Raw genomic sequence first — 56,280 nt, forward strand, 5'->3', positions numbered from 1 at the left:
TCTCGCCATCGGTCAGAGCGAGCTGGTGGCGGCCCTTGCCGCCCATACCAACCAGGACCAGGAGGCGTCCGTGGACGCCATGGTGCGGGCCAACGAGGTGGCGCGCATGGCGTTCGGGCGTATCAATGGGCTGATCGGCGCGATCATGGGCGCGGCCACCCCCGTGCCTGGCGGTGGGCGCTGAAGCCGCCATCCCTTGACGACGTCCCCCTTTCGACGCCGGCGATCCGGAGCACGCCATGTCCAAAGACGACCTGCCGGGGGGTGAGGCCCGCCGCACAGTGCCGCGCGTGTTCGGCGGCGGGGCGCTCATCGGCACGCTGGGCGGGCTGATCGGGCTCGGCGGCGCGGAGTTCCGCCTGCCCCTGCTCATGGGGGCGTTCGGCTTTGCGGGGCTGGAGGCTGTGATCCTCAACAAGGCCGTGAGCCTGGTGGTGGTCGCGACCGCCCTCCCGTTCCGCGCCCGCACGGTGCCGCTGGTGGAGGTGGCGGCGCACTGGCCGATCATCCTCGACCTTTTGGCCGGAAGCCTTGCCGGCGCGTGGATCGGCGCCGGCTGGGCGACCCGGCTGAAATCGCAGACGCTGCACCGGGTGATCGCGGTGCTGCTCGTCGCCATCGCCGGAGTGCTACTGCTGTGGCATGACACCGCCGCCCACGAGCCGCTGCTCCACGGCTGGGCGCAGATGGTTGCGGGGGCCGGCAGCGGCTTCGCCATCGGCATCTTCGCGTCGCTGCTGGGGGTGGCGGGCGGGGAACTGCTCATCCCCACGCTGGTGGTGCTGTTCGGGCTCGACATCAAGCTCGCCGGCAGCCTGTCGCTGGCCATCAGCCTGCCCACCATGATCGCGGGATTTGCCCGCTACAGCCAGGATCGCAGCTTCGCCGTGCTGGGCCGCAACCGGCGCTTCGTCGTCGTCATGTCGGCAGGGTCGGTGGCCGGAACCCTGATCGGCGGGCAGTTGCTGGGACTGGTGCCGAATGCGGTGCTGTTGCCGCTGCTTGCCGCCATCCTGCTGGTGTCGGCCTACAAGATCTGGCGCCACGAGTAAGCCGCCCCCGCCTGAGGCCGCAAGGGTTTCAGGCAGGGGTCTTTGGTTTCAGGCGAAGCCTCGGGCCTCAGGCGTGGGCCGGCTGGGCGGTGGCGGCCGCGCCGGAGCGGGCCTTTTCCACCAGATGACCGGCGAGGCGGTGGGCCATGGCCATGATGGTGAGGGTGAGGTGCTTGTCGGGCAGCACCGGCACCACGCCGCCGTCGCAGACATAGACATTGTCGAGGTCGTGGCACTTCAGGTTCGCGTCCACCACGCCCTTCGCCGGGTCCGCCGAGATGGCGGTGGTGCCGGCATAATGGATGCCGGTGCCGCTATTGTCCCGCGACGGGTAGATGGAGGTGGCCCCGGCATGGCGCAGCACCGTGCGGCCCCAGGCTTCCATGGCGTCCATCATCTTGTCCGCCTTGTCGGAGGACGAGAAATCCACGGTCACATGGCGCACGCCGAACCGGTCGTAGCTGTTGGCGGGGCGCACCCGGTTGGCGGGGTTGGGATCGCCGGCGCAGAACAGGCCGAGCGTCACATAGGAGTGGAACATGAAGCGGGAGAGCCGCTCCTTCATGAAGGGCGGGAAGCGCTTCATGCCCACGAGATAGTGCGGCACGTCCGGCACGCCGTGGATGGCATGGCCGATGAAGGGGAATTCCTCCCCGTCCGGCAGGGTGCCCCGCGACAGCAGGATCAGCAGGTCGCCATAGCCGATGTCGAAATCCCGCCCGCTGCCCCACAGCTTCCACAGCGAGGTGGAAAGCACCGACTTGGGATTGTCCTGCAGCCGCAGGCCGAGCTGGCCGAAGGCGTTGCCCATGCCCTCCGGGGCCACGTCGTCAGCCGAGTTGAACAGGATGCGCGGGCTCTCGATGGCGCCGGTGGCCAGCACCACCCTGTCGGCGGTGAGCAGGCGGGATTCGCCGGTGGCCATGTCGCGATATTCCACGCCCAGGACCCGCCGCGAGCCGGGCTCGCGCAAAAGCCGCACCACCTTCGCCCCGGTGCGCAGCTCGTAGTTCGGCAGCTTGGCGATCTCGGGCAGCAGGCGGGCGGTGAACTTGTAGACCGCGCCGGTGGGGCAGCCGGAGGTGCAGATGCCGGTGGAGGCGCAGGCGTTGGGGCTGTCGGGGCGGGTGTCGATGGCCTTGCGATTGGGAATGGCGCGGGAGTAGGGCTCCTCGAGGCCGTTCACCGCATCGATGATCATCTGGTCGGCAGGGCGCAGGGGCTTGGGCGGCACATAGATGCCGTCGGGCAGCTCGGGGATGTCCTCCTTGGTCCCGCACACCACGATGCGGCGCTCCACCGCGTCGTAGTGCGGTGCCAGCTCGGCGTAGCGGAACGGCCAGTCGGCGAAATCCTTCTCGGAAAAGCGCACGCTCACGCCGTTCCAGAGGTTCTGCAGGCCGTTCACCTTTATGATCTGGTAGTGGCGGAAGCCGCCCTCCGGCCAGCCGGTGGAGCCGTCCTCGCCCTTCTCGAACAGGGGATGGACGAACAGGCTGTCGTGGGGCTCGGCGGGCCACACCGTGTTGGAGCGGATGCCGAAGTCGAGCGCCGTGCCCGGCGGGTCGACGCGCTTGAAGTGGTCGTCCGCGAGCTGGCCGCCCTGCTCCAGCGAGACCACGTTGAGCCCGGCCTTGGCCAGTTCGTAGGCGAGGATGCCGCCACCGGCGCCGGTGCCGACGACGATCACATCGCAATGGGCCGCTTCAGCCACGCACGCCTCCCAAAGGCCACTCGCCCACCGTGCTCAGGAACGCCGGCGAGGCGAAATAAACGTATTCGAAGAAGGTGTGCACGGCCTCTGCGTCGTCACCCAGGTGCTTGCGCTCCACTTCGCCGCCCTCGGTGAAGCCGGCGCGGTCGGCGATGCGCCGGAACGCGCCGTTGAGCTGGTCGTTGAGCTGAACGATGCGGACGAGGTCGGGCAAAAGCGGCTCAAGCTCGCGGTGGTAGTGGTCGAGCGGCAGCACCGCCGCCACCAGCCGCTCGAAATCGAGCGGAGCCGCGGGGGCGCTGACCGTTTCTGCGTCGGGAGGAGTGGCCATGGCTGGGCGCTCCTCAGGCGGCACGGGGCGTGAAGCGGCCGAGGTCCCGCAGGGGGCGGCCGCTGTCGAGATGACGCTCGATCTCCTCCAGGCTCACGCCTGAGGTTTCGGGCACCAGCCATTGGGTGAAGGCGAGGCCGACCACGCAGACCACCGCATAGAGGCCGAACACGCCGGCCAGGCCGAACTCCGCCACCAGCACCGGGAAGCTGAACACCACCAGGAAGTTGAAGCCCCAGTTGACCAGCGAGGCGATGCTCATGCCGAGCGCCCGCACGTCGAGCGGGAACACTTCCGACATCATCACCCAGGGCAGCGGGCCGATGGCGATGGCGAAGGAGGCGACGTAGAGCACCAGCCCGCCGAGGGCGAGCTTGCCCATCATCTCGCTGCCGGTGGCGGCGCCGATGGCGATGACGCCCAGCGCCACCGCCGTGCCGGCAAAGCCGATCAGCAGCAGCAGTCGCCGGCCCAGCCGGTCGATGAGGGCCATGCCGACCACGGTCATCAGCACGTTGACCACGCCGATGCCGGCGGTGGCCAGGATCTGGGTGGTGGTGGAGCTGAAGCCGGACAGCTCGAACACGGTGGGGGCGTAATAGATCACCGCGTTGATGCCCGAAAGCTGCTGCAACAGGAACAGCCCCATGGCGACGATGAGCGCCGGCCGCACCCGCGGGGTGAGCAGGTCGGACAGGCGCGCCTTGCGGTTCTCGTCCTGGGTGGCGCCGGTGAGGATCTCGGCGAACTCGGCCTTCACTGCCGGGTCGTTCTCGGACTTGTCGCGCATGCGGGCCAGCGCCGCCCGGGCCTCGGCTTCCCGGCCGCGCACGGCGAGCCAGCGCGGGGTGTCCGACAGGCCGAAGATGCCCACGAACAGGGCGATGGCGGGCACCGCGCCCACCGCGAACATCCAGCGCCAGGATTCGTTGAAGGCGTAGCCCACCACATAGGCGCCGAGGATGCCGAGCGTGATGGCGAGCTGGTAGATGGAGACCAGCATGCCGCGCTGCGCCGCCGGCGCGCATTCGGAGATATAGAGCGGCGCCATCATGGCGGCGACGCCGACGCCGACGCCGATGATGAGACGGGCGAAGGTGAGGGTCCACAGCCCGAAGGCGAAGGCGCTCAGGAGCGCGCCGACCACGAACAGGACGGCGGCGGCCAGCAGCAGCCGGCGCCGGCCCAGGGCCAGGGCCAGGCGGCCGCCGACAATGGCGCCGATGAAGGCGCCGAACGGCACGGCGGCCGTCATCATGCCCTCGGCGACGGGGTCGATGCCGAGGTCCCGGCGCAGCGGCGCGAGGGCGCCGGCAATGACGCCTTCGTCGAAGCCGAACAGCGCCCCGGCGATGCCGGCTATAGCGGCGATGAGATACATCATGGGGCGCCCCCTCCCGGAGTGCGGTTTCAGGTGTTTGTTATGCGGGACCCGGATCGCGCTCGAGATCCAGGACACAGAACGTGTGATCCGATCGGCCTGCGACGCCGGCCGATCGGCGAGTGCTCTACGCGAGCACCACTTTCGCCACCTTGCGCATGGCGGTGATGATGTCGTCCACGTCCTGCGGCGTGAGCGTCGAGGCGATGGTCAGCAGCGCGCCGCGGGCGTTCAGCTCGTCGCAATGGGGCAGGGCCCCGGCGGCATAGCTGTAGTCGGCACCGAACGCATTGGAGGGGTGGGTCCAGGGGAAGCCGTCGCGGCTGTCGGACCTCTTGTTCACCAGGCTCGGAATGTTGGAGTACCAGTGCATGCCCCATTCGCGCATGGTGAGGCAGGCCAGCGACCCGGGCGGGCCGGCGATGCCTTCCGCGCGCAGGGCGTCGACGAAGCGGCGGGCCGTGGCCTCGTCCTTCAGGGTCATGATGAGGAAGGGGCCGGTGTCGCCCGCCGGGTCCGGAATGGTGCGGAAGCCGAGGCCGGGGGTGCCGGCCAGCGCGTCGCGGATGCGCCACTTGGCGGTGCGCATGGCGCCCGTGATCAGCGGCAGCTTGCGCATCTGGGCGAGGCACATGGCGCCGGTCAGCTCCGACATGCGGGCGCCGACGCCCCACAGCTGGCAGGTCTCGTCCGAGGTGTCGAGCCGGCCCTGGGCGTTGCGCGGATAGCCGAGGTCGTGCAGCGCCACGATGCGGCGATACAGGTCGTCACGCTCGGTCACCACCATGCCGCCGTCGCCGGAGGTCATGTTCTTGTTGAGCTGGAAGGAGAAGATGCCGACATCGCCGAAGGTGCCCACGGCCTTGCCGTTCTGGCTCGAGCCGGCGGTCTGGGCGCAGTCCTCGATGAGGCCGATGCCACGCTCGCGGCAGATGCGGGCGACCTCCGCCACACGCCCCGGTGCCCCGCTCATGTGCACCATCAGCGCGGCGCGGGTGTTGGGGCCGATCTTGCGCTCCACGTCGGCGGGATCGAGGGTGAAGCAGTCGTCCACGTCCACAAGGCGCGGGATGGCGCCGGCGCGCACCACCGCGCTCACGCAGCTGACCCACAGATAGCCGGGCACCAGGACTTCGTCGCCGGGTCCGATCTCAAGCGCGGACATGGCGATGGACAGGGCCGCCGTGCCGGAGGAAACGCCCAGCGCGTGCTTGTGGCCGAAGGCGGCGCACCATTCCTTCTCGAGGGTGTCCACCATGTGCTGGAGGTCGGGCCCGTAGAAGCGGAAGGGGCTCTTGGCGCGCACCACGCGGGAGACCAGCTCCAGCTCCTCGTCGCCGATCCAGTGGGCGCCGGGTAATTCCCACGGCAGCGGCGCCTTGCGAACCGGCTCCCCTCCCTCGATGGCGAGACGATTGGCGTGCTCATGCGCAGTGGCCGAGGCAGTCACGTGACGCTCTCCCCTGAGTACCGGATTTATCGATTGAAACCTGTCAGGCCGGGATTTTTCCTGTACTTATGCTCCTGCCTCGCCGCAGCTTACAAGTCCTTTCCGTTTGACGGCTAAAGGATACCTCACCCCGGCTGCGGACCCTCCGGAGCGACCCCATGAAGACGCTGCTGCTCACCGCCAGTCTGGTGTTGCTGTTCGGCATTCTTTTCGGCTTCAGCACAGCATCCATCGCCGGTGTGGTCGAGGCCATCGCGCAGGCGTTCGCCCTGTCCACCCGCGCCACCGAGATGGTGGTGACCTCCCTGCTGGTGGGCTGCTTCATCGGGGCCGCCGCCGCCGCGCCGGTGTCGGCACAAATCGGCCGGCGTCCCGCCTGCCTGATCGCCGCTTTGCTGGCCATGGCCGGCTATAGTCTTATTCCGCTGGGACAAGGCGTTGCGCCGGGGGCGGGCATGCTGGTGGCCGCCCGCATCCTCATCGGGCTCGGGGTCGGCCTGTCCTCCATGGTGGTGCCCATGTATGCGGCCGAGGTGACGCCGGCGCGACATCGGGGAGCGGTGGTGTCCCTGTTCCAGCTCGCCATCACCCTCGGCATCCTCGCCGGCTATGCGGTGCCGCTGGCCCTGATCGGCCGCGCCTCCTGGCAGCAGATGCTGGGCGGCGGGGTGCTGGTCGCGGCGGCCTGCGCCGCCATCGTGCTGCTGCTTCCGGAAAGCCCGCGCTGGCTCAGGTCCAGGGGCATGAGCGCCCGCGCGGACGCGGCTGCCCGCGCGCTCGGCATCTCGGACGAGATGGGGGAGGAGCACGCACCGGACGGCGCCAACTGGCGGGCCGTGCTCGGCCGCGGCGCCACCGGGGCGGTGCTGGTGCTGTGCAGCGTGCTGTTCGTGCTGCAGAACTTCTCCGGCATCGACGGTATTCTTTATTACGCGCCGCACATCTTCACCGAGCTGGGCTTTCCGGCGGGAACGGCGGCACTGGCGGCCACCTTCGGCCTCGGCCTGTTCAACGTCATCGCCACCATCGCCGCCATGGCGCTGGTGGACCGGCTCGGCCGCCGGCCGTTGCTGATCGCGGGGTCGGCGGCCATGGCGGTGAGCCTTGGCGCCGTCATCGTCGCGGCGCTGGCCGACTGGCCGTGGGTGGCGCTGGCGGGGCTGTGTGCCTACATCGTCGCCTTCGCCCTCAGCCTCGGGCCCTTGCCCTATGTGCTGATGTCGGAGCTGTTCCCCTCCGCCATCCGCGAGCGGGGCATCGCGGTGGCCTCGGCCACCAGCTGGCTCTTCAACGGCATCGTCGCCGGCACCTTCCTGTCGGTGGTGCAGGGCATCGGCCTGGCCGGCACCATCGGCATCTTCTTCGTGGTCTGCGTGCTGTCGCTGGTTGTCTCGGTGATGTTCGTGCCGGAGACGCGCCGGATCGGGCTGGAGGAGATCGAGGCCGACGTGCTGGACGGACGGCCGCTTCGGCAGCTCGGTGCCGGCGGCTAAACCGGCCCGCCAAAAGGGCGATCACGCTCCGTCGAGCCGATCCCGCGCGCTCTGGCCGCGCCGGGCGACCTCCGCTATAGGGGTGCGCGGTTGCCGTTCCCCAATGAGGAGTTGTCCTGTGGCCGACGTGATTGATCGCGCGCCCAACGCCGTTGTTTCCACAGTCGTTCGGCTGGGAGCGTCGGCGGTGCTCCTCGGCGGCACCTTGCTGCTGGCGGGATGCGGCGAGGCACCGGAGGCGAAGGCGCCCGAGCCGCGCCCGGTGCGCACCGTTCTTGCCACCAGCCGCGCGGCCAGCGATGCGGTGACCCTCACCGGTCAGGTGGAGGCGCAGAACGAGGCCACCTACGGCTTCCGCATCGGCGGGCGCATCATCGAGCGGCTGGTGAATGTGGGCGACCAGGTGAGGCCTGGGCAGGTGCTGGCGCGGCTCGATCCCCAGGACGAGCAGAACGCCCTGCGCTCGGCCCAGGCGGCGCTTTCGGCGGCCAACGCCAATCTCAGCCAGACCCGCAACCAGTATGAACGCCAGCGCCAGCTGCTGGCCCGTGGCTTCACCCCCCGCGCCCAGTATGAGCAGGCCGAGCAGGCCTTCCTCAACGCCCGCTCCCAGGTGGAGGACACCGAGGCCCGCCTGCGGATGGCGCAGGACCGGCTCGGCTTCACCGAGCTGAAGGCGGATTCCGCCGGCGTCGTCACCCAGCGGCGGGCCGAGCCCGGCGAGGTGGTGCAGGCCGGCCAGCCGGTGGTGGAGGTGGCGCGCCGCGACGGCCGCGACGCCGTGTTCGAGGTGCCGGCCGCGCTCCTCACCTCCCTGCCCGGCGATCCCGAGGTGGAGGTGGCCCTTTCGGGCGACCCCGCCGTCAAGGCCGCCGGCCGGGTGCGCGAGGTGGCGCCGCAGGCGGATCCCGTCACCCGCACCTTCCGCGTGCGCGTCGGCCTCATCGATCCGCCGGAGGGGCTGCGGCTCGGCACCACGGTGACCGGCCGCGTGGTGGTGGATAGCGGCCCGGTGATCGAGATCCCGGCCAGCGCGCTCACCCGCTTCAATGACAAGCCGGCGGTGTGGGTGGTGGACCCCAAGGCGCAGACGGTCTCCCTGCGCAATGTGGAGGTGCTGCGCTTCAGCCCCGCCACCGTGAGTGTGGCCGAGGGGCTCAAGCCCTCCGAGATCGTGGTGACGGCGGGCGTTCAGGCGCTCCATCCGGGGCAGAAGGTGCGCCTTCTGGGGACCCTGCTGTGAGCGGCGGGTTCAATCTCTCCGCCTGGGCGCTGAAGCACCGCTCGGTCATCATCTATCTCATGGCCATCTCGGTGGTGGCCGGCATCATGGCCTTCCGGAACCTGGGCCGGGCGGAAGACCCGACCTTCGTCATCAAGACCATGGTGGTGCAGGCCAACTGGCCCGGCGCCACCCTGGAGGAGACGTTCCGGCAGGTGAGCGAGCGGCTGGAGCGCAAGCTCCAGGAGGTGCCCAAGCTCGACTATCTGGAGAGCTACACCAAGCCCGGCACCACCACCATCTTCGTGCACCTGAAGGGCTCGGCCACGGCGGCCGAGGTGCCGGACATCTGGTACCACGTGCGCAAGAGCGTGGGCGACATCCGCCACACCCTGCCGCAGGGCATCGTCGGGCCGTTCTTCAACGACGAGTTCGGCGACACCTTCGGCATCATCTACGGCTTCACCGCCGACGGCTTCTCCCATCGCGAGCTGCGCGACTATGTGGAGGAGGTGCGTTCCGAGCTGCTGCACGTGCCCGATGTCTCCAAGATCGAGATCCTCGGCGCCCAGGACGAGCGCATCTTCATCGAGTTCTCCATGCAGGAGCTCGCCAGCCTCGGCATCGACCGCGCGGCGGTGCTTTCGGCGCTGCAGAGCCAGAACATCGTGCGCCCCTCGGGCGAGGTCCAGACCGGGGCGGAGAACATCTCCATCCGCGTGTCCGGCGCCTTCACCTCTGAGGCCGATGTCGCCAACGTGAACTTCGTGGTGAACGGCCGGCTCATCCGCCTCGCCGACATCGCCACCATCCGGCGCGGCTATGCCGATCCGCCCCAGCCCATGTTCCGGGTCAACGGCCAGCCGGCCATCGGCCTTGCCATCGCCATGCGCGACGGCGGCGACATCCTCGCCATGGGCAAGTCCATCGACAGGACCATGAACGGCCTCATCGCCAACCTGCCCGTGGGCATCGAGGCGCATCTGGTGGCGGACCAGGCGGTGACGGTGAACAGCGCCATCGCCGAGTTCATGGAAAGCCTGTGGCAGGCGGTGGCCATCATCCTCGTGGTGTCGTTCATCGCCCTCGGGGTGCGGGCCGGCGCCATCGTGGCGCTCGCCATCCCGCTGACGCTCGCCATCGTGTTCGCGCTGATGCAGCTGGTGCACATCGACATGCAGCGCATCTCGCTGGGCGCGCTCATCATCGCGCTGGCGCTCATGGTGGACGACGCCATGACCACCACTGACGCCACGCTCACGCGCCTTGCCGCCGGCGACGATAAGGTGACGGCGGCGTCCTACGCCTTCAAGGCCTATGCGGCGGCGATGCTGGCGGGCACGCTGGTGACGGTCGCCGGTTTCGTGCCGGTGGGTTTTGCGGCCTCGTCTGCGGGCGAATACACCTTCACCCTGTTCGCAGTTGTGGCCATCGCGCTGCTGGTGTCGTGGATCGTGGCGGTGCTGTTCGCCCCGCTGATGCAGGTGCTGATCCTGAAGGCCCCGACCAAGGACAAGATCCCCGATCCGGACGCCCCGCCCACGGGGGTCATGGGGCTCTACCGCTCCTTCCTCATCTTCTGCCTGCGGCTGCGCTGGGCCACGATCGCCGTCACCCTCGGCCTGTTCGCGCTGTCGGTGCTGGCGCTGCCGCTCATCCCGTCCCAGTTCTTCCCCTCGTCGGACCGGCCCGAGCTGCTGGTGGACCTCGCCTCGCCGCAGAATGCCTCCATCTACCAGAGCGAGAAGGTGGCGCAGGCGTTCGACGCGGTGCTGGCCAAGGATCCGGACGTGGCCCGCTGGTCCACCTATGTGGGCCGCGGCGCCATCCGCTTCTATCTGCCCCTCGACGTGCAACTGCCCAACGACTTCTTTGCCCAGACCGTGATCGTGGCCAAGGACGTGGCGGGGCGTGACCGCCTCCGGGCCAAGCTTGAGAAGGTGCTGGCGGAGGACTTCCCCCAGCTCGTCGCCCGCGTCTCGCCGCTGGAGCTGGGCCCGCCGGTGGGCTGGCCGGTGCAGTATCGGGTGTCGGGACCGGACATCGAGAAGGTGCGCACCATCGCCTTCGACCTTGCCGCCGTGATGGCCTCCAACCCCAAGGTGGAGACCGTCAACTACAACTGGATCGAGCCGGCGCGGCAGGTGCGCATCAAGGTGGACCAGGACGAGGCGCGGCTGCTGGGCCTGTCCACGGCGCAGCTTGCCGGTGTGCTCAACACCGTGCTGTCGGGACAGGCGGTGACGCAGGTGCGCGACGACATCTATCTCGTCAACGTGGTGGCCCGCGCCACCGATGAGGAGCGCGTGTCGCTCGCCACCCTCGGCACCCTCCAGGTGCCGCTGCCCAGCGGGCGAACGGTGCCGCTGAGCCAGATCGCCACCTTCGATTATACCCAGGACTATCCCGCCATCTGGCGCCGCGACCGGGTGCCCACCCTGACGGTACAGGCGGACGTGCGGCGCGGCATCCTGCCGGAAGGGGTGGTGGCGCAGCTCGATCCCAAGATCGACGCCCTGCGCCGGACCCTGCCACCCGGCTACGCCATCACCGTGGGCGGCACCGTGGAGGAGAGCGCGGCCTCGCTCGCCTCGGTGGTCGCCGTGGTGCCGGTGATGCTGCTGCTCATGTTCTCGGTGCTCATGTTCGAGCTGAAGAGCTTCCAGCGCCTCGTCATCGTGCTGTCGGTGGCGCCGCTTGGCCTCATTGGCGTGGTGGTGGCGCTGCTGGTCTCGGGGCGGCCTTTGGGCTTCGTGGCCATCCTCGGCGTGCTGGCGCTGATCGGCATGATCACCAAGAATGCGGTCATCCTCATCGGCCAGATTGAGGCCGACCGCGCGGCGGGCAAGAGCGTGTGGGACGCGGTGGTGCACGCCTCCTCCACCCGCTTCCGGCCCATCATGCTCACCGCGGTGTCCACGGTTCTGGGCATGATCCCCATCGCGCCCACGGTGTTCTGGGGGCCCATGGCCTTCGCCATCATGGGCGGGCTTCTGGTGGGCACGCTGCTCACCCTCATCTTCCTGCCGGCGCTCTACGTGGCCTGGTTCGGCCCCGATACGGGTCCTGAGCCGGTGGCCGCGCCCAAGGTGGAGCGGGCGCAGGCAGCCTGAGACGACAACGGTCCCCGAGCGGGGCCGTACTCAACCGGGGCCGGGCCGCACGGCCGGCCCCCCAAGACAAGAAGGTGCTTTGCCGGCCTGGCGTCCTTACCGTCGGGCCGGCACCTGCTCCATGACCTCGGGGAGGGCACGACCGGGTGCCGCAACGGGCGGCGACGACGGGACGAAGCGCGTTCACAGAGGTGTCGAAGATGGAACGGGAACCGGTACTTGTTGATTTCGCGCTGCAGGGCGGTGGCTCCCACGGCGCCTTCACCTGGGGTGTGCTCGATCGCCTGCTGGAGGAAACCTGGCTGGAGATCGAGGGCGTGTCCGGCACCTCCGCCGGCGCCATGAATGCGGCGGTGCTCGCGGATGGCTATGCCGCCGGTGGCCGGCAGGGCGCCCAGCAGGCGCTGGAAAGCTACTGGCGCCACGTGTCCGAGGCGGCGCGCTTCAGCCCGTTCAAGCGCTCGCCCCTCGACAAGATGTTCGGCCGCTGGTCGCTCGACAGCGCGCCGGGCTTCCTGTTCATGGACATCATGACGCGCATGTTCTCGCCCTATCAGTACAATCCCTTGGGTGGGAACGCGCTGGCGCCGATCCTGGCCAAGCAGATCGATTTCGAGCGCCTGCGCGCTTCGCCCATCAAGGTGTTCATCACGGCCACCAATGTGCGCACCGGGCGCCCGCGGGTTTTCCGCAACGCCGAAATCACCCCCGAGGTGCTGATGGCCTCGGCCTGCCTGCCCACCCTGTTCCAGGCGGTGGAGATCGACGGCGAGCCCTATTGGGACGGCGGCTATTCGGGCAATCCCACCCTGGCGCCGTTGGTGAGCGAACTGACTTCGGACGACACGATCCTGGTCCCCATCAACCCGCTGGAGCGGCCCGGCACGCCCAAGACGCCATCGGAAATCCTCAACCGCCTCAATGAAGTATCCTTCAATTCGGTGGCTGTGAAGGAACTGTACATGATGGCGATGCTGCAGCGGCACGCCAGCGAGCTTTCCGGCGATACGGAAGCCTGCAACTGGGCGCGCATGCGGGTGCACATCGTACGCAACCCCATCATGGCGACGCTGGGATTTTCCTCCAAGCTCAACGCCGAGTGGGACTTCCTGACCATGCTCAAGGAGGAGGGGCGCAAGGCGGCCCAGGTCTTCCTCGACGACCATGGCCACGACATCGGCAAGGCGTCCACCGTCCGCTTCGAAGAATTGCTGCAGGAGCTGTGACGCATGGGTCTCATCGGCATCCTGGTCGGCCTTGCCGTCCTCATCTTCCTGGCCTTCCGGGGCTCCAGCATCCTCATCCTCGCGCCCATCGCCGGGCTGATCGCGGCCGCCTTCTCCGGTGAGCCGCTGCTGGCGAGCTGGACCCAGACCTTCATGCGCAATGCGGCGGACTTCGTCGCGCAGTTCTTCCCGCTGTTTCTGCTCGGGGCGCTGTTTGGCAAGCTGATGGAGGATTCCGGCTCGGTCACCTCCATCGCCAACTTCATGACGCAGAAGCTCGGTGCGCAGCGGGCCATCCTCGCGGTGGTATTGGCGGGCGCCATCGTCACCTATGGCGGCGTCAGCCTGTTCGTCGCCTTCTTCGTGCTCGCCCCCATGGGGGTAGCCCTGTTCCGCTCCTCCGGCGTGCCGCGGCGGCTGATGCCGGCGGCCATCGCGCTCGGCACCTCCACCTTCACCATGTCGGCCATGCCCGGCACGCCCTCCATCCAGAATGCCATTCCCATGCCGTTCTTCGGCACCACGCCGTTCGCGGCGCCCGGCCTCGGCATCATCGCCTCGCTGGTCATGCTGGGCTTCGGCATGTGGTGGCTGAAGCTGCGGGAGAACGCGGCACGGGCCAAAGGCGAGGGCTTCGGCGCGCTGATCGCGGCGCCGGACGAATCCGCCGAGCTTGCCGCCGACGACCCGCTGGTGCGCGAGCGGGCCACCACCGCCGGCAGTTTCGACCCCTCCGAGATCCATTCGAGCGACGAGGCCACCCGGCAGCCGCCGATCCTGCTCGCGGCCCTGCCGATCATCGTCGTGATCGTGGTCAACCTGCTGATGTCCTTCGCCATCCTGCCGCGCATGGATACTTCGTTCCTCGCCACCGACCAGTGGGGTAACAGCAGCCTCTCGGCGGTGGGCGGGGTGTGGTCGGTGATCGTGGCGCTCACCGCCGCCATCATCGCGGTGATCGCCATCAACTTCCGCAGCGTGCCGGAACTGCGCGCCACCATGACGGCGGGCGCCAACGCCTCGGTGCTGCCCATCCTGTCGGTGGCGAGCCTCGTGGGCTTCGGCGCCATCGTCGCCTCGCTGCCGGCCTTCATGGAAGTGCGCAACTGGGTGCTGTCCATCCAGGGCGGGCCGCTGGTGTCGCTGGCGGTGGCCACCAACATCCTCGCCGCGCTTACCGGCTCGGCCTCCGGCGGCCTCACCATCGCCCTCGACGCGCTCGGCCCCACCTACATGAAGATCGCTGCCGAGATCGGCATGGACCCGGCGCTGATGCACCGCGTCGCCGTCATCGGCTCCGGCACCCTCGACAGCCTGCCCCACAACGGCGCGGTGGTGACGCTGCTTTCCGTGTGCGGGGTGACCCACAAGGAAGGCTATCTCGACATCGTCATGGCGGCGGTGGTGGGCGCGCTCATCGCCCTCATGGTGGTGATCGGGCTCGGCACCCTGGTCGGCAGCTTCTGAGGCGGGTGGCCGAGGGCCGCGGCGCCGTTCCCGCCGACGCTTCAGCCGGGGCGGAAGGCTTTGTGCTTTCCGCCCCGCGCGTCTAGAGCATACCGGCGGCGGTTGGGCCGCCGTCCAATGAAACCATCACACCAGCCGGAACTGCGGGGGAAGACATGCCAGCCACCTTCGAGGTCTCGGGCTTCCTCACCTTCACCCTTGCCATCGTGGTGTATTTCATCGGCGCCGGCCTCAACGGCGTGATCGCCCCGCTGCGCCGCTGGAACATTCCGGAGGCGGTCACCGGCGGCCTCCTGGCGGCGGTGGCGACGCTGTTGTGCTATCGCGTGCTCGGCCTTGCCATCTCGTTCGACCTCGCCGCGCGCGACATGCTGCTTTTGTATTTCTTCACCGGCATCGGCCTCAATGCGCGCCTGTCGGACCTGGTGCTGGGTGGGCGGCCGCTGCTCATCCTGCTGCTTCTGACTGTGGTCTATCTCGGGCTGCAGAATGTGGTGGCCATCGGCGGGGCCAAGGCGCTGGGCCTGCCCGACGGCATCGCCCCGCTGCTGGGCTCGGTGTCGCTCATCGGCGGGCACGGCACCACCATCGCCTGGGCTCCGCTGATCTCCGAGCGCTTCGGCCTGCCCAATGCCCTGGAAGTGGGCATCGCCAGCGCCACCCTGGGCCTCGTCATCGCCAGCCTCGTGGGCGGGCCGGTGGCGGGCATCCTCATCAACCGCTTCAAGCTGCGCAGCGACGAGATCCTGGCCCCCATGGTGGGCCTGCCCGACGACGACGTGGGGCCGGACGCGGGCAAGGTGACCTATCGCAACATCCTGAGTGCGCTTCTGGTGCTCAACGTGGTGATCCTCACCGCCTATTCGCTGGAAGGGCTGGTGGAGCAGACCGGCATCAAGCTGCCCCTGTTCGTGGTGTGCCTGCTGGTGGCCATCGTCATCACCAACACGCTGCCTCATGCCCTGCCGCGCATGACGTGGCCGGCGCGCACGCCGGCGCTGGCGTTGATCTCCGACCTGTCGCTGAAGATCTTCCTCGCCATGTCGCTCATGAGCATGCAGCTGTGGACTCTGGGCGGGCTCGGGCCGGCGCTGGCCGTGGTGCTCGGCCTGCAGACGCTGGTGGCGGTGCTCTACATCCTGTTCGCGGTGTTTCCGGCAATGGGGCGCAACTACCAGGCGGCGGTGCTGGCGGCGGGCTTCACCGGCATCAGCCTTGGGGCGACGCCCACCGCCATTGCCAACATGACGGCGGTGACGCGTACCCACGGGCCGGCGCCCATCGCCTTCATCATCCTGCCGCTGGTGTCGGCCTTCTTCATCGACATCGCCAACGCCCTCGCCATCGGCTTCATGCTGCGCTGAGGGCGGGCGGGCCTGGAGCATCAGCGGCCGGGCGCCATCTGCATTCATGAAAGGCCAGGCGCGGGTGCGGTGGTCCTGCCGCGCATGCTTAGCCGTGGGCGGCAGGTTGCGCGGGGACGGTCGCCGCGCGACCGGCTGACCCTGAGCCTCATTCACATCAGAATAAATCGAAACTGAAGATCGATTTGTAATAATTCTCGATCGTGCGTTTGCAAGATGGTGTAGAAGTACGCTGATTCTTATTGTTATTCAATCCGTGAATATCCCATCTTGTTGAGCTAAATTCGTGTAGCTAGCATTTGCCTGCAAATTGGGATGCCGCCATTGGCTGGCATTCCGTTCTAGATTTGAATCACTTCATAAAGAGACGGGTCCATGATTGTCACGGTGATCTTCGGCTCCGATGGCGGAGCCACGAAAGGGGTCGCGTCCAAGATTTCAAAGAAATGCCAGGGCCGTTCGGTGGACATCAAGACCGCGACCAAGGCCGATTTCGAGAATAGCGATCTCCTCATCCTCGGCTCGCCCACCTATGGCGACGGAACATTGCAGACCGACTGGGAAGAGAACATCGACAAGCTGCGCAGCGCCAACCTGAAGGGCCGGAAGGTGGCGCTGTTCGGCACGGGGGACCAGGAGAGCTATCCCACCTCCTTTGTCGATGCCATCGGCATCCTCTATGACGAGGTGACGGATCTCGGCGCGGTGGTGGTCGGCTTCACCGACACCGCCGGCTACGACTATGTGGGCTCCACGGCCGAACGGGACGGCCAGTTCGTCGGCCTCGCCCTCGACCTCGACACGCAATCCGGTCTGACCGACAAACGGGTGACAGCATGGCTCAGCAAGCTGCTTTAGGCCCCTGCATGGACGTGCCGGAGGATGTGTCCCTCGCGGAGGAGGCCGGCTGGCCTCCGTCCCCGGCCGTCGCTGTCGCAGAGGGGTGCGCGGCGCCGGTGATGCGGCTGTTCCAGCACCATGTCTATGAATACGGGCGGGGCGTGCGCGCCCTGTTCCTCATGACGCTCTGCCGCGCCGAGCTGCCGCTGGTGCTGGCCCGGCTCGGGCGCCACGGCATCGACCATTTCGTGCAGGAGGTGAGCCCGGTGAAGGTGAACCTCTTCTTCGGCCGTCCGGCCTTCGTGGCGGTGGCGCGGGCGGTGGTCACCCGGCCGCTCAACACGTTGACGGCGGAAGAGGATTTTATGCTCGGCACCCTGCTCGGCTACGACAAGGAGCAGCAGTGCCGGCGCTATCTCGGCCGGTCCGGGCGCGGCCAGCCGGAACAGGTCGCCCTCGCCGCCGAATGAGGGCGGCGGCTGTCGGCTGGGCGCAGGCTAGCGGGCGCCTTCGCTCTCGGCGTAGCGGGTGGCCAGCGGCAGGGACGCGGTGGCGAGGAAGGAGCGGTAGCGGCGCCTTGCATCCATGGCGGTGCCGTTGTCGGCGATGGCGGCTTCCTGCAATTCCGCGAGCGCCCACGGGGTGGGCTCCACCGGAATGGCGACGATCTCGGGCGCCGCGCGCGAGGTGATCTCAATCACGTCGTGGGGGGTGAGGGCCTGGAGGGCGTGGGTGGCCAGCTGGCGCTGGTAGGCGCGCCGTTCGGGCGAAAGCTCGTCCCACGGCTCCAGCAGGGGATAGCGCTGCCGGGAGAAGGCGTGCATCGCGCGCGCCATGCGCTCCACCATGTCGTTTGCCACCATCCCCGCCTCTCAACGCCTGACAAACTGATGCCCGGGACCCCGGATGGAAGGCAGGATGCCAGACGCCCCTTTCCCGGAAGTTGCCCGGCGGGCCGACCTTCCGACATGGTTAATGGACGGTTGATGCCGACGGTCGTTGGGCGCCTGCCTGCGTCATCGCGCTGCCGCACGGGCGGGCGATTATCCGCCCGCCTTGCATTGCGGCGGCGTCGGCCGCTGCTCTAGGATGCGGGCCGAAACGGGATCAAGGGAGTAGATGCATGTCCGTGAAGCTCAGCGACCTGAAGGTGAAGCTGTTCACCGACGGGGCCGACAAGGCGCAGATTGTGGAAATGGCCAAGCAGCCCCACATCGCCGGCTTCACCACCAATCCGTCCCTGCTGCGCAAGGCCGGCGTGACCGATTATGAGGCCTATGCCCGCGATCTCGTCGCCGCCGTGCCGGACCGGCACATCTCGTTCGAGGTGTTCTCCGACGACATCCCGGAAATCCGCGCCCAGGCCCGCGTCATCGCCACCTGGGGCGAGCATGTGCACGTCAAGCTCCCGGTCTCCACCACCCGCGGCGAGACGCTGTACGACCTGGTGCGGGACCTGGTGAACGACGGCGTGAAGGTGAACCTCACCGCCATCTTCGACGTGCCCCAGGTGGAAGAGGGCGTCAAGGCGCTGGCTGGTGGCGCCCCCTCCATCATCTCGGTGTTCGCCGGGCGCCTCGCCGACCTCGGCATCGACTACAAGCCCGCCATCTCGCGGGCGGTGGCGCTGGCCAACGCGACCAACAACGTGGAGGTCATCTGGGCTTCCACCCGTGAGGTGTGGAACGTGATCGAGGCGGACGAGCTGGGCTGCCACATCATCACCGCCCCCGCCGACGTGCTGAAGAAGCTTCCGGCGCTGGGCTCGCGCACCGCCGCCGAGCTGTCCCTCGACGCGGTGAAAGCCTTCCGCGCCGATGCGCTGGCCGCCGGCCTGACCCTGGACCTCAAGGGCCGCGCCGCCGCCGAGTGACTTTTTCGGGGCACTGCCTGCGTTGAAGGCAGGCCCCGGCATTGCACACATCGCGCGCGCTGTTACACTGGCCGCAAGGCGCAGCCGGTCGCTGACCCAGCGGCAGGCCTGAGCGCATGTTTCCGCCTTGCGGCGAGGGGATGGACATGAGGGACGAGACGCACGGACCCGGTGCGGGTCCGGGGCAGTCTTGCCGCGAGCGTGCCGTAACGGAAGCCGTAACGGATGCACGCTGCGGGGCAAAAGGGCTCGCGGGTTCGGCCACGGTGACCGTGGACGGGGTCGCGCCTCTGGACCCGCCTTCGTGTTCCGACAAGATCGCGTCCCCCGGCAAGATCGTGTCCCCCGACCCGGCGCAACCCTGCGCCAGCCCGCCCCGCACCCCTCCGGACCATCCGGTTTCAGCGCCTCCCGCGTCGGCCAGTGGGCATTCCGCGCCGTCCTATCCGTCCGGCAATGCCAGCGCGGTCTATGCCGCCATTGACCTCGGCACCAACAATTGCCGCCTCTTGGTGGCGCGGCCCACGGCGCGCAGCTTCCGGGTGGTGGATGCGTTCTCGCGCATCGTCCGCCTCGGCGAGGGGCTGACCGCCTCCGGCCGCCTGTGCGACGAGGCCATGGCGCGGGCAGTGGCTGCCCTTGAGGTCTGCGCCGCCAAGATGGACCTGCGCGGCGTCACCCGCGCCCGTATCGTTGCCACCGAGGCCTGCCGCGCCGCCGACAACGGCGCCGAATTCTGCGCCCGGGTGGAAGAGCGCACCGGCCTCCAGCTGGAAGTGGTGGACCGCCGCACCGAGGCGGGGCTCGCCGCCACCGGCTGCGCGCCGCTGGTGGACCCCACCTGCGACGGCGCAGTGCTGTTCGACATCGGCGGCGGCTCCACCGAGGTGGTGTGGCTGGGCCGGCGCTCGGCGGGGGACGACGGGCCGCCGCGCGCCCGCATCCGCTCGTGGGTGTCGCTGCCGGTGGGCGTGGTCTCCCTGTCCGAGCGGCACGGCGGTGTCCGCGTCTCGCCCGATGTGTTCCATGCCATGGTGGATGAAGTCTGCGGCATGCTGGACGGCGTGCGCCAAAGCTGGGGCGTGCGCGCTCCCGGCCGGCTGCACCTGCTCGGCACCTCCGGCACCGTCACCACCGTGGCCGGCATCCATCTCGGCCTCGACCGCTACGACCGCACCCGGGTGGACGGCGCGTGGCTCGGCGCCAGCCACATCGAGGAGGTGGTGGAGCGCCTCATGTGCATGTCCTTCGAGGAGCGGGTGGCCAATCCCTGCATCGGCGCCCAGCGGGCGGACCTGGTGCTGGCCGGCTGCGCCATCATGGAGGCGGTGCGCCGGGTTTTCCCCACGGACCGCCTGCGGGTGGCGGACCGGGGCTTGCGCGAGGGCATGCTGGTGCAGTTGATGCGGGCTGATGGCGCCTGGCGTCGCAATCGCCCCGCCGGCACCCCTTCCGGAGACGCACACGCGTGACCACCCCACCCCGCGGGCCGGACGGCCGGCCCCTGAAAGTGCGCGTGAAAAAATCGCGCGGCCGCACCACGTCCTCCCAGAAATGGCTGCAGCGCCAGCTCAACGACCCTTACGTCGCCCGCGCCAAGCGCGAGGGCTGGCGCTCGCGCGCCGCGTTCAAGCTCATCGAGATGGACGAGAAGGCCCGGCTTTTGAAGCGCGGCATGCGCATCGTGGACCTGGGCGCTGCCCCCGGGGGGTGGAGCCAGGTGGCGGCGAAGAAGATCGGCCTTGAGGAAGGCCTCGGCAAGATCGTCGCCATCGACCTTCTGGAGATCGAGCCCATTCCCGGCGTCGTCTTCGCCCAGATGGATTTCCTGGCGCCGGACGCACCGGAGCGGCTGATCGCCATGCTGGGCGGGCAGGCCGACCTCGTCATGTCCGACATGGCGGCCAACGCCACCGGGCACAAGAAGACCGACCACCTGCGCATCGTCGGCCTGGTGGAGCTGGCGGTGGATTTCGCCCGACAGGTGCTGGCGCCGGGCGGGACCTTCCTCGCCAAGGTGATCCAGGGCGGCATGGAAGCGACCCTTTTGGCCGACCTCAAGCGCGACTTCACCCAGGTGCGCCATGTGAAGCCGGCCGCCAGCCGTGCCGATTCGGCCGAGCTGTATGTGCTGGCCACCGGCTTCCGTGGCGAGGCGGACCGGGCCGAGACGGACGATGCCGGGACCGCCGAGGTGCAGGCGCCCCGCGATCAGTGATCGGGACTGACCTCGCTGCGCGGGTCGGCGAGGTCCGGCTTGCGGCCGTTCAGCTCCGCACCGGCATTCCGGGGCAGGCCGACGAAATAGGCGAGGCTCGCCAGGCTCACCACCGCCACCACCAGGAAGGCGACGGCGAAGTCGCTCTGGGTTACCGCCATCTCGCCCCGGTGGGCGCGCATGGTCTCCAGCACAAAGCCAGCCAGCGCCACGCCGCAGGACAGTGACACCTGCTGCGCCACGCTGGCGAAGGAGGTGGCCCGGCTCATCTCCTGGGGCTCCACTTCCGCATAGCTCAGCGCATTGAGCGCTGTGAACTGGAGCGAGCGCAGGAAGCCGCCCACCAGCAGCACCATGACGATGATCCAATGGGGCGTGAACGGCGTGAAGGCGGCGTTCACCGCGATGAAGCCGGCCGAAAGCACGGCGTTGGCAAGGAGCACGCGCTTGTAGCCGAGCCGCCGCAGCAGCGGCGCGGCGGTGAATTTCATGATGAGGGCCCCCGCCGAGGCGGCGAAGGTGAGCATGCCCGAGGCGAACGGCGACAGGCCAAACGACAGCTGGAGAAGCAGCGGAAGCAGGAAGGGCAGGGCGCCGATGCCCACCCGGAACAGCGAGCCGCCCACGACGCCGGCGCGGAACGAGGAATGCCGCAAGAGGTTCAGGTCGAGCACCGCATGGGGCGTGACCCGCGCATGGCGCACATAGAGCCACAGGGCGCCGGCGCCGATGCCGGCCACGGCGAGGGCGGCCCACACCGGCACCAGCTCCTGTCCCAGCACGGCGAAGCCGAAGACCAGGCCGGCGAGCCCGATTCCGGACAAAACGAGGCCCTTCAGGTCGAGCGGCGGCACGTCCTCTTCCCGCACATTCTCGATGAAGCGGGTGGCGAGGAACACCCCCAGCACCCCGATGGGCACGTTGATGAAGAAGATCAGCCGCCAGTCGAAATAGGTGGTGATGAAGCCCCCCAGCGGCGGGCCGAACACCGGCCCCAGAAGGGCGGGAATGGTGAGCCACGCCAGCGCCGACACCAGCTCCGTCTTCGGCACCGAGCGCAGGATGACGAGCCGCCCCACCGGCACCATCATGGCTCCGCCCATGCCCTGGACGATGCGGTAGAGTACGAAGTCGGTGAGCGAGGTGGACAGCCCGCACAGGATCGAGCCGATGGTGAAGATGACGATGGCGGAGCGGAACACGGTGCGCGCGCCATAGCGGTCCGCCGCCCAGCCGCTGGCCGGAATGAAGACCGCAAGGGAGAGCAGGTAGGAGGTGAGCGCCAGCTTGAGCGCTACCGGGTCTTCCTTCAGGTCGGCGGCGATGGCGGGCAGGGAGGTGGCGATCACCGTCGCGTCCACCTGCTCCATGAACAGGGCACAGGCGACGATGAGGGGAATGAGAACCTGCGGCGGCAGCGCGTGGCGCGGCATGAGCGTTTCCGTAGGGTCGCGCCTCGGGGCAGGGTCTTCGGGGGCAGAGCGACGCGTTGAGCCCGGCGTCCCGAATAGGGGCTCCACACGCCGTGATCAACCACCTCCAGCCCCGCCGGGGTCACGATGCCTTGCAGGCGCGCCTGGCCGCACCATATGGATGCCGAGGCCTTTAAGGAGGGCCTGACGCGACCATGATCTACATTCTCGCCGCTCTGCTTCCGCCGCTCGGCCTGCTGGTGAACGGACAGCCGATTTCGGCCCTTATCAATCTGGTCATGATCGTGCCGTGCATCCTGCTCGGCCTGATCTTCCCGCTGCTGTTCCTGTTGCCCTCCGCCCATGCGGTCATCGCCGTGCACATGAAGCGCACGGATCGCCGCCAGCGCGAGGTGCTCGAGGCGATCCAGCGCAGCGGCGTCCCGCCCGCCGACTGGCGCGGCCCTGACACGCGGTTTCGTCCCCTCCGGCCCGGCCGGAGGGGAACGCATGCGACTTGGGAAAGCGGCGCCCCGTCAGTCGACCGTCAGAACGATCTTGCCCACGTGGGCGCTCGCATCCATGCGGGCGTGGGCGGCGGCGGCATTGGCCAGCGGGAAGGTCTCGTCCATCACCGGGCGGTATTTTCCCGCCGCGATCAGCGGAAACACCTGCTCCACGATGGCGGCCGCCAGCGCCGCCTTCTCCGCCACCGGGCGCGAGCGCAGGGTGGAGCCGGTGTGGGTCAGGCGCTTCAGCATGAGGCGCATGAAGTCGACCTCGGCCTTGGCGCCCTGCTGGAAGGCGATCTGCACGATGCGCCCGTCCTGGGCGGCGGCTTCGTAATTCTTCTGGATGTAGGGGCCACCGATCATGTCCAGGATCACGTTGGCGCCCTTGCCGCCGGTGAAGCTTTTCACTTCGGCCACGAAATCCTGGGTGCGGTAGTTCACCGCCAGGTCGGCGCCCAGCGTCACACAGGCGGCGCACTTCTCGTCCGATCCCGCCGTCACCACCACCCGCGCGCCGAAAGCCTTGGCGAGCTGGATGGCCGTGGTGCCGATGCCGCTCGACCCGCCGTGCAGCAGCAGCGTCTCGCCCGCCTTCAGCTGGCCGCGCTCGAAGATGTTGCTCCACACGGTAAAGGCGGTTTCCGGCAGGGCCGCCGCCTCGGCGGCGCTCAGGCCTTCGGGGATCGGCAGGGCCGTGGCCTCGTGCGTCGTGCAATATTGCGCATAGCCGCCGCCGGTGACGAGGGCGCAGACCCGGTCGCCCAGCTTGAAGCGGCTCGCGCCTTCGCCGAGGGCCACCACCGTGCCGGCGATCTCCAGGCCCGGAATGTCCGAGGCACCGGGGGGCGGCGGATAGAGGCCCTTGCGCTGCATCACGTCCGGCCGGTTGATTCCGGCGGCCTCCACCTTCACCAGGAGTTCGCCGGCGGCGGGAGCGGGGACCGGGCGGTTGCCTGGCACCAGCACCTCCGGCCCGCCGGGCGCGGAGATGAGGATGGCGGTCATGGTTTCAGGCAGCGGGGCAGGAGATACGGGGGCAGCGGACGACATGGACGGCTCCGAAAGGACTTCCGAAAGGACTTGCGGCGCGGCGCCTGAGGCGCAGTGTCTGGCGATGGCGCGAGAGGGGAAACCGGCCGGCACGACCTGACCGGTGAAATCCGCCTCGCCTCATTGCATTGGGGGCTCTTGCGAGCAGGCCCCTTTTAACCGAAGCGGGGACGGGCAAAATAGGGATTAGGCGGGTCGGACCTGAAGTCCGTTCCACCACGCGAGGCGACAATAGGGAGGGGCACGCAAGATGCCAATGGATGACGAAGCTTTGCCGCCGCCGCGCGAGCCGCTCATCGCGGCGGATATCTCGCGCCTGTCGGTGGACGAGATCGAGCAGCGCATCGCCGACCTCAAGGCGGAGATCGCGCGCCTGGAGACGGCGCTCACCGCCAAGCTCGCCTCCCGCGCCGCCGCCGATGCCGCTTTTAAATTATAGGGGCGCCGGCCCAGAGGGGGCAGGGGTTTTAGATGTCACGCGTTAAGGCGGCCTTAATCCCTGCCTGCCAGACTTCACTTGTCCGCAGCGTTCCTCCCAACACCTGACCGGACATGAGAGCGAGTACCGAGACCGAGTATCTGGACCGAGTACCTGGACCGAGTACCTGGCAACTCTCCCTGTCAGACTTCGGAGCCGCCGCAAGGCGGCTCTTCTTTGCGTGGGGTGCCCGATATCCCCAAGGCATTTGAGGCCCGGACCCTTTACGGGCGCCCGCCCGTTCCGCTTGATGCACGCCCTTGTGTGAGGAGCGCTCAAGTGCGGGACCGGGACGCGGCTGCATCAGCCGCCATCTTCAACGGAGGTATGGAAACGCTCGCCTCCGCGCAGGCGCGCCTGTCCTCGACTTCGCTCGACCCCTCCGCCGCCGACGCCTTGCGTCGCCTGGTGCTGGATGCGTCTTCGGCGCTGCTGATGCTCGACATGCTGGGCGAGGGGGACATGGCGCCCGAGGCTCTCCGCAGCGAAGCCGCGCGGCTTCACCTGGCCCTGCCGACCGGGCTCGTCGAACGCCTGCCGGCGGCGGCCCGGATCGGGGCGCTGGAACTCGCCACCCTGTGCGGCACGCTCGCCGCGCGGCTTCAGGCGGCGGCCACGCCGGCTACCGGTGCATTACGCAACGCAAAAAGCCGCGACGGCGGCACAACCGCCCGCGGCTTCAGCTGGTGACGCGCTCAAGCTGAACGGCGAAGGGGATGCCCCTGCGCCAGCACGGCAAAGCCGCGACGTCAGGCCCTGCGACGCAGATACGCAGGGCCGGATGCCGCGGCGGGGGCCGATCAGCCCTTGAGAAGGGCGCCGAACTTGCTCTTGAAGCGGGAAACGCGGCCGCCGCGGTCCATCAGCTGCTGGGTGCCGCCGGTCCACGCGGGATGGGTGCGCGGGTCGATATCGAGCTGAAGGGTGTCACCCTCCTTGCCGTAGGTCGACCGGGTCGTGTACTCGGAACCGTCCGTCATCACCACCTTGATGAAGTGGTAATCGGGGTGGATGTCGCTCTTCATTGGTTCAATCCTTTATCGCCACGCCGACGCCCTCCCGGGTCCGGCAGCGTCAATTTCGGTTCCTGACGGAAGTGGCGGGTCTATAACCGAGTGCATGCTTTGACACAAGCCGACACCTCAACTGCCCCCAACAACGACGCCTCCGAGGGCTCCCGGCGCCGCAAGGCCAACCTGAAGCCGCTGCGAGGCCTTGCCCCCTACCTGTCGCGCTATCGCGGCCGGGTCGCGGCGGCGCTGGTCGCCATCCTGGTGGCGGCGCTGGCGACGCTGGCGCTGCCGCTGGCGGTGCGGCGCATGATCGATTTCGGCTTCGCCGCCGACCATGCGGCCCTGGTGGATCGCTATTTCGCGGTGCTTGTGGCGGTGGCGGCGGTGCTTGCCGCCGCCTCCGCCGCCCGCTACTACCTTGTGACCACGCTCGGCGAGCGGGTGGTGTCGGACCTGCGCACCGCCGTCTTCGCCCGCCTGGTGACGCTGGACGGCGCCTTCTACGACACCGCCCGCTCCGGCGAGCTGACCTCGCGCCTTACGGCGGACACCACCCAGCTGAAGTCGGCGGTGGGCGCGTCCGCCTCCACCGCCTTGCGCAACCTGGTGCTGTGCGTGGGCGGCATCGCCATGATGGTGGTGACCAGCCCGCGCCTGTCGGCCCTGGTGCTGGTGGCCATCCCGGTCATCGTGCTGCCGCTGGTGGCCTCCGGCCGCAAGGTGCGCCGGCGCACCCGCCATGCCCAGGACACGCTGGCCGACGCCTCGGCCTATGCCGCCGAGGCCCTCAACGGCATGCGCGCGCTGCAATCCTCCAGCGCGGAAGGCGCTGCGCGGGCGCGCTTCGACGGGGCGGTGGAAGAGGCCTTCACCGCCGCACAGGACGCGACGCGGGCGCGGGCCTGGCTCACCGGCGTCGCCATCTTCCTCGTCACCGCCAGCATCGTGGCGGTGCTGTGGGCGGGCGCCCAATCGGTGCTCGGCGGTACCATGAGCTCGGGCGCGCTGAGCCAGTTCGTGCTCTATGCGGTGCTGGCCGCCGCCTCGCTGGGTAATCTGTCCGAGACCTGGGGCGAGGTTTCCGCCGCGGCCGGCGCCGCCGAGCGCATCGGCGAACTGCTGAAGGTGGAGCCCCAGGTGCGGACCGCGGCCCGCCCGGTGGCGCTGCCCGCGCGTCTTTCCGGCGCGATCCGGTTCGACGAGGTGTCCTTCGCCTATCCCACGCGGGCCGACGACAATGCCCTGCATGCCGTCTCCTTTACCGTGCGGCCCGGCGAGCGGGTGGCGCTGGTGGGGCCGTCGGGGGCGGGCAAGAGCACGGTGTTCCAACTGCTGGAGCGCTTCTACGATCCGCAGGCGGGGCGCATCCTGCTGGACGAGATCGACATCGGCACCGCCGATCCGGTGGATGTGCGCCGGCAGATCGCGCTGGTGCCGCAGGAGGTCGCCATCTTTGCCGACACCGTGCGCGCCAACATCCGCCTGGGCCGGCCCGACGCCACCGACGCCGAGGTTGAGGCCGCAGGCCAGGCGGCGGCGGTGGACGAGTTCGTGGCGCGCCTGCCGCAGGGCTGGGACACGCTGGTGGGCGAGCGGGGGGTGACCCTCTCCGGCGGCCAGCGCCAGCGCATCGTCATCGCCCGCGCTATCCTGCGGGCCGCCCCCATCCTGCTGCTCGACGAGGCCACCAGCGCGCTCGATGCGGAAAGCGAGACCCTGGTGCAGACCGCGCTGGAGCGCTCCATGGAGGGGCGCACCACGCTCGTCATCGCCCACCGCCTCGCCACCGTGCTGGAAGCCGACCGGATCCTTGTGATGGAGGCCGGCCGCGTGGTGGACGAGGGCACCCACGCCGAACTGGTGGCCAAGGGCGGCCTCTACGCCCGCCTCGCCCAGCTCCAGTTCAACGCGGCGGCTTAATTCCAACGGCCGTTGAGCTTGGCTCAATGGCCGTTGGCTGAAGCCCGCGCGGCGTTTGAGCGTTACCCTCTCGGCATTGGTCAAAAACCGAGGCCGTCGGTCTAAAGTCCGCGTGTCGCCTGGGCGGTATCCTCCTCGCGCCATTCCATGCGGAAAGTGCGGCGGCCGGACATGGGGTTCTCGCCCTCGGCGACGATGGCGAGCCCCATCTTCTGGTAAAAACGCACCGCGCGGGGATTGTCCTGGTTCACGTCGAGGGCAACGACGGTCGGGGAGATGCGCCGCGCCTCGTCCATCAGCGCCTCCGCCGCGCCCTGTCCCCAGACGCGCGGGGCGACCGCCAGCTGGTCGAGATATCCGGTGCCGGGGTGGATGACCACGAAGCCGGCCACCGCCCCCGCCCCGTCCAGCGCCACCCGAATCAGCGCACCGCCTGCGGTGAGGGTATCGAGATGGCTTTCAAGCCACGGCCGGCGGGCCTCGAAATCGATCTCCGGCAGGGTCTTCGCCCAGCTCTCCACCCACAGCTGCGCCATGGCAGGACGATGGGCGGGCAGGGCAGGGACGAGGGTATAGGGCATGGGAATGTCACGTCTTGGCTTCAGACGACGGGATGGCTCGTGCGGATCCAACTTCTTCGCCGTCAAATCCGGGCATCCAACCTGAACCAGAGGGATTGCCGGGCACTTAACGTCTCTTGAGCCGCGTTGCTGGTCCATTCCCGCAGGAATTCAGAGACGACCGTAGCCTCACCGCTCCGTCAGCTTCAGCTCGATACGGCGGTTGCGGGCGCGGGCCTCGTCGGAGGCGGCGGGATCGATGGGCTGGTATTCGCCGAAACCGGCGGCGATCAGGTGCTGCGGGCTCACCCCCTTGGATATGAGGTACTGAACCACCGCGATGGCCCGCGCCGCCGACAGCTCCCAGTTGGAGGGGAACTGGGGCGTGGCGATGGGCCGGTTGTCGGTATGCCCATCGATGCGCAGGGCCCAGGAGATGTCCGGGGGGATGGATTTCTCCAGATCGAGGATGGCGCCCGCCAGCTTGTCCAGCTCCGCCAGCGCCTCGGGGCGGGGCGTGGCAGAGCCGCGGTCGAAAAATACCTCCGACTGGAACACGAAGCGGTCGCCCACCACCCGAACGTCCGGCCGGTTGCCGAGGATGTCGCGCAGGCGGCCGAAGAATTCCGAGCGGAAGCGGGTCAGCTCCTGCACCCTTTGGGCCAGCGCCACGTTGAGCCGGCGGCCGAGGTCGGTGATCTTGGTCTGGCTCTCGGCATCGCGCTTCTCGGCGACATTGAGGGCCTCTTCCAGCGCCGCCATCTGCCGGCGCAGGGCGGAAATCTGCTGGTTGAGCAGCTCGATCTGGGCGACGGCGCGGGCCGCCACGTCCTTCTGCAGGTCCACCTCGCGGGCGAGCGCCCGGGTGTGGCCCTCGTCGGAGTTGGGCGCCGGGGCTGCGGAAAGCTGGCTCTTGAGGCGGTCGCGCTCGGTTTCGGTGGCCTCCAGCGAGGCGCGCAGGGTGGCCAGCTCCCCGTCCGTGGTCTGGCCGGTGGCGCGTTCCAGCGAGAGCAGCTCCGTGAGCTGGCGGATCTGCGCCTGCAGGCGCTGCATCACATTGTCCTTGCCCGACATCTCCTGGGTCAGGAAGAACTGGGTGAGCATGAACACCGACAACAAGAAGATGAACACCAGCAGCAGCGTGGACAGGGCGTCCACGAAGCCGGGCCAGTAGTCGATGTGGCGGTCGCGGCCGCGTCTGCCCAGGGCCATGGCTCAGCTCCCGCTCAAGGGTTGGTCCCGGCGTCCGGTCATGCCTTGCCCCGTCCGGAGGTCTCGTCCTCCAGCCGGCGGACGAGGCGCTTCAGCTCTTCCTGCTGGGCGCTCTGCGCCTCGATCATCTGCTTCAGCAGGGCCTGCTCCGAGCGCATGTGGGTGACGAGACCCTGAAGGCTCTCGGCAAGCTGGGACATGGCGGTGGTGACCCGCTGGGAGCCTGCTTCCGTCATGGTCTTCTCCAGCCGGCCCATGGCGGAGACCAGGGGTGCGGTGTCGAACGCCGGCTGGGGCGGCGGCAGGGCGAGGGGCGGGCTTGAGGGAACAGGCTGCGCCGTCGCCGAGAGGCGCGCCGGCTCGCGCTCGGCGCCGAAGCCGCGCTCGCGGGGGGGCTCATCGAGGTCGCGCACGGTGGTGGAGAGCCAGTCTTCCAGATCGGTATAGAAACGGGTCTGCGCCTGCCCCGCCTGGAGGTCGAGGAAGCCCAGCACCAGCGAGCCCGACAGGCCGAACAGGGAGGACGAGAACGCCGTGCCCATGCCGCCGAGCGGGGCGGCCAGGCCGGTCTTCATATCCTCGAAGATGGAGCCGGCATCCGGCCCTACCTGCAGCGAGCTGATGACCGTGCCGATGGAAGACACGGTTTCCAGCAATCCCCAGAAGGTGCCGAGCAGGCCGAGGAACACCAGAAGACCCGTGAGATAGCGCCCCATGTCCCGGCTCTCGTCGAGGCGGGTGCCGATGGAATCCAGGATCGACCGCATGGTGACCTGGGAAATGGACATCCGCCCCACCCGGTCGCCCAAAAGCGCCGCCATGGGCGCGAGCAAGGTGGGCGGGCGCGCCACCGCCAGCCCCGGGTCGGAGAGGCGGAAGGAATTCACCCACTCCACCTCGGGAAAGAGCCGCGCCACCTGTCGGATGGCGAGGATGATGCCGACCGCGAGCACCCCGAAGATGACGCCGTTGAGGCCCGGATTGTTGAGGAAGGCGGCCAGGATCTGCCTGTGCAGCACGGCGGCGAGCGCCGCGCACAGGGCCAGGAACACGATCATCCGCACCAGGAAGATTTGGGGGGACGATACCTTGATGAAAGGATCGACGACGCGCGCCATGAAGGTTCCTCGAAAGCAAGGGTCCTCGAGCGGAAGGGTCCTCGAGCGGAAGATCCGGCCCGGTCCTGATAGCAGATTGCGGTGAGTCTGGCTCACCCCAATCCGGTTCCGGCGGTGCGGTGCCCGACTATGGCACAGCGCCGGTGCCGGGCGAAACCGTCATCACCTTACGGAAAACCAGTGACAGGTTGTTGGACGGCATCTCGACCACCCGCGCGAGGGCGAGGCCGTTTTTCGCCGCGCAGGCGGCCACGTCGTGAAGGTGGCGCAGGCCGAAACGCGGGTCCTGCCGCTTCAGGTCGGCGTCGAAGGCCACATTGCTGGGGGCGGTGGGGACGCCGTCCTGCAGGTAAGCGCCATAGGCGAACAGCACGCCGTCCGGCGGCAAGCGGGCACCGGCGCCGCGCATGAGCCCTTCGGTCGCCTCCCACGGGCTGATGTGGATCATGTTGACGCAGACCACCGCATCGACCTTGCCCACCGGCCAGTCCGCAGCGGCGGCATCCAGCGCGAGGGGCGCTCGGACGTTGGCAAGGCCTTCCGCAGCGGTCCAGGCAGCGATGGAGGCCCGCGCCTCGGGGGAGGGGTCGGAGGGTTGCCAGGTGATATGCGGCATCTTTCGGGCGAAATACACCGCGTGCTCGCCGGTGCCGCTGGCGATCTCCAGCACCAGCCCGGTCGCGGGCAGAAGCTGGAGCAGCTGGGCGGCGATGGGCTCGCGGTTGCGCGCGACCGCCGGGGCGGAACGGCGCGCGTCGGGGGACGGATCGGGCACGGGTCGGGTTCTCCGCTGCGTCAGGGCGCCCGGGGCCGGTGGGGCAGGGGGGCGGGAGGCGCCATCTTGGCCGGTGGGGCTGAGGGGCTCAACCGTTCGCCATGCCTCCATCCGCCGCAGCGGCACGGGGCGCATCTTCGGCGTCCGGCCGGCCCGGGACTTGGCCTGGGGCGCCGCGAGCTTGAAAAATGACTGCGAGATAATGTGCGATCGCGCATCCGCGGCGATATAAGGATCCAAAGCCAGCACGAGACCGGAACCCTTCTTTCATGACGACAAGCCGTGACGCCAGTTTCCTGGAAGGCGCCTCTGCCCGGGCGCGGCCCCCCGTGGCGGATCGCGCCGGTCATGAGCGGATGGCGCATGAAAGTGCCGGGCTCGCGCGGGCGTTCGACGATCTTGCCGCCTACATGAACGCCTGCATCCTCGGCCAGCCGGCGTTCGTGGAACTGCTGCTCATCGCCGTGCTGGCGGACGGCCACCTTCTGGTGGAGGGCGCGCCGGGCCTTGCCAAGACCAAGGCCATCAAGGCGCTGGCCCGAGCCATCGACCTCAGCGACCAGCGAATCCAGTTCACGCCGGACCTGCTGCCCTCCGATCTGACCGGCACCGACATCTACAGGCCCGAGGACGGCACCTTCCGCTTCCAGAAAGGGCCGCTGTTCCACAATTTCATCCTCGCCGACGAGATCAACCGCGCCCCGGCCAAGGTCCAGTCGGCCCTGCTGGAGGCCATGGCCGAACGCCAGGTGACGGTGGGCGGCAAGACCTACCGCCTCGACGACCTGTTCATGGTGATGGCCACGCAGAACCCCATCGAGCAGGAGGGCACCTACCCGCTGCCGGAGGCCCAGCTCGACCGCTTCCTGCTGCATGTGCGCATCGATTTCCCCGATATCGCCGCCGAGCGCGAGATCCTGCGCCTGGTGCGCGGGGAGGCGAGGGGCGTGGCGCCGGACTTCGGTCCGCCCCTGCCGCAGGAGGTGGTGTTCGCCGCCCGGCGCGCGGTAGCGGCCGTCCATATGGCGGAGCCGGTGGAAGAATACCTGCTCCAGATGGTGCAGGCGACCCGCCATCCCGAGCTGTACGGCGCCGACCTCGAAGGGCTGGTCAGCTTCGGCGCCAGCCCGCGCGGCACCATCGCCCTCGACCGCTGCGCCCGCGCCCATGCCTGGCGGCGCAAGCGCGACTATGTGGTGCCAGAGGATGTGCAGGCCGTGCTGAAGCCGGTGCTGCGCCACCGCGTGCTCATGACCTTCGAGGCCGAGGCCGACGGGGTGACGAGCGACGATTTCATCGACCTCCTCATCGCCCGGGTGCCGGTGGGCTGAGGTCGCGGACTGCCATGTCGGAACAGGAGATGTCGGACAAGGATCCGTTGAAGGGCGTCGTCGCCCGCCTGCCGGAGCTGGTGGCCGCGCGCCCGCGCGGAGGCGGCGGCTTTGCGCCCGGCGGCAAGGTGCGGACCCACCAGTTCGGCGGCCACCGCTCGTCCTTCCGCGGCCGCGGCATGGAATTCGACGAGGTGCGAGCCTACCATCCCGGCGACGATGTGCGCACCATCGACTGGCGTGTCACCGCGCGCACCGGGCGCACCCACACCAAGCTGTTCCAGGAAGAGCGCGAGCGCCCGGTCCTGATCCTCGCCGATGCGCGCGCGCCCATGCGCTTCGGCACGCGCGACAGCTTCAAGTCGGTGCTGGCAGCGAAGGCGGCGGCCATCCTGGCCTGGGTCGGCATCGCCGGCGGCGACCGGGTGGGGGGCGTGGTGCTGGCACCGTCCGGTGTCAGCGCCTTCCGGCCCGAGCGCAGCCGCAGGCGCATCCTGAATTTCGTGCGCGCCGTGGCCGACGCCACCGCCGAGCGAGTGGGACCGGCGCCGGAGGAGCCCACGCTGGCGGAAGCCCTGGCGCGGACCCGGTCGCTGGCCCGGCCCGGCACCCTCGTCTTCCTCGTCACCGACTTTGGCGATCTCGATGTCCATGCCGTGCGCGAGCTGGAGCGGCTCGCGGTGGACAATCACGTCACCTGCCTGTTCGTGTTCGACCGGCTGGAAGCGCAGATGCCGGACCCCGGCCACTATCCCGTCACCAACGGGGTTGCGGTGGCGCGGCTCGATGCGGAGCGGGCGGCGCTGCGGGCGGCCTATGCCCAGCGCTTCGCCGTGCGTCATGACGGGGTCGAGCGGATCTGCCGCGAGCGCGGCATGACCTTCCTTGATCTTGAGACCGGCAGCGATCCGGCGGATGTGCTGCATCCCGAGCGGCTGCGGCCGCTCCAGTCGGCGGGGCGGCGGGCAATGGGGCGTGCCCCGGCATGACCTCTCCCACCACGCTCCCGCCCACCGCGCCCGATTTCTCGACCCCGGACTTCCTGACGCCGGGGGGGAAGATCCCCGACGCCCCGGCGACGCCCTCCCTTGAGGAACAGCTCGCCACCCTGCGCGATATCCACCTGCCGCCGGACGTGCCGTTCTGGCCGCCTGCTCCCGGCTGGTACGCGCTGGCCGGGCTGGTCCTGCTGGTGGGGGTCGTGCTCGCCATCCGCGAATGGCGCTGGCGGCAGACGCTTGCCTACAAGGCCATGAAGGAGTTCGAGGCGACGCTGGCGCAGGCCCATGCGCAAGAGGGAGGCGATGGCCTTCCCGATGCCCAGACCATCGCCGTGGCGGCCTCCGGCGTGCTGCGCCGGCTCGTGCGCGCCCAGTCCGGGGATGAGGCCACGGCTCTCACCGGGGAGGCGTGGACGCGGGTGCTGGTGGCCGGCAAGGCGGGCTTCGGCGTCGCCGAGGCGGCATACCTCGCCCGCGCGCCCTATTATCCGCCGGCCGCCGCTCCGGATGCCGGGATCGCGCCGAAAGCCTTCGTCACTGCCGTGCGGCGCTGGATCAGGGCGCGCGCATGATCACCCTGCAATGGCCATTCGTGCTGGCGCTGCTGCCGCTGCCGTTCCTGGTCCGCCTGCTGCTGCCGCGCGCGCCGGAGCGGCAGGCCGGTGCCTTGCGCCTGCCGTTCTTCGCGGACCTCGCCCGCGCCGGCCTCGTCGCCGCCGGCCGGCCCCGCTTCAGCCGCCTGCGGCTGGCGACGCTGGCCTTCATCTGGACCCTGCTGGTCATCGCCGCCGCGCGGCCGGTCTATGTGGGTACGCCCGTCGCTATCCCCGTGGAAGGCCGCGAGATGATGCTGGCGGTGGACCTTTCCGCCTCCATGTCGTCGCCGGACCTGGTCCAGTCCGGCGTGCCGGCCAACCGGCTGCAGGTGGTCAAGCGCGTGGCGGACGACTTCATCGCCCGCCGCACCGGCGACCGCATCGGCCTCATCCTGTTCAGCACCCGGGCCTATGTGCAGGCGCCGCTGACCCTCGACCGCAATGTGGTGCGCCAACTCCTCGCCGAGGCATCCATCGGCATGACCGGGCGCAACACCTCCATCGGCGATGCCATTGGCCTTGCGGTGAAGACCCTGCGCGATCGGCCGGCGAAGGATCGGGTGCTGATCCTGCTCACCGACGGTGCCAACACCTCCGGCGTACTCGACCCCATGGAGGCGGCGGCTATCGCGGCGAAGGAGAATGTGCGCATCCACACCATCGGCGTGGGCGCCGACAGCAATTTCACCGACATCCAGCCCGGCATGCTCATGAACCCGTCGGGCGACCTCGACGAGGAGGCGCTGAAGAAGATCGCGGGGCTCACCGGCGGCCAGTATTTCCGCGCCCGGAACGACAAGGGCCTCGCCGCCATCTATGCTGACATCGACCGCCTCGAGCCGGTGGCCGGGGACCCGCAATATGTGCGTCCCACCATCGCCCTGTTCTACTGGCCGCTCGGAGCGGCGCTGCTCCTGAGCTTCGTCCTCTCGGCCCTGCTGCTGCTGCATTTGCCCCTGCGCCGCCGGGCGGGTGGGGGTGAGCCGGCGCGCTTGGAGGGCTCCGCCTGATGCCGGCGAGCTTCCATCTCCTGCGGCCCGAATGGCTGCTGGCCCTGCTGCCGGCGGCGGTGCTCGCAGCGCTGCTGTGGCGCCGGCTGAAGCAGGGCGCGAACGACTGGTCGCGGGTGGTGGATCCCCATCTGCTCGTCCACCTTGCCGCGTCGGGCGGGCGACAGACGGGCCGCTGGCCCATCGCGCTGCTGCTGGCGGGCTGGGGCGCGGCCATCCTCGCCATGGCCGGGCCCACCTGGGAGAAGCTGCCGCAGCCGGCCGGCGGGCGGCTTGAACCCGTGGTGGTGGCGCTCAGCCTCACCCGTTCCATGGGTGCCAGCGATGCCAGCCCCACCCGCCTTGCCGCCGCCCGCTACAAGGTGGCCGATGTGCTCGCGCGCATGCGCGGCGGCGAGGTGGCGCTGGTGGTCTATGCCGACATTCCCTTCACCGCCGCACCCCTGACCGAGGACGCCCGCGTGGTGGGCCAGATGCTGCCCGAGCTTGCCACCAACCTGATGCGCGGCGGCCCCGCGCGCACCGATCTCGCCATCGAGAAGGGGGTGGAGCTTCTGAAGGGCGCCGGCGCTTCCAGCGGCCGCATCCTCATTCTCGCGGACAGTGCCGGGGATGACCCGGCGAAGGCGCAGGCGGCGGCCAGGGCGGCCGCGGGGGCAGGCTTCAAGGTCAACGTGATCGGCGTTGGTGGCTCCGGCGCGGATGGGGCGGCGCCTCTGGATGCGGCGGGCCTTTCCGCCCTCGCGGTTGCCGGGCGTGGCACCTTCTCCCGCCTCACCGCCGACGACAGCGACCTGGAGAGCACCCTGCCGCTGACCAGCGCGTCCGCCACGGCGCCGCCGGCCGACCAGGACGGTTTCACGGCGGATGTGTGGGCGGACATGGGGCCGTTCGTGCTTCTCATCGCCGTCCTGCTGGCGCCCTTCGCCTTCCGCCGGGGGTGGATCGCCGTGCTGCTTCTTGCCATCCTGCCGGCCCTGTTCGCTCCGCCGCCGGCGGCGGCGGGGACATGGGATGATCTGTGGGCGCGACCGGACCAGCAGGGCGCCTCCACCTTCAGCGCCGGGGACTATGCAACAGCCGCCCAGCGCTTCGAGGACCCGGCCTGGCGCGCCGCCGCCCGCTACAAGGCCGGCGACCATGCGGCCGCGGCAGCAGCCTATGCGGGCATTCCCGGCGCCGACTACAATCGCGGCAACGCGCTGGCCCGCTCCGACCGGCTGGAGGAGGCCGTCGCCGCCTACGACGCCGCGCTCAAGGCCGACCCCGCCGACGCCGACGCCAAGTTCAACCGGGATCTGGTGCAGGGCATCATCGACGCCCGCAAGAAGAAGGACGACGACAAGAAGAACGACCAGAAGAAGGACAAATCCGGCAGCGGTGGAGGCGGTGGCGGCGGCAAATCCGATCCCGGCAAGCCCGATCCGAACAAGTCCGACCCTTCCAAGTCCGACCCTTCCAAGTCCGACCCCTCCAAGCCGGACCCCTCCAAGCCGGACCCTTCCAAGTCTGATCCGGCGAAACCTGATCCCGCCAAGCCGGACAATGCGAAGCCGGACGCAGGCAAGGCCGGCGCGGACCCGCAGAAGGCCAAGCCCGGCGAGCCCGATAAGGGGGATCCGCAGTCGGCTGGCGGCGCGCCACAGCCGTCCGGACCGCCGCAAGCCCCTGCGCCGCTGCCGCCGCGCCGGCCGCCTGAGATCGCCGCGGCTCCGCAGCCGCCGGCCGAGCCGCCCCAGCAGCAGCCGGCACCCCAGCCGCCACAGGCGAACCCGCCGTCTCCTCCGGCCACCGCCGCGTCGGCCCCGCCGCCGCCTCTGCCGCAGGGCGCGCCTGATGTGCCGCACGACAGCGGGGACGCAAACAAGGCGTTCGAGCCTCCCCCGCCCGGCCCCACCCAGGTGGTGCCGACCGCAGCGCCTCCGCCGCCCGGCAGCAAGGAGGGCAAAATGCCCGCGCAGGCGCTGTCCGACGACGTGCAGAGCCGCGAGCAGGCGCTGCGCCAGGTGCCGGACGATCCCGGCGGCCTCCTGCGCGCCCGCATCCGCGCGCGCTATTTGGGCAGCCCGGTCAACGTCCAGGTGGAGGGCGAGCCATGATCCGCGCGCTGCTGCGCCTCGCTTTCCTGCTGGCTGCGCTGATCGCGGCGACGCCGCTCCTCGCTGGCGCCTTCAAGGCGAGCATCGAGCGCCTGCCCACCGACCAGGGCGAGCCGTTCGAGCTGGTGCTGAGCCTGACCGGCCGCGACAGCCTGGAGCCGCCGAACGTCACCCCTTTGTCGAAGGACTTCGAGATCCTCGACCGGCGCAAGCGCAGCCGCATGGACACCGTGGCCGGGCAAAGGATCGAGGTGAACGAATGGGTGCTGACCCTGGTGGCGAAGCATCCGGGTCGTCTCACCATTCCCTCCCTTTCGGTGGGCGGGGAGGCGAGCGCCCCCATCGACCTCACTATTGCTCCCGGCGCGGCCATCGCGCCGCCCGATGACGAGCCGCTCTCGCTGGCGGTGGACGTGCAAGGCACGCCCCCGTTCTTTCTCCAGAGCGAGATCCCCATAGTGGTGCGCATGTTCGACCGCGTCGGCGCGCTGGAGGCGACGGCGGGGCAACCGGAGGCCGATGGTGCCTCCTTCACGCCCGATGGGGGACTGAAAACCTATTCCCGCGTCTTCGGCCGCCAGCGCTTCCGGGTGGTTGAGCTGCGCTACATCATGCGGCCGCAGCGCACCGGCACCATCCAGATCCCCTCCTTGGCGCTCAAGGCTTCAATCCCCACCTCGCCTCCGGGCGCGCAGGAGCAGGCCCGCACGCTGGGACGGCCCGCCATGCCATGGCTCGGCGGCGGCTTCAACGCCGGCCGCAAGGTTACCGTCTATTCCAATCCGGTGGAGGTGGAGATCAGCCCGCGCCCCGCCGGCGTCACCGGCTGGTTCCTGCCGGCCCGGTCCGTGACCCTGCGCGAGAGCTGGTCGCGTCCGCCGGCGCAGGCCAAGGTCGGCGGCGCGCTGGTACGCACCTTGCGGCTGGAGGTGAAAGGCGCAAGCCCCGGCCAGTTGCCGCCCCTCGCGGCGCCCGATGTGGACGGCGTGCGCCAATATGCCGACGAGGGCAAGCCGGACGCGACCTCCGTGGACGGCGGCATCGGCGCGGTGGTGGAGACGCGCGTCTCCGTGGTGCCCACGCGGGCCGGAACGGTGACGCTGCCGGCCATCTCCGTGCCGTGGTGGAACGTGACGGCAAACCGGGCGGAAGTGGCCACCTTGCCGGCCGTGACCCTCAATGTGTCGGCCTCCTCCGACGGCAGCGCACCGCGGGTGCCGACCGCTCCCGTTGCCGTACCGGCCCCAAAGCCAACTGCTGATGGAACATCAGGCGGCTGGAACGTGCGCGATGTGCTGGCCGTGCTCGCCGTGACCGTGCTGGTGGTCGGCACCGTCTTCTACAGCGGGCGTCGGCGGCGCCCGGCCGAGGCCGAGCGTGCGCCGGACCCGACGCATCCCGGAGCGGTCCGGCCGGCCGGGGCCGTCCACGGCCGCACGGCCGGGCGTCCGAAATTGGCGCCCGTGGATCTCGATGCGGCGGCGCGGGCGCTCGATGCCGCCTGCCGCGGTAATGATGCGGCCGCGGCCCACCGCGCCTGGCTCTCCTTCGCCCGCGCCATGGGCGGGACGGGGGCCTGGACCCCGCGTACCCCCGGGATGGCGCAGGCGGTGGCGGAGCTGAGCCAGCACCTGTATGCGGGCGGGGCCGGGGGCTGGGACGGGCGCGCTTTACGCAAGGCGCTGGCCACCGAACGGCGTGCCGCGAAGGCGCGGAACGGGCGCAAGGCCCGTGGCCTCCAGCCGCTCTATCCCACGTCCCGTTGATCGGGATCCGGCCGAACGGTCTGGTTCCGGGCGGAGCGGCGGCTAGACGCTGCCCCACACCCGCAGCAGGAAATCGGTGAAGATGGAGACCGCCGGCGAGCGCACCGGAGTGGCCCAGGCGGCCACGGTGACGATCTTTTCCGACACGTCGTCGAGATCGCGGATGACGATGCCGCGCCGCTGCAGGTTGCGCACGCAGCTGGCATAGACCGAGACTCCGGCCCCCGCCGCGACCAGCCCGAAAATGCCTTCCGACGAGGAGGCCTCCTGGGTGATGCGCGGGGTGAAGCCGGCGCGGTGGCAGATGGAGAAGAAGGCGTTGCGGAAGGCGCCCCAGTTCTCGCCCGAGCCGAGCACGAAGGGCTGGTCCGCAAGGTCCGAGAGGCGCAGGGTGCGCACGTTGGAGAGCGGATGGGTGATGGGCAGCAGCGCCACGTAGCGGTTGTCGTCGAAGGTGTAGCTCTCCATGCTCGGCTCCTCGAAAGGGCCGATCATGAAGCCGATGTCGATGCGCTCCGCCAGCAGCGCCTCCTGCTGCTTGAAGGTGGGGATGAACGAGATCTCCAGCCGGATCTCCGGCCGGTAGCGACTGAAGGCGCTCAGGAATTCCGGCAGCCGGCCGTTGATGGCGAAGTCCATGTAGCCGATGCGCAGCAGGCCCACCTCGCCGCTGGCGGTGCGGCGGGCGTTGGTGACGGCCCGTTCCAGCCGTTCCAGGGCGGCGCGGCCGTCGGCGAGGAAGGCTTTGCCGGCCTCGGTCAGTTCCACCGAGCGGGTGGTGCGGGCGATCAGCGGCACGCCCACGTCCTGTTCCAGGTCGCGGATCAGGCGGCTCATGGCCGGCTGGGTCATGTGGGCGCGCTGGGCGGCGCGGCTGAAGTGCAGTTCCTCCGACAGGAGGACGAAGGCACGGACGTGGCGGAGGTCGAAGCGCATGGGTACATTCATATCACAAATGGCATAAGTCATGCGAAATTTGGAATTTCTCCTGTCATAGAAGATTGAGCACTCTGGTCCCTGCAAGTCCGGCGCAGACGGGCGGAAAACCAGCAGGGACAACGACTATGGCGTTCGAGGAAGATCTCGATGCGGCGCTGACGCGCGCCTTCGAACAGGCAACCTCCCTCTACCAGGGGCGCGGCTTCCAGCGGCGGGTGGGCTTCGGCAGCCGGCCGGCGCTGATCAACGTGGATCTGGCCAACGCCTGGACCCGTCCCGGCAACCCGTTCACCTGCGAGAAGATCGACGACCAGATCATTCCCGGGGTGCAGGCCCTGCTCGCCGCCTGCCGGCGCAACGGCCACCCGGTGGTGCATGTGACCACCTGCTACCAGGTCACCGACGAGACCGAGGCTGCGACCGATATGGGCTTGTGGCACCACAAGATTCCCATCGAGGTGGTGGACCAGTCCAAGCCCGAGCTGTGGGCCATCGACAGCCGCATCGAGCCGGTGAAGGGGGAGCAGGTGCTCATCAAGAAGCGGGCCTCCGCCTTCCACGGCACCTACCTCGCCGGCTTCCTGCGCGCCAACAATGTGGACACCATCCTGGTGACCGGTGTCACCGCCTCCGCCTGTGTGCGCACAACGCTTTGCGACGGCCTGGCGGAAGGCTTCCGCACCATCGCGGTGAAGGAATGCATCGGCGACCGGGTGCCTGGCGCAGTGGCCTGGAACCTCTTCGACATCGACGCGAAGTTCGCCGATGTGGAGCCGCTGGAGCGCTGCATCTCCTACCTCGACGAAGTCGGCGCCAAGTCTCGCGCCGCGGCGTGAAGAGTTCTTGCTCCGAGGCCTGATCGGGTCGCCGCGCTCCGGTGCGGCGACTTCCAGACCTTCTCCGACATCGACGACTTCGACTTCGACATCAAAAATAAAATCCAGAGGCGGACATGACGAAGACTGATCTCACCCTTTCGGGTGCGCCCTCCCGGCGTGCCGTCCTCGGAGCGCTCGGTGCGGGGGCGGCGGTGCTCGCCGCCCCGCGCCTTGCCCGTGCGCAGGAGGGCACCCTCGTCGTCTCCAACTGGGGCGGCGACTGGAACGAGCGGACCATCCGCTTCGTGGAAGCGCCGCTGGTGGAAAGCCGCGGCATCAAGATCGTCCGCGACCTCGGCATGGAGCCGGAGCGCAAGGCCAAGCTGATCGCCGAGAAGCGGCTCAAGCGTGGCACCATCGACGTCATCCATATCAACGAGGGCGACAGCGTGGAGCTGAACGCCCAGGAGGTGCTGAGCGACATCGATTTTTCCAAGGTGCCCAATTACGCCGACGTGGTGCCGGCGCTCAAATCCAAGCCCTTCTTCGTGCCGTGGCTCTACAGCGGCGTCACGATCATCTACAACAAGGACAAGGTGCCGAACCCGCCCAAGTCCTATGAGGAGCTGTGGGACAAGAAGTGGGCCGGCAAGATCGGCCTCACCAACCAGCTTTACTTCAACTACATCATGATGGCCGGTCTGATCAAAGGCGGCAATGTCACCAATACAGAGCAGGGCAAGGAACGGCTGATCCAGCTGAAGGAGCTGACCCAGCCGCGCATCTATGCCGCCCACCAGCAGCTCGGCGCCGGCCTCGTCAATGGCGAGGTGGACATTGCGGTGAACTACAAGGCGCGCGGCCTGCAATGGGCCAATGACGGGGCGCCGCTGGCCATCCAGTATCCATCCGAAGGCGCCATCGCGGTGATGTTCGGCGCGGCCCTGCCCAAGCGCGCGCCGAGCCCGGACCTAGCCAATATCTATTTCAACGCCATGCTGGATCGCAAAGCCATGGCGGGCCTTGCCGGCGCCAGCTTCTACGCCCCGGCCAATTCCAAGGCGGAGCTTTCCGACGAGCTGCGCGCCAAGGTGGACTTCACGGCGGCGCAGGCGGCGGCGCTGAAATTCCCCGATTACGCCCACGTGGCCAAGAATACGGCGGAATGGCTCGAGTGGTGGAACAAGAACATCGCCCGCTGAGCGCGGCCGGCATGTCGGGTTCGGCCATGTCCACGGCAACGACCAGCCCCGGCGGCGCCAGCGCGCCGCCCCTCAAGCTTCCCGCGCCGGGTGCGCGGGAGCGCCGGCGCCTGTCGCCGGCCTTCGGCCTCGCCGCGCCGGGCACCCTGTTTGTGGTGCTGGCGCTGATGGGGCCGCTCGCCCTCATGTTCCGCTATTCGCTGAACCGGTTCGTGCCGGGGCAGATGATGGTGGAGGCGCTCACCCTCGCGAACTACCAGAAATTCTTCGCCGACAGCTACTACCAGGAGGTGCTGGCGACCACCCTGTGGGTGTCCGGCCTCTCCACACTCCTGTGCCTCCTTGCCGGCTTTCCGGTGGCGTACTTTCTGGTGCGGCAGGCCAGCGACAAATGGAAGGGGCGCTTGCTCCTCCTCGTCATCCTGCCGCTGCTCATGGGCAATGCGGTGCGCACCGCAGCGTGGATGGTGATTTTGGGTGACAAGGGCCTGTTCAATGCCTTCATCGGGACGCTCGGCCTGTCGCCGGTGAAGCTCATGTACACGCCCACCGCCGTGGTCATCGGCCTCGTCTCGGTGCTGCTGCCGTTCATGATCGTGACGCTGCAGAGCGTCATCGAGGGCATCGACGCCAACCTCGAAGCCGCCGCCTCCAGCCTTGGCGCCTCCCACCTCACCACCCTGTGGCGGGTGGTGCTGCCCTTGGCGCTGCCGGGCATCCTCGCCGGCACCTTGCTGTGCTTCATCCTCTCCATGAACGCCTATGCGACGCCGGTGCTCATCGGCGGCCCGAGCTTCCAGATGATGGCGCCCGCCGTCTACCAGCAGGTGGCGAAAGCCATGAACTGGCCCTTCGGCGCGGCGCTCGCCTTTGTGCTCATGGCGGTGACCCTGGTGCTGACCACCACCGCCAACGTCCTGGTGCAGCGGCGCTATCGCCGCTGGAGCGAGTGAGAGCCGCCATGGGAATTCTCGCCATCAACCGCATCTATGCCGCGCTCTCGGCGCTGGTGCTTGCCTTCGTGCTGCTGCCGCTCGTCGCCATCGTGTGGGTGAGCTTCTTCGCCAACCGCATCCTCTCCTTCCCGGCCACCGGATACACCCTCGACTGGTATGTCCGCGCCTGGGAGCAGGAGGCGTTCCGCAACGGCTTCATCACCAGCATCGAGACCGCGCTGGTGGCGGTGGCCATCTCGTTGGTGCTGGGCGTGCCGGCAAGCCTGGCGCTGGTGCGTTACCGCTTTCCGGGGCGGGATGCCATCCAGACCGTGCTGCTCTCGCCCATGGTGGTGCCGGGCATCGTCGGCGGCGCAGCCCTGTTCATGGCCTTCATCGAGCTGGAAGTGCTGCTGGACGTGGAGATCGCCGGCACCCTGCCGGGCCTGCTCATCGCCCATGGCCTCATCGCCTTGCCGTGGACGGTGCGGTTGGTGACGGCCTCGCTGGTGGGCATGAGTCCGTCCTTTGAGGAAGCGGCGCGCTCGCTGGGCGCGGGGGTGTTCACCACCTTCTTCCGGGTGACGCTGCCCATCATCAAGCCGGGCATCGTGGCGGCGGCGCTGTTCTCCTTCGTGGTGTCCTTCATCGACCTTGAGAAGTCGATCTTCCTGGTGGGGCCGGGCCGCACCACGCTCCAGATCGCGCTGGTCTCGTATCTGGAATGGAACCTTGATTCCACGGTGGCGGCGGTCGCGACCGTGCAGATCCTCATCATCGGCGCGCTGCTGATCGCCAGCGACCGCTATGCCCGCCTCGCGCGGGCGTTCTGAAACGCCTGTTTTCGGAGTGACCTGAATGTCCGATGTCGTCCTCCAGTCCATCGTCAAGCGCTATGACGCCACCACCGCCGTGGACAATGTCTCGCTCAACATCCGCCAGGGCGAGCTGGTGGCGCTGCTCGGCCCCTCCGGCTGCGGCAAGACCACGACCCTGCGCATGGTGGGCGGCTTCATCCCCGTCACCGAGGGGCGCATCCTGGTGGGTGGGCGCGATCTCACCTCGCTGCCGCCCAACAAGCGCAACATGGGCTTCGGCTTCCAGAATTACGCGCTGTTCCCGCACATGAGCGTGGGCGAGAACGTGGCCTTCGGCCTGCAGATGCGCAAGCTGCCCAAGGCCGACATCGCAGCCAAGGTGAAGACCGCGCTGGACCGGGTAAAGCTTTCCCATCTCGCCGACCGCCTGCCCAAGCAGCTCTCCGGCGGCCAGCAGCAGCGGGTGGCGCTCGCCCGCGCTCTGGTGATCGAGCCGGACGTGCTGCTCCTCGACGAGCCACTCTCCAACCTCGACGCGCAATTGCGCAACGAGATGAAGCTGGAGATCCGCAACATCCAGCAGCAGCTCGGCATCACCACCATCTTCGTCACCCACGACCAGGACGAGGCGCTCTCGGTGGCCGACCGGGTGGTGCTGATGCGCGCCGGGCGCATCGAGCAGATGGGCGCGCCGGACGATTTGTTCGAGCGGCCGGCTTCGCACTTCGTGGCCGAATTCATGGGCGTCACCAACCTGTTGGCCGGCACGCTCGAAGGCGTCGGCCGCTTCCGTCTCATCAGCGGCGAGGTGGTGGCGGTGCCGGTGGCCGGGCTGTCCGGCGACCTCGCGCTGGCGCTGCGTCCAGAGCGGGTAATCCTCGACGGCACCGATGAGGCGCTGCTCGCCAACACGCTGTCGGCCGAGGTGGAGTTCGCCACCTATCGCGGCCTCGTCATCGATTACCGGGTGCGCCTGCCTTCGGGCGTGACGCTGATCGCCCGCCGACCCTCGCCGGCGGTGGGCGGCCCCGCCCCGCTCAGCCCCGGCCGCGCCGTGCGCGTCTCCTGGCCGCCCGAGGCCGGAACCCTCGTGCCCATGTGACCTGGCGCCCGCTCCTTTTCCAGTATCCGCCGACGTAAGTCTGGCACCTCAGAAGGCATTTCGCCGTGAATCTGCACGTTTCGCCCACGAAGGAAGATCAAGCCGTGTCCAGCCTGCACGAACAGCTTGTCGTCATCGACGGCCTCATCATCTCCGATTTCAGCCGTGCGGTGTTCGAGGACATGCGCAAGGGCGGCCTCACCGCCGCCAACTGCACCTGCTGCGTGTGGGACAACTTCACCGAGACCATGCGCAATATCGCCAAGTGGAAGAAGGATTTCGCGGCCAACGCGGACATCATCTCCCAGGTCTACACCACGCAGGACATCCTGAAGGCCAAGGCCGAGGGCAAGACCGGCATCATCCTCGGCTGGCAGAACACCTCCGGCATCGAAGACCACATCGAATATCTCCAGCTTTTCCATGAGCTGGGCGTGCGCATCATCCAGATGACGTACAACACCCAGAATTATGTGGGCTCCGGCTGCTACGAGGGCACCGACAGCGGCCTTTCCGACTTCGGCCATGACGTGGTGGCGGAGATGAACCGCCTCGGCATCCTGTGCGACCTTTCGCACGTGGGGCCGAAGACTTCGGAAGACACCATCAAGGCGTCGAAGCAGCGCGTGGCCTATTCCCACTGCCTGCCGGCGGGGCTGAAGGCCCATCCGCGCAACAAGAGCGACGCGCAGCTGCGCTTCATCGCCGACAAGGGCGGCTTCATCGGCGTCACCATGTTCCCGCCCTTCCTGGCGAAGGGTCCGGAAGCGACCGTCGCCGATTACGTGGAGGCGATGGAATACATCATCAACATCGCCGGCGAGGACGTGGTGGGCGTGGGCACCGACTTCACCCAAGGCTACGGCCAGCCCTTCTTCGACTGGATCACCCACGACAAGGGCTTCGGCCGCAAGCTCACGGATTTCGGTGCCGTCATCAATCCGGAAGGCTTCCGCGAGATCGGCGACTTCCCGAACCTCACCGCCGCCATGGAACAGCGCGGCTGGTCCACCGCCCGCATCGAGAGAGTGATGGGGCAGAACTGGCTCCAGCTGCTCAAGGACGTGTGGGGCGCTTGAGCCCCATTTCGTCTTTCCTCCAACGCGGGAATACTTTCAAGATGGCCAAGCCCGAGATCGAGATCGACGTGGACCCGGCGACGGGACGCTGGTTCGTGGACAAGATGCCCATGATCCTGGTGCCCCAGCATTTCTACAACAACAACCACTTCGCCATCGAGGGTGCGCTGGGGGCCGAAGCCTTCGACGCGGCGCTGGCCCCGGCGGGGCACCTCTCCGCCTATGTGTGGTGCAGGAAGCAGGCGGAGGTCTACGGGCTCGAAGGCGTCGATGTGTTCGCCCACTACATGAAGCGGCTGTCGCAGCGCGGCTGGGGCCTGTTCTCCATCCTCGCCATCGATCCGGCCGCCGGCACCGCCACCATCCGCCTCGACAACTCCTCCTTCGTGACGGAGGAGACGCGCTCGGCGGGTCGTAAGCTCTGCTACATGTTCGCGCCGTGGCTGGCCGGGGCGCTGGAATTCGTCTGCGAGCAGGCCGGCGCGCCGCAAAAGCTCGAGGCCCGCGAGGTGCAGTGCGCCGCCGAGGGCCACGACTACTGCCTCTACGAAGTCAAGCCCGCCGTCTGAGGCGGGCGTCTTCTTCAATAAGACCTGAATTAGCGACCCAAATATGGGCGCACATTCCATCCGACCAGAGGACTTGAGGAACATGAGCGACAAGATGAACATGTCTCGCCGCACCGCGCTGAAGACGTTTGGCGTGGCAGCCGCCGGGGCGCTGGCGGCGCCCGCCGTCATCACCCGGTCGCTGGCCGCCAGCGAGACGCTGGTGGTCTATAATTTCGATGGTCTGCTCGGCAAGGTCATCAAGGATCACTGGATCGATCCCTTCAGCCAGTCCACCGGGGTGAAGGTCGAAGTGCTGACCATGCAGGGCTCCTCCCCTCCCATGGCCAAGATCAAGGCCCAGGTGGATGCCGGCCGCCCCGATGCGGATGTCATCCCCATGCAGATGCCCGATTATGTCTTCGGCGTGCGGAACAACCTGTTCCAGACCATCGACGCCAAGGACATGCCCGAATACGCCAACCTCTATCCCGATTACATCACGCCCCATGGGCCGAAACTGGTGCTGTGGAGCTACGGCCTCGCCTACAACACCGACAAGATCAAGACCGCGCCCACCGCCTGGGCCGACCTGTGGGACCCCCAGTACAAGGGCAAGGCGGCGCTGAACGAGGCGCTGTTCGACCAGGCGCTGCAGATGGTCAACCTCGTCGCCAAGGGCAAGCCTTTGCCGGTGGACGACGCCACCTTCGCCGCCCTCACCAGGCTGCGCCCGAATCTTGCAACGCTCTGGACCACCGGCGCCCAGGCCGAGCAATTGCTGCGCACCGGCGAGGTGTGGATCATGCCGGTGTGGAACGGCCGCGTGTATCCGCTGAAGGACCAGGGCGTGCCGATTGATTTCGTCTCGCCGAAGGAAGGCTTCTTCACCCGGGCCGACCCGTTCTGCATTCCGCGCGGCGCGAAGAACCCGGAGCTTGCCAAGGCCTTCATCAACTTCTCCTGCACGGTCGCCCCGCAGCAGGCGCTGGCCAAGGGGCTGTTCTATGCCTCGCCCAACCAGAAGGTGGTCTACCCGCCGGAAATCGCCAAGCGCGTGGTGGTCTCCACCCGCGAGGAACTGGCGCGCGCCGTGCCGGAGGATTTCGAGGTGATCGTGGACAATCTGCCCGATTGGCGCCGGCGCTGGGATGCCTGGAAGCAGAGCTGAGCGAAAGCCGGTCGCGGAGCCCTCGTCATGGCGAGCGATGCCTCTCTCCCATCCTCCCTCGCGGACCCACGGGGCAAGTGGATGTCATTGAAAAATCTCGGTCGCCAGGGTTTCTGCCGGCTCGGATGGTGGGGGCTTCTGGCCCCCGCCATGGCGTTGTACGCCCTCGTCTTCTTCATGCCGCTGGGCGTACTGGTGGGCGAGAGCGTGCACCCCTCCGGCGCGCCGCAGCTGTCGCTTGCCAATTATGCCGCCTTCTTCACCGATGGCGTCACCTTCTCCATCTTCGCGCGCACGGTGCGGCTTGCCTTCTTCGTCACCCTCACCTGCCTCGTGTTCGGCTATCCGCTGGCCCTGTTCATGCGGCGGGCGGGGCCGGTGCTGCGGCTGGTGGCGCTCACCATCGTGGTGTCGCCGCTGCTCACCTCGGTCATCGTGCGCAATGTGGCCTGGCTGCTGGTGCTGGGGCGCGAGGGCATGGTGAACACCCTGCTGCGGCAGGCCGGCCTCATCGATGCGCCGCTGCCACTGCTCTACAACACCTTCGGCGTGGTGGTGGGCGTCACCCACGTCTATCTCGCCTTCCTGGTGCTGCCGGTGTTCTCCTCGCTGCTCGCCATCGATCCCTCGGTGGAACAGGCGGCGTCGAGCCTTGGCGCCTCGCGCTTCACCGTGTTTCGCAAGGTGACGGTGCCGCTCTCTTTGCCGGGGGTGATCGCGGGGTCCACCCTCGTGTTCGTGCTCACCATGGGGGTGTATCTCACGCCGGTCATCATGGGCGGCAGCTTCGTCACCACGCTGCCCATGGTGATGACGGACCTGGTACGCACCCAGTTCGACTGGAGCCGCGCGGCGGCCTTCGCCATCGTGCTCCTGGCCTTCATCGCCGTGGTGATGGTGGCGTCCAGCCGCGCCGAGCGGCGCATCGAGCGCATGCGCGGGGAGCTGTCGTGATGAGCGAGAACCGGATCGGCCTCCTCGTGGGTACCATCGCCGTGACGGTGATGGTGTTCCTCATCCTGCCCCAGCTCATCCTGCTGGTGCAGTCGTTCACGGCGGAGGATTATCTGTCCTTCCCGCCGAAGCATTTCGGGCTGCGCTGGTACGCCTTCATCTTCGGCGATGAGACCTGGCAGCGGGCGCTGTTCACCAGCCTCCTCATCGCCGTGCTGGTGACGCCGCTCGCCGTCATCCTCGGCACCGCGGCGGCCATCGGGCTCGACCGGGGTCCCATGCGCCTGCGCAAGGCCATGCGCACTGCTTTGGTGTCGCCCATGGTGCTGCCCCACGTGGTGCTGGGCATGGCCATCTACCGGGTGTTCCTGCCGCTGCGCTTCGACGACACGCTCGCGGGTTTCCTGGTGGCGCATCTGGTCTTGTGCGTGCCCTATGTGATCGTCACGGTGGGGGCGAGCCTCCAGGCCATGGACCGCTCGCTGGAACAGGCCGCCATGAGCCTCGGCGCCTCGCTTCCAGTGGCCTTGTGGCGGGTGGTGCTGCCGCTGGTTCGGCCGGGGGTGATCGCGGGGGCGGTGTTCGCCTTCATCACCTCGTTCGACGAATTCATCGTCACCTACTTCCTGGCGAGCCGGCAGACCACCGCGCCCATCCAGATCTTCTCCAGCCTGTCCTATCAGCTGGAACCGTCCATCGCGGCGGTTTCGGGCCTGACGCTTGTGGTGACGGCGGCCCTGTGCGGCCTGCTCATCCTGCGCGGCTCCATGGCGGGCACGGCGCAGGTGGCGTGAGGGGGACAGGACGGCGGGCTCCACCACCGTCATGCCCGGCCTTGTGCCGGGCATCCACGCGGTTCGGCCGGGAACCCCTTTCGGAAGCCAGCACCAACGGCACGGCGTGGATGCCCGGGACGAGGCCGGGCATGACGGCGGTGCAAGCCCAAACAAAAAGCGCGGGACGGATGGCCTCCGTCCCGCGCTTTTCTTTTCACCCGATCCCCGCGATCAGGCGAACTCCTGCGCCACCTCAGTGAGGAAGCCGGACACATAGGGCGCGAACGAGCGCCAGCATTCCACCCGGAAGCCGGTTCCCAGCCGCACCACCACCACGTCGGCCTTGCCCAGCAGGGTGCGGGTGGCTGAGCCTTTGGGGAAGGCGGCGTCGGACAGGTCCAGCGCGATGCCGGCGTTCAGCACGTCCGCCGCGTTGGGGCCGGTGACGGCGATGCCCACGTTGCGGTGACCCACGGCCACCAGCGAGAAGAAGCGGCCGGCAAGCTCGGCCTCCAGCGCCGCCTGGGCGGCAGCGCCTTCGCCTTCGGGCAGCACCAGCAGCCATTCGTCGGGGCCGAGCCGGGCGGCGAAGCGCTCCGGCGTGCCGTGGGCGGTGTTGAGGGCGCCCGACAGGTCGAAGCCGCCAGCAGTGCCCGAAAAGCCTCTCAGCCGCAGCACGAAGCGGTCGGCCGGGGGCAGGGGGGAGACGATGCCGCCGGTGCCTGCGGGCAGGGCGGGGGTGCGGCGGGCGATGGTCGGGGTATCAAGCATGGAGCGCTCCTTCCGTCTGGACGCCATTCACGCGCTTGCCTTCGGGATCAACGAACACCGGCGCGGTCACGGTCACGGCGGTGAAGCCGGTGGGGGTGGTGACGTGCAGGGTCTGCCCCATGCGCGCCCGCCCGCCGGCCACCAGCGCCAGCGCGATGGGCTGGTCGAGGCTCGGGCTGAGATAGGACGAGGTGACGTGCCCCAGCATGGCCATGGGCACCTTTTGGGCCGGATCGGCGACGATCTGCGCCCCCTCGTCCAGCACCGTGCGGCCGTCGAGTGAGGCAAGGCCGACCAGCTGCTTGCGGTCGGTCAGCGCCATGTCCGGGCGCGCCAGCGAGCGCTTGCCGACGAAGTCGCGCTTCAGCTTGGAGACCATGCCGCCGAGGCCAAGATCCTCCGGCGTCACCGTGCCGTCGGTCTCCTGCCCGACGATGATGAAGCCGCGTTCCGCGCGCAGAACGTGCATGGCCTCGGTGCCGTAGGGGGTGATGCCGAAGCGCTGGCCGTAATCGTAGAGCGCCTCCCATACCGCGCGGGCGTGGTCCGCCGGCACGTTGATCTCAAAGCCCAGCTCGCCGGTGAAGGAGACGCGCATGAGCCGGGTCGGCACGCCGCAGATCTCGCCGACGCGCACCGCCATGTGCGGGAAGGCGTTGGCCGCAAGGTCGATGCCGGTGACGAAGGGCGCCAGCACGTCGCGGGCGCGCGGGCCCTGGAGGGCGATCACCGCCCATTCCTCGGTGGTGGAGGTGGCGAAGACGTTGAGGTCCGGCCACTCGGTCTGGAGATAATCCTCCATGTGGGCGAGCACCCGCGGCGCGCCGCCGGTGGTGGTGGTCACATGGAACAGGTCGGGGGCAAGGCGCGCGACCACGCCATCGTCGAAGATGAAGCCGTCTTCCTTCAGCATCAGACCGTAGCGGCACTTGCCCGGTTCCAGCTTCAGCCAGGCATTGGGATAGATGCGGTTGAGGAATTCCGCCGCATCCGGTCCCTTCACCTCGATCTTGCCGAGCGTCGAGGCATCGAAGATGCCGACGCTTTCGCGCACCGCCTTGCATTCGCGCTTGACCGCCGCGTGCATGTCTTCCCCCGCCTTGGGGAAATACCAGGCACGGCGCCACAGAGAGACGTTCTCGAACTTGGCGCCATGCTCCACCGCCCACTCATGCAGCGGGGCGGTGCGGATGGGGTCGAACAAGGCCCCGCGCGCCGAGCCGATGATGGCGCCGAAGGTCACCGGCGTATAGGGCGGGCGGAAGGTGGTGGTGCCCACCTGCGGGATGGGCTTTTCCAGGATCTCCGACAGCAGGCCCAGCGCTGCCATGTTGGAGGTCTTGCCCTGGTCGCTGGCCATGCCGTTGGTGGTGTAGCGCTTCACATGCTCCACGCTCTCGAAGCCCTCGCGCACGGCAAGGCGGATGTCCTTGGCCGTCACGTCGTTCTGGAAGTCGAGGAAGGCGCGCACTTTCTTCGGGTCGTCGTCGGTGGGCAGCACCCGTGCCGGGGCAAAGCCCGTGGGGGTCGCCGGAGCGGCGGCGAACAGGCGGGAACCGCCCGCGCCCGCCGCACCGCTGCCCGCCGCCCAGCCTTCGGCGAGGATTGAGCCGAGGTCGTAGGTGCCCTTGCAGGCACCGGCGGAACGTTCCTTCTGCACCGAGATGCCGGGCACGAAGGCGTCGATCTCCGCGCGGAAGGCAAGCTTGCCGCGCGATTGGGAGTACAGGTGCACGGACGGCGTCCAGCCCCCCGAGACGCCGGCGCAGTCGCACGGCAGGGTGCGCCGCGCGCCGACGCCCTTGCCGGCGGTAAAGGGCGCGACGATGAGGCCGGTGAGCCCCTTGCCGCCGGTGGAGCCCACCACCGTGTGGCCGGCGAGGATCTCGATGCCCGAGACCCGCTCCTTCTCCGGGCCGATGGCGCTCAGGGGCCGGGTGTCCACGATGGTGACATGGAGCCCAGCAGCCTTGGCGTCCGCCGCTGCTTCATAGGCGGAAGCGCCGTTGGTGGCGAACACGATGCGCCGGCCCGGCGCCACGGCGTAGCGGTTGATGTAGGTGCGCACGCTTTCCGCCAGCATGATGCCGGGGCGGTCATTGTCGGCGAAGGAGAGCGGGCGCTCGTGGGCGCCGGTGGCGATCACCACTTCCTGCGGGCGCACCTGCCACAGCCGCTCGCGCGGCAGCTTGGGATCGGGCTTTTCCAGATGGTCGGTGATGCGCTCGGTCAGCACCACGTGGTTGTGGTTGTAATAGCCGAAGGCGGTAGTGCGCGGCAGAAGGGTGACGTTGGTGCGCCCAGCCAGCGTCGAAAGCGCCTGCGCCACCCATTGCGCGGCGGAGACGCCGTCGATGGTGGCGGTGCGTTCCGCCAGGAGGCTGCCGCCCATCTCCGCCTGCTCGTCGGCCAGGATCACGCGCTTGCCGGTCTCGGAGGCGGCCAGCGCCGCGGCGAGGCCGGCCGGCCCCGCGCCCACCACCAGCACGTCGCAATGGGCATTCCGGTGCACGTAGCGGTCGGCGTCCGGAACGTCCGGCGCCACGCCGAGGCCGGCGGCGGCGCGGATCTTGGGCTCGTAGAGCTTGTCCCAGAATGAACGCGGCCACATGAAGGTCTTGTAGTAGAAGCCCGCCACCAATACTGGCGACAGGCGGTCGTTGACTGCGCCGATGTCGTGCTCCAGCGAAGGCCAGTGGTTCTGCGAGGAGAGCTTCAGGCCGGCGACGGCCTCGATCACCGTCGCGCGGTTGTTGGGGTCGGCACGGCCGGGGCCGCGATCCACCTTCAGCAGCGCGTTGGGCTCGTCGGAGCCGTGGGTGAGGATGCCGCGCGGGCGGTGATACTTGAACGAGCGGCCCACCAGGCGGATGCCGTTGGCGAGCAGGGCGGAGGCCACCGTGTCGCCGGCAAAGCCCTCAACGGTCTTGCCGTTGAAGGTGAAGGCCAGCGGCCGAGCGCGGTCGATGCGGCCGCCGGTGGGGAGGCGATTGGATTGGGCCATCTCACTTGCCTCCTTCAGTTGGGAGCGCAGGGCGCGGCTGGCCCATCTCGTAGCTGGCGAGGAAGCTGTCGCTCACGGTGTTGCGCAGGGCGTTGAACCAGCGGCCGCAACCGTGGGAATGCAGCCAGCGTTCCGCATGCACGCCCTTGTTGCTGGTGCGCACGAAGAGATACTCGGCCCACTGGGCGTCATCGAGGGCATTGGGGTCGGCCGGGCGGGCGATATGGGCCTCGCCGCCGCAGTGGAATTCCACCTCGGGGCGCGGTCCGCAATAGGGGCAGGGAACGAGGAGCATGGTGCGAATCCTCAATGGGCAACGGCCGCCGCCGCTGCCTCGTCGATGAGGCGGCCGGTGCGGAAGCGGTCGAGGGTGAAGGGGGCGTTGATGGGGTGGGGCTCGTCGCGGGCGATGGTGTGGGCGAACACATGGGCCGAGCCCGGCGTCGCCTTGAAGCCGCCGGTGCCCCAGCCGCAATTCACATAGAGCCCCTTCACCGGCGTCTTGCCGACGATGGGCGAGCGATCCGGCGTCACATCCACGATGCCGCCCCACGAGCGCAGCATCTTCATGCGGGTGAATTGCGGGAACAGCTCGCAGATGGCGTCCAGCGTGTGGGTGGTGATGTGCAGGCCGCCCTGCTGGCTGTACGACACATACTGGTCGGTGCCCGCGCCGATCACGAGTTCGCCCTTGTCGGACTGGGAGATGTAGGCGTGCACCGCGTTGGACATGAGCACGCAGGGAAAGCACGGCTTAACCGGCTCGGACACCAGCGCCTGCAGCGGGAAGCTTTCCAGCGGCATGCGCACCCCGGCCATGCCCATCACCATGGAGGTGTGGCCGGCCACCGAGACGCCGATCTTCTTTGTCTTGATGGCGCCGCGGGAGGTTTCCACCCCCGTCACCGCGCCATCCGGGCCGCGGGTGATCGCGGTGACCTCGCAATTCTGGATGATGTCCACGCCCAGCGCATCGGCGCCGCGGGCATAGCCCCACACCACCGCATCATGCCGCGCCGTGCCGCCGCGCCGCTGCAGCGCCGCGCCCATCACCGGATAGCGGATGTCCGGGGAGATGTTCAGCGGCGGGCAGAACTCCTTGGCCTGTTCCGGCGTCATCCACTCGTTGTCGATGCCGTTGAGCCGGTTGGAATAGACGTGGCGTTTGAAGCTCTGCACGTCGTGCACGTTGTGCGCCAGCATCAGCACGCCGCGCTGGGAGAACATGACGTTGTAGTTCAGCTCCTGGGACAGTCCTTCCCACAGCTTCACCGCGTGCTCGAACAGTGCTGCGCTTTCGTCATACAGGTAATTGGAGCGGATGATGGTGGTGTTGCGTCCGGCATTGCCGCCGCCGATCCAGCCCTTTTCAAGCACCGCGATGTTGGTGAGGCCGTGTTCCTTGGCGAGATAATAGGCGGCGCCCAGCCCATGGCCGCCACCGCCGATGATGATGGCATCATAGGCGGCCTTCGGCGTAGGGTTGCGCCACTGGCGCTCCCAGCCCTGGTGGCCGTTGAGGGCTTCGGTAAGCAGCGAGGAAATGGAAAAGCGGCGCATGGGCCTCACGTCCTTGTTCTTGAGCCAGGATGCGCCCGGCCGGGGCGGCGTTCTCGTTCAAATGCGACCGGATTCTGGAATGGATGCGACGGGGGTGGGGAGGCGGCTGGGGCCGAGGCACACGGCGAACACCTCAACCACCCGTCATGGTCGGGCTCGTCCCGGCCATCCACGCCGTTCCGCCTGCGCGCCGTTCGACATTTTGCGCCCTGCCGTGCCGCGTGGATGCCCGGCACAGGGCCGGGCATGACGGCGGTTCAAGGGGGTAGCGGCGCTCCTGTCCTCCCTCCGCTCACGCTTTAGTCGGCAGGGACACGGGCCCCCTCACATCCCCGCATAGAGCGGGAAGCGGGCGCACAGCTCGGCCACCCTGGCGCGGGTCGCCACCTCCGCCTTGCCGTTGGCCTCGGCGCCATTGGCCGCAAGGCCGGTGAGCACGTCGGCGATGAGGTCGCCCACCTCTTCGAACTCGGCGATGCCGAAGCCGCGCGTGGTGCCGGCCGGGGTGCCGAGGCGGATGCCCGAGGTCACGAACGGCTTTTCCGGATCGAACGGGATGCCGTTCTTGTTGCAGGTGAGGCCGGCTCGCTCGAGACCGGCTTCCGCCGCCTTGCCGGTGACGCCGAAGGGCCGCAGGTCCACCAGCACCATGTGGCTGTCGGTGCCTCCCGAGACGATGGCCGCCCCGCGCTCGGACAGCCGGCCGGCCAGCGCCCGCGCGTTGGAGACCACCTTGAGCGCATAGGTGCGGAAATCGTCGGTGAGCGCCTCGCCGAAGGCCACCGCCTTGGCCGCGATCACATGCATCAGCGGGCCGCCCTGGAGGCCGGGGAAGACCGCTGAATTCAGCTTCTTCGCCAGCGCCTCGTCATTGGTGAGGATGAGGCCGCCGCGCGGGCCGCGCAGGGTCTTGTGGGTGGTGGTCGTCACCACGTGGGCATGGGGGAAGGGGGAAGGATAGGCCCCCGCCACGATGAGCCCGGCATAGTGGGCCGCATCCACCATCAGGTGCGCGCCCACCGCATCGGCGATCGCGCGGAAGCGGGCGAAATCGATGATGCGCGGATAGGACGAGCCGCCGGCGATGATGAGCTTGGGCCTGTGCTCCTGCGCCAGGCGCTCCACCTCGTCATAGTCGATGAGGGCGGTGTCGCGGGTGACGCCATAGCCGATGGCCTTGAACCACTTGCCGGAGAGCGTGGGCGGCGCGCCGTGGGTCAGGTGCCCGCCCGCCGCCAGCGACATGCCGAGCAGGGTGTCGCCGGGCTGGAGCAGGGCCATCAGCACCGCGGCATTGGCCTGCGCGCCCGAGTGGGGCTGCACATTGGCGAAGCCGGCGCCGAACAGCGCCTTGGCGCGGGCGATGGCGATCTCCTCCACCACGTCCACATGCTCGCAGCCGCCGTAGTAGCGCTTGCCCGGCAGGCCCTCGGCATACTTGTTGGTGAGCACCGAGCCCTGCGCCGCCAGCACCGCCTCGGACACGATGTTCTCCGAGGCGATCAGCTCGATCTGGTCCTGCTGGCGCTTCAGCTCGGCGCGGATGGCGTCGAACACGGCGGGGTCGGCGGCGTGGGTGGGGGCAACGTGAAGGGTCATGGGCGTTGGTCCTTCTGGAAGGGGTGGGGATGGGCGGGGCGGCTCAGCATTCCGGCACGTTGACCGCGAGGCCGCCCTGCGAGGTTTCCTTGTATTTGGACTGCATGTCGGCGCCGGTCTGGCGCATGGTCTCGATCACCTGGTCCAGGGAGACGTGGTGGATGCCGTCGCCGCGCAGGGCCAGCGAGGCCGCCGCGATGGCCTTGTTGGCGCCGAAGGCGTTGCGCTCGATGCACGGGATCTGCACCAGCCCGCCGATGGGGTCGCAGGTCATGCCGAGGTGATGTTCCATGGCGATCTCGGCGGCGTTCTCGATCTGCGCCGGGCTTGCCCCCAGCACTGCCGCGAGTCCCGCCGCCGCCATGGAGGCGGCCGAGCCCACCTCGCCCTGGCAGCCCACCTCGGCG

At 68.8% G+C, this 56,280-nt stretch carries 51 protein-coding genes and 2 pseudogenes (2 of these 53 cut by a window edge); 33 read left to right on the plus strand and 20 right to left on the minus strand.

Translation table 11 applies throughout. From position 1 onward, the window contains the following. A protein-coding gene (locus V5F66_RS19530) for a hypothetical protein (protein ID WP_394001995.1) crosses the window boundary here: on the plus strand, positions 1-184 show its 3' portion. The gene continues 149 nt to the left of window position 1, outside the view; 184 of the gene's 333 nt are visible here — the last part of the coding sequence; its start codon lies beyond the left edge, outside the window; it ends in the stop codon at positions 182-184. A 55-nt stretch (positions 185-239) separates the two neighbouring features. Next, the gene (locus tag V5F66_RS19535) at positions 240-1,052 is read left to right on the plus strand and encodes a sulfite exporter TauE/SafE family protein (RefSeq protein WP_394053440.1); all 813 of its coding nucleotides are present in this window, start codon (positions 240-242) and stop codon (positions 1,050-1,052) included. Positions 1,053-1,119: 67 nt separating this feature from the next. On the opposite strand, the gene V5F66_RS19540 is transcribed toward V5F66_RS19535, so the two are convergent. The 4 genes from V5F66_RS19540 to V5F66_RS19555 form a co-directional block, all read right to left on the minus strand. After that, positions 1,120-2,766, minus strand: coding sequence for a GMC oxidoreductase (locus tag V5F66_RS19540; RefSeq protein WP_012112840.1), 1,647 nt, complete (start codon positions 2,764-2,766; stop codon positions 1,120-1,122). Then, positions 2,759-3,097, minus strand: a complete 339-nt coding sequence (locus V5F66_RS19545; RefSeq protein WP_394094538.1) for a hypothetical protein — start codon at positions 3,095-3,097, stop codon at positions 2,759-2,761. The genes V5F66_RS19540 and V5F66_RS19545 overlap by 8 nt, the downstream gene beginning before the upstream one ends. Before the next feature lie 13 nt (positions 3,098-3,110). Continuing rightward, complete coding sequence (locus V5F66_RS19550; RefSeq protein WP_394094539.1) at positions 3,111-4,481, minus strand: sugar porter family MFS transporter; 1,371 nt, start codon at positions 4,479-4,481, stop codon at positions 3,111-3,113. Between the two features lie 124 nt (positions 4,482-4,605). Then, positions 4,606-5,928 carry a DegT/DnrJ/EryC1/StrS family aminotransferase gene (locus V5F66_RS19555; RefSeq protein ID WP_394053436.1) on the minus strand — a complete coding sequence of 441 codons (1,323 nt, stop codon included), beginning with the start codon at positions 5,926-5,928 and terminating at the stop codon, positions 4,606-4,608. 158 nt (positions 5,929-6,086) lie between these two features. On the opposite strand from V5F66_RS19555, the gene V5F66_RS19560 reads away from it, so the two are divergent. From V5F66_RS19560 to V5F66_RS19595, 8 genes are all read left to right on the plus strand, one after another. After that, the gene (locus V5F66_RS19560; protein WP_394094540.1) at positions 6,087-7,421 is read left to right on the plus strand and encodes a sugar porter family MFS transporter; all 1,335 of its coding nucleotides are present in this window, start codon (positions 6,087-6,089) and stop codon (positions 7,419-7,421) included. Positions 7,422-7,539: 118 nt separating this feature from the next. Next, entirely contained in the window at positions 7,540-8,664 is a 1,125-nt protein-coding gene (locus V5F66_RS19565) for an efflux RND transporter periplasmic adaptor subunit (RefSeq protein WP_394094541.1), read from the plus strand. Next, positions 8,661-11,756 carry an efflux RND transporter permease subunit gene (locus V5F66_RS19570; RefSeq protein ID WP_394094542.1) on the plus strand — a complete coding sequence of 1,032 codons (3,096 nt, stop codon included), beginning with the start codon at positions 8,661-8,663 and terminating at the stop codon, positions 11,754-11,756. The genes V5F66_RS19565 and V5F66_RS19570 overlap by 4 nt, the downstream gene beginning before the upstream one ends. A 200-nt stretch (positions 11,757-11,956) precedes the next feature. Next, entirely contained in the window at positions 11,957-12,982 is a 1,026-nt protein-coding gene (locus V5F66_RS19575) for a patatin-like phospholipase family protein (RefSeq protein WP_012112848.1), read from the plus strand. 3 nt (positions 12,983-12,985) lie between these two features. Next, a complete protein-coding gene (locus tag V5F66_RS19580) occupies positions 12,986-14,449 on the plus strand; it encodes a GntP family permease (protein WP_012112849.1) in 1,464 nt (487 codons plus the stop codon). A gap of 155 nt (positions 14,450-14,604) precedes the next feature. Then, a complete protein-coding gene (gltS, locus tag V5F66_RS19585) occupies positions 14,605-15,813 on the plus strand; it encodes a sodium/glutamate symporter (RefSeq protein WP_394001978.1) in 1,209 nt (402 codons plus the stop codon). Positions 15,814-16,188: 375 nt separating this feature from the next. Continuing rightward, positions 16,189-16,671, plus strand: coding sequence for a flavodoxin FldA (gene fldA / locus V5F66_RS19590; RefSeq protein WP_138401643.1), 483 nt, complete (start codon positions 16,189-16,191; stop codon positions 16,669-16,671). Then, on the plus strand, positions 16,650-17,123 hold the full coding sequence (locus V5F66_RS19595) for a DUF2023 family protein (protein WP_394094543.1): 474 nt from the start codon (positions 16,650-16,652) through the stop codon (positions 17,121-17,123). The genes fldA and V5F66_RS19595 overlap by 22 nt, the downstream gene beginning before the upstream one ends. A gap of 27 nt (positions 17,124-17,150) precedes the next feature. Here the strand turns inward: V5F66_RS19595 and V5F66_RS19600 are convergent, their stop codons facing one another. Continuing rightward, positions 17,151-17,516, minus strand: coding sequence for a hypothetical protein (locus V5F66_RS19600; RefSeq protein ID WP_012112853.1), 366 nt, complete (start codon positions 17,514-17,516; stop codon positions 17,151-17,153). Positions 17,517-17,776: 260 nt separating this feature from the next. Between V5F66_RS19600 and V5F66_RS19605 the strand changes: the two genes are divergently transcribed. From V5F66_RS19605 to V5F66_RS19615, 3 genes are all read left to right on the plus strand, one after another. Further along, complete coding sequence (locus V5F66_RS19605; RefSeq protein ID WP_012112854.1) at positions 17,777-18,526, plus strand: transaldolase family protein; 750 nt, start codon at positions 17,777-17,779, stop codon at positions 18,524-18,526. Between the two features lie 338 nt (positions 18,527-18,864). Beyond that, positions 18,865-19,998, plus strand: a complete 1,134-nt coding sequence (locus V5F66_RS19610) for a Ppx/GppA phosphatase family protein (protein ID WP_394094580.1) — start codon at positions 18,865-18,867, stop codon at positions 19,996-19,998. Continuing rightward, the gene (locus V5F66_RS19615) at positions 19,995-20,744 is read left to right on the plus strand and encodes an RlmE family RNA methyltransferase (RefSeq protein ID WP_394094544.1); all 750 of its coding nucleotides are present in this window, start codon (positions 19,995-19,997) and stop codon (positions 20,742-20,744) included. Before V5F66_RS19610 ends, V5F66_RS19615 begins: the two co-directional genes overlap by 4 nt. On the opposite strand, the gene V5F66_RS19620 is transcribed toward V5F66_RS19615, so the two are convergent. Continuing rightward, positions 20,738-22,177 (minus strand): MFS transporter, encoded by a 1,440-nt coding sequence (locus V5F66_RS19620; protein ID WP_012112857.1) that lies wholly within the window; start codon positions 22,175-22,177, stop codon positions 20,738-20,740. The genes V5F66_RS19615 and V5F66_RS19620 overlap by 7 nt on opposite strands. Positions 22,178-22,371: 194 nt before the next feature. On the opposite strand from V5F66_RS19620, the pseudogene V5F66_RS19625 reads away from it, so the two are divergent. Continuing rightward, positions 22,372-22,617 (plus strand): annotated as a pseudogene (locus V5F66_RS19625) (hypothetical protein); the annotation flags it as partial. Between the two features lie 75 nt (positions 22,618-22,692). Here the strand turns inward: V5F66_RS19625 and V5F66_RS19630 are convergent. After that, entirely contained in the window at positions 22,693-23,718 is a 1,026-nt protein-coding gene (locus tag V5F66_RS19630; RefSeq protein WP_394001968.1) for an NAD(P)H-quinone oxidoreductase, read from the minus strand. Positions 23,719-23,974: 256 nt separating this feature from the next. Here V5F66_RS19630 and V5F66_RS19635 point away from each other — a divergent pair, with 256 nt between their 5' ends. Both V5F66_RS19635 and V5F66_RS19640 read left to right on the plus strand, forming a co-directional pair. Continuing rightward, complete coding sequence (locus V5F66_RS19635) at positions 23,975-24,157, plus strand: DUF1192 domain-containing protein (protein WP_394001966.1); 183 nt, start codon at positions 23,975-23,977, stop codon at positions 24,155-24,157. Positions 24,158-24,523: 366 nt separating this feature from the next. Beyond that, complete coding sequence (locus tag V5F66_RS19640; RefSeq protein WP_394094545.1) at positions 24,524-24,886, plus strand: hypothetical protein; 363 nt, start codon at positions 24,524-24,526, stop codon at positions 24,884-24,886. A 110-nt stretch (positions 24,887-24,996) separates the two neighbouring features. Here V5F66_RS19640 and rpmE read toward each other — a convergent pair whose 3' ends face one another. Continuing rightward, a complete protein-coding gene (gene rpmE / locus V5F66_RS19645; protein ID WP_012112862.1) occupies positions 24,997-25,221 on the minus strand; it encodes a 50S ribosomal protein L31 in 225 nt (74 codons plus the stop codon). A gap of 90 nt (positions 25,222-25,311) precedes the next feature. On the opposite strand from rpmE, the gene V5F66_RS19650 reads away from it, so the two are divergent. Continuing rightward, positions 25,312-27,129 carry an ABC transporter transmembrane domain-containing protein gene (locus V5F66_RS19650; RefSeq protein WP_394094546.1) on the plus strand — a complete coding sequence of 606 codons (1,818 nt, stop codon included), beginning with the start codon at positions 25,312-25,314 and terminating at the stop codon, positions 27,127-27,129. A gap of 101 nt (positions 27,130-27,230) precedes the next feature. Here the strand turns inward: V5F66_RS19650 and V5F66_RS19655 are convergent, their stop codons facing one another. The 4 genes from V5F66_RS19655 to V5F66_RS19670 form a co-directional block, all read right to left on the minus strand. Continuing rightward, positions 27,231-27,710, minus strand: coding sequence for a GNAT family N-acetyltransferase (locus tag V5F66_RS19655; protein WP_394094547.1), 480 nt, complete (start codon positions 27,708-27,710; stop codon positions 27,231-27,233). A gap of 168 nt (positions 27,711-27,878) precedes the next feature. Beyond that, entirely contained in the window at positions 27,879-28,901 is a 1,023-nt protein-coding gene (locus V5F66_RS19660; protein WP_394094548.1) for a peptidoglycan -binding protein, read from the minus strand. A gap of 38 nt (positions 28,902-28,939) precedes the next feature. Next, positions 28,940-30,019: a hypothetical protein gene (locus V5F66_RS19665; protein ID WP_012112866.1), complete on the minus strand. Its 1,080-nt coding sequence runs from the start codon at positions 30,017-30,019 to the stop codon at positions 28,940-28,942. 127 nt (positions 30,020-30,146) lie between these two features. Next, positions 30,147-30,794, minus strand: coding sequence for a DUF938 domain-containing protein (locus V5F66_RS19670; RefSeq protein WP_049775856.1), 648 nt, complete (start codon positions 30,792-30,794; stop codon positions 30,147-30,149). A gap of 356 nt (positions 30,795-31,150) precedes the next feature. Here V5F66_RS19670 and V5F66_RS19675 point away from each other — a divergent pair, with 356 nt between their 5' ends. The 5 genes and pseudogenes from V5F66_RS19675 to V5F66_RS19695 all read left to right on the plus strand — a co-directional run. Then, positions 31,151-32,125 (plus strand): AAA family ATPase, encoded by a 975-nt coding sequence (locus V5F66_RS19675; protein ID WP_012112868.1) that lies wholly within the window; start codon positions 31,151-31,153, stop codon positions 32,123-32,125. 29 nt (positions 32,126-32,154) lie between these two features. Beyond that, a complete protein-coding gene (locus V5F66_RS19680) occupies positions 32,155-33,114 on the plus strand; it encodes a DUF58 domain-containing protein (protein WP_198139197.1) in 960 nt (319 codons plus the stop codon). After that, positions 33,111-33,698: a DUF4381 domain-containing protein gene (locus V5F66_RS19685; RefSeq protein WP_394094549.1), complete on the plus strand. Its 588-nt coding sequence runs from the start codon at positions 33,111-33,113 to the stop codon at positions 33,696-33,698. The genes V5F66_RS19680 and V5F66_RS19685 overlap by 4 nt, the downstream gene beginning before the upstream one ends. Beyond that, positions 33,695-34,732, plus strand: a complete 1,038-nt coding sequence (locus tag V5F66_RS19690; RefSeq protein WP_012112871.1) for a vWA domain-containing protein — start codon at positions 33,695-33,697, stop codon at positions 34,730-34,732. The genes V5F66_RS19685 and V5F66_RS19690 overlap by 4 nt, the downstream gene beginning before the upstream one ends. Positions 34,733-34,956: 224 nt before the next feature. Further along, positions 34,957-35,325, plus strand: a pseudogene (locus V5F66_RS19695) (VWA domain-containing protein); the annotation flags it as partial. A 647-nt stretch (positions 35,326-35,972) separates the two neighbouring features. Here the strand turns inward: V5F66_RS19695 and V5F66_RS19700 are convergent. Continuing rightward, positions 35,973-36,776: a pentapeptide repeat-containing protein gene (locus tag V5F66_RS19700; RefSeq protein WP_394094581.1), complete on the minus strand. Its 804-nt coding sequence runs from the start codon at positions 36,774-36,776 to the stop codon at positions 35,973-35,975. A 51-nt stretch (positions 36,777-36,827) separates the two neighbouring features. On the opposite strand from V5F66_RS19700, the gene V5F66_RS19705 reads away from it, so the two are divergent. Then, on the plus strand, positions 36,828-38,597 hold the full coding sequence (locus V5F66_RS19705; protein WP_394053414.1) for a BatD family protein: 1,770 nt from the start codon (positions 36,828-36,830) through the stop codon (positions 38,595-38,597). A 42-nt stretch (positions 38,598-38,639) separates the two neighbouring features. Here V5F66_RS19705 and V5F66_RS19710 read toward each other — a convergent pair whose 3' ends face one another. Next, entirely contained in the window at positions 38,640-39,533 is an 894-nt protein-coding gene (locus tag V5F66_RS19710) for a LysR family transcriptional regulator (protein WP_041575167.1), read from the minus strand. A gap of 128 nt (positions 39,534-39,661) precedes the next feature. Between V5F66_RS19710 and V5F66_RS19715 the strand changes: the two genes are divergently transcribed. The 10 genes from V5F66_RS19715 (at position 39,662) to V5F66_RS19760 (ending at position 48,957) form a co-directional block, all read left to right on the plus strand. Next, a complete protein-coding gene (locus tag V5F66_RS19715; protein WP_012112875.1) occupies positions 39,662-40,372 on the plus strand; it encodes an isochorismatase family protein in 711 nt (236 codons plus the stop codon). A gap of 116 nt (positions 40,373-40,488) precedes the next feature. Then, entirely contained in the window at positions 40,489-41,556 is a 1,068-nt protein-coding gene (locus V5F66_RS19720; protein ID WP_394094550.1) for an ABC transporter substrate-binding protein, read from the plus strand. Positions 41,557-41,582: 26 nt separating this feature from the next. Next, entirely contained in the window at positions 41,583-42,509 is a 927-nt protein-coding gene (locus V5F66_RS19725; protein ID WP_394094551.1) for an ABC transporter permease, read from the plus strand. Positions 42,510-42,517: 8 nt separating this feature from the next. Next, entirely contained in the window at positions 42,518-43,324 is an 807-nt protein-coding gene (locus tag V5F66_RS19730; RefSeq protein ID WP_012112878.1) for an ABC transporter permease, read from the plus strand. A 25-nt stretch (positions 43,325-43,349) separates the two neighbouring features. Further along, on the plus strand, positions 43,350-44,411 hold the full coding sequence (locus V5F66_RS19735) for an ABC transporter ATP-binding protein (protein ID WP_394001941.1): 1,062 nt from the start codon (positions 43,350-43,352) through the stop codon (positions 44,409-44,411). Positions 44,412-44,515: 104 nt separating this feature from the next. Next, positions 44,516-45,490 (plus strand): dipeptidase, encoded by a 975-nt coding sequence (locus V5F66_RS19740; RefSeq protein WP_394094552.1) that lies wholly within the window; start codon positions 44,516-44,518, stop codon positions 45,488-45,490. A gap of 41 nt (positions 45,491-45,531) precedes the next feature. Then, the gene (locus V5F66_RS19745; RefSeq protein ID WP_394094553.1) at positions 45,532-46,059 is read left to right on the plus strand and encodes a DUF5943 domain-containing protein; all 528 of its coding nucleotides are present in this window, start codon (positions 45,532-45,534) and stop codon (positions 46,057-46,059) included. A gap of 82 nt (positions 46,060-46,141) precedes the next feature. After that, entirely contained in the window at positions 46,142-47,209 is a 1,068-nt protein-coding gene (locus V5F66_RS19750) for an ABC transporter substrate-binding protein (RefSeq protein WP_012112882.1), read from the plus strand. A 150-nt stretch (positions 47,210-47,359) separates the two neighbouring features. Then, positions 47,360-48,163 (plus strand): ABC transporter permease, encoded by an 804-nt coding sequence (locus V5F66_RS19755; RefSeq protein WP_049775857.1) that lies wholly within the window; start codon positions 47,360-47,362, stop codon positions 48,161-48,163. Next, entirely contained in the window at positions 48,163-48,957 is a 795-nt protein-coding gene (locus V5F66_RS19760) for an ABC transporter permease (RefSeq protein WP_012112884.1), read from the plus strand. The genes V5F66_RS19755 and V5F66_RS19760 overlap by 1 nt, the downstream gene beginning before the upstream one ends. Positions 48,958-49,170: 213 nt before the next feature. Here the strand turns inward: V5F66_RS19760 and V5F66_RS19765 are convergent, their stop codons facing one another. The 6 genes from V5F66_RS19765 to V5F66_RS19790 form a co-directional block, all read right to left on the minus strand. Next, on the minus strand, positions 49,171-49,710 hold the full coding sequence (locus V5F66_RS19765; protein WP_394094554.1) for a sarcosine oxidase subunit gamma: 540 nt from the start codon (positions 49,708-49,710) through the stop codon (positions 49,171-49,173). Beyond that, positions 49,703-52,714: a sarcosine oxidase subunit alpha family protein gene (locus V5F66_RS19770; RefSeq protein ID WP_394094555.1), complete on the minus strand. Its 3,012-nt coding sequence runs from the start codon at positions 52,712-52,714 to the stop codon at positions 49,703-49,705. The genes V5F66_RS19765 and V5F66_RS19770 overlap by 8 nt, the downstream gene beginning before the upstream one ends. A gap of 1 nt (position 52,715) precedes the next feature. Continuing rightward, positions 52,716-53,009 carry a sarcosine oxidase subunit delta gene (locus V5F66_RS19775; RefSeq protein ID WP_138401611.1) on the minus strand — a complete coding sequence of 98 codons (294 nt, stop codon included), beginning with the start codon at positions 53,007-53,009 and terminating at the stop codon, positions 52,716-52,718. Positions 53,010-53,020: 11 nt separating this feature from the next. Further along, a complete protein-coding gene (locus tag V5F66_RS19780) occupies positions 53,021-54,274 on the minus strand; it encodes a sarcosine oxidase subunit beta family protein (RefSeq protein ID WP_394094556.1) in 1,254 nt (417 codons plus the stop codon). Positions 54,275-54,598: 324 nt separating this feature from the next. Next, positions 54,599-55,873 carry a serine hydroxymethyltransferase gene (gene glyA / locus V5F66_RS19785; RefSeq protein WP_394094557.1) on the minus strand — a complete coding sequence of 425 codons (1,275 nt, stop codon included), beginning with the start codon at positions 55,871-55,873 and terminating at the stop codon, positions 54,599-54,601. A 43-nt stretch (positions 55,874-55,916) separates the two neighbouring features. Continuing rightward, a protein-coding gene (locus V5F66_RS19790; RefSeq protein WP_394094558.1) for an L-serine ammonia-lyase crosses the window boundary here: on the minus strand, positions 55,917-56,280 show its 3' portion. The gene runs 983 nt beyond the window's last position; 364 of the gene's 1,347 nt are visible here — the last part of the coding sequence; its start codon lies off the right edge, out of view; it ends in the stop codon at positions 55,917-55,919.

This window comes from Xanthobacter versatilis (assembly GCF_043193975.1).
Lineage (GTDB): Bacteria > Pseudomonadota > Alphaproteobacteria > Rhizobiales > Xanthobacteraceae > Xanthobacter > Xanthobacter autotrophicus_E.

Excerpts from the sequence above, each read along its gene's own strand:
- V5F66_RS19580 (WP_012112849.1), top strand. The coding sequence starts at position 12,986 with ATGGGTCTCATCGGCATCCTGGTCGGCCTTGCCGTCCTCATCTTCCTG.
- V5F66_RS19550 (WP_394094539.1), bottom strand. The coding sequence starts at position 4,481 with ATGATGTATCTCATCGCCGCTATAGCCGGCATCGCCGGGGCGCTGTTC.
- fldA (WP_138401643.1), top strand. The coding sequence starts at position 16,189 with ATGATTGTCACGGTGATCTTCGGCTCCGATGGCGGAGCCACGAAAGGG.
- V5F66_RS19635 (WP_394001966.1), top strand. The coding sequence starts at position 23,975 with ATGGATGACGAAGCTTTGCCGCCGCCGCGCGAGCCGCTCATCGCGGCG.
- V5F66_RS19765 (WP_394094554.1), bottom strand. The coding sequence starts at position 49,710 with ATGCTTGATACCCCGACCATCGCCCGCCGCACCCCCGCCCTGCCCGCA.
- V5F66_RS19775 (WP_138401611.1), bottom strand. The coding sequence starts at position 53,009 with ATGCTCCTCGTTCCCTGCCCCTATTGCGGACCGCGCCCCGAGGTGGAA.
- V5F66_RS19725 (WP_394094551.1), top strand. The coding sequence starts at position 41,583 with ATGTCCACGGCAACGACCAGCCCCGGCGGCGCCAGCGCGCCGCCCCTC.
- V5F66_RS19595 (WP_394094543.1), top strand. The coding sequence starts at position 16,650 with ATGGCTCAGCAAGCTGCTTTAGGCCCCTGCATGGACGTGCCGGAGGAT.
- V5F66_RS19705 (WP_394053414.1), top strand. The coding sequence starts at position 36,828 with ATGATCCGCGCGCTGCTGCGCCTCGCTTTCCTGCTGGCTGCGCTGATC.
- V5F66_RS19730 (WP_012112878.1), top strand. The coding sequence starts at position 42,518 with ATGGGAATTCTCGCCATCAACCGCATCTATGCCGCGCTCTCGGCGCTG.
- V5F66_RS19750 (WP_012112882.1), top strand. The coding sequence starts at position 46,142 with ATGAGCGACAAGATGAACATGTCTCGCCGCACCGCGCTGAAGACGTTT.
- V5F66_RS19665 (WP_012112866.1), bottom strand. The coding sequence starts at position 30,019 with ATGGCGCGCGTCGTCGATCCTTTCATCAAGGTATCGTCCCCCCAAATC.
- rpmE (WP_012112862.1), bottom strand. The coding sequence starts at position 25,221 with ATGAAGAGCGACATCCACCCCGATTACCACTTCATCAAGGTGGTGATG.
- V5F66_RS19710 (WP_041575167.1), bottom strand. The coding sequence starts at position 39,533 with ATGCGCTTCGACCTCCGCCACGTCCGTGCCTTCGTCCTCCTGTCGGAG.
- gltS (WP_394001978.1), top strand. The coding sequence starts at position 14,605 with ATGCCAGCCACCTTCGAGGTCTCGGGCTTCCTCACCTTCACCCTTGCC.
- V5F66_RS19600 (WP_012112853.1), bottom strand. The coding sequence starts at position 17,516 with ATGGTGGCAAACGACATGGTGGAGCGCATGGCGCGCGCGATGCACGCC.
- V5F66_RS19675 (WP_012112868.1), top strand. The coding sequence starts at position 31,151 with ATGGCGCATGAAAGTGCCGGGCTCGCGCGGGCGTTCGACGATCTTGCC.
- V5F66_RS19770 (WP_394094555.1), bottom strand. The coding sequence starts at position 52,714 with ATGGCCCAATCCAATCGCCTCCCCACCGGCGGCCGCATCGACCGCGCT.
- V5F66_RS19560 (WP_394094540.1), top strand. The coding sequence starts at position 6,087 with ATGAAGACGCTGCTGCTCACCGCCAGTCTGGTGTTGCTGTTCGGCATT.
- V5F66_RS19605 (WP_012112854.1), top strand. The coding sequence starts at position 17,777 with ATGTCCGTGAAGCTCAGCGACCTGAAGGTGAAGCTGTTCACCGACGGG.
- V5F66_RS19535 (WP_394053440.1), top strand. The coding sequence starts at position 240 with ATGTCCAAAGACGACCTGCCGGGGGGTGAGGCCCGCCGCACAGTGCCG.
- V5F66_RS19575 (WP_012112848.1), top strand. The coding sequence starts at position 11,957 with ATGGAACGGGAACCGGTACTTGTTGATTTCGCGCTGCAGGGCGGTGGC.
- V5F66_RS19690 (WP_012112871.1), top strand. The coding sequence starts at position 33,695 with ATGATCACCCTGCAATGGCCATTCGTGCTGGCGCTGCTGCCGCTGCCG.
- glyA (WP_394094557.1), bottom strand. The coding sequence starts at position 55,873 with ATGACCCTTCACGTTGCCCCCACCCACGCCGCCGACCCCGCCGTGTTC.
- V5F66_RS19640 (WP_394094545.1), top strand. The coding sequence starts at position 24,524 with ATGGAAACGCTCGCCTCCGCGCAGGCGCGCCTGTCCTCGACTTCGCTC.
- V5F66_RS19655 (WP_394094547.1), bottom strand. The coding sequence starts at position 27,710 with ATGCCCTATACCCTCGTCCCTGCCCTGCCCGCCCATCGTCCTGCCATG.
- V5F66_RS19745 (WP_394094553.1), top strand. The coding sequence starts at position 45,532 with ATGGCCAAGCCCGAGATCGAGATCGACGTGGACCCGGCGACGGGACGC.
- V5F66_RS19700 (WP_394094581.1), bottom strand. The coding sequence starts at position 36,776 with ATGCGGGCGCGCAGGAGGCCGCCGGGATCGTCCGGCACCTGGCGCAGC.
- V5F66_RS19715 (WP_012112875.1), top strand. The coding sequence starts at position 39,662 with ATGGCGTTCGAGGAAGATCTCGATGCGGCGCTGACGCGCGCCTTCGAA.
- V5F66_RS19630 (WP_394001968.1), bottom strand. The coding sequence starts at position 23,718 with ATGTCGTCCGCTGCCCCCGTATCTCCTGCCCCGCTGCCTGAAACCATG.
- V5F66_RS19660 (WP_394094548.1), bottom strand. The coding sequence starts at position 28,901 with ATGGCCCTGGGCAGACGCGGCCGCGACCGCCACATCGACTACTGGCCC.
- V5F66_RS19780 (WP_394094556.1), bottom strand. The coding sequence starts at position 54,274 with ATGCGCCGCTTTTCCATTTCCTCGCTGCTTACCGAAGCCCTCAACGGC.
- V5F66_RS19735 (WP_394001941.1), top strand. The coding sequence starts at position 43,350 with ATGTCCGATGTCGTCCTCCAGTCCATCGTCAAGCGCTATGACGCCACC.
- V5F66_RS19760 (WP_012112884.1), top strand. The coding sequence starts at position 48,163 with ATGAGCGAGAACCGGATCGGCCTCCTCGTGGGTACCATCGCCGTGACG.
- V5F66_RS19620 (WP_012112857.1), bottom strand. The coding sequence starts at position 22,177 with ATGCCGCGCCACGCGCTGCCGCCGCAGGTTCTCATTCCCCTCATCGTC.
- V5F66_RS19755 (WP_049775857.1), top strand. The coding sequence starts at position 47,360 with ATGGCGTTGTACGCCCTCGTCTTCTTCATGCCGCTGGGCGTACTGGTG.
- V5F66_RS19685 (WP_394094549.1), top strand. The coding sequence starts at position 33,111 with ATGACCTCTCCCACCACGCTCCCGCCCACCGCGCCCGATTTCTCGACC.
- V5F66_RS19720 (WP_394094550.1), top strand. The coding sequence starts at position 40,489 with ATGACGAAGACTGATCTCACCCTTTCGGGTGCGCCCTCCCGGCGTGCC.
- V5F66_RS19680 (WP_198139197.1), top strand. The coding sequence starts at position 32,155 with ATGTCGGACAAGGATCCGTTGAAGGGCGTCGTCGCCCGCCTGCCGGAG.
- V5F66_RS19545 (WP_394094538.1), bottom strand. The coding sequence starts at position 3,097 with ATGGCCACTCCTCCCGACGCAGAAACGGTCAGCGCCCCCGCGGCTCCG.